Below are 57,671 nucleotides of genomic sequence, written 5' to 3' on the forward strand. Positions count from 1 at the left end.
CCCGACAACCACGACGCGGACCAGTCCACCGACCCGCCGGTGACCATGCAGCCAGCAGCAGAAAGCTAAACAAAATCAACAAACTGTCTCAGTTGGCTTGACAGGTTCCGGACTGTCAACGACTCGATGCAGCATGAACCCTCTTAGCTGGGACGTCCTGAGACCTCTTCGCGTCCCAACCTCGGTTCTGTGAAGGGCTAAGAACCCCCGACCCCAGAGCTGCGCACTGCGCGCCAGGTAGCTGAGGCCCAACATGCGCCTGGCTTCCTACGCCTTGGAGAATCTCGGTGTTTGCCGGCGGTGCCGCCAATGCTCGAACCTAGGGTTCCGGGGACTCTCGAACTCGCTCTGTTGCGGCGATCCACTCGTTACGGGCATCAATCGATCTTGTCGCTTGCTTGACAGGAGCCACTTGAACCGGATTCCAGCGACGAGCGTTGATATAGATGTCCAGGTGACACCTGACTATCGGAGGAGCGTTGTGAACTCAGCGGCAGAAGCGAAGATCGAGTTTCAACGACTCGTCGGAAAGTTCGCGCTGTTCTTTGCATTCCTCTACTTCTTGATGATCCTCGGAGGCGTCATCACCGTCGTCGGCGGAGACAGCGTGCCGTGGCCGACCGTGCTGGGGACGGTTTTAGCAGGCTTCGCCTTCGTGCCGGCCGTCGTCGACGCCGTGAACCTGCACCGGACGTCTGATCAGCAACGGCTGGCGATGCTGTGGCGGCGATGTGGCCTCTTCGCAGCCGCCGGCGTTGCGGTGATGATCGGAACCGCCGTCGCCGTCGATCGGATCTACTCATGACCTTTCGAGTGGAGCCTGAGTCGATTCGGCTATACGCCTCGCAAATGCATGAGTTGAGTAAGGTTGCTGAGGTCGCGAGGGGTTACGTCAACCAGTGCGGGAATTTGACAGCCTACGAGCTCGGGTTCTTCGGCTTTGTCTGGCGCCAGCACCCGAACTATGTTGACCGGTTGAACGAGATGCTGACTCGGGTATCCGCGATCGCTACCGCTTCTGGCGAAAGCCTGAGCAACGCGGCCGCATCTTACGAAGCGACGGATTCCCGGTCGGCGGCCGAAATTGATGATTCGTACCCGGCAGCGCCACGACCGATCGCTTTCCAAGGCTAGCGATTGGTACGGGGATGGACGACCCTACCGTTTTTCTTCAATTGCCCGGCGAGCCCGACGAAAATATTGCCAGAGTCGTCATGAACCCTGGCGACATCTTCAACTATGCCTCCCCGACGGCGTGGATAAATTCCGCTATTGAAGCGCTCACCGGAACCGATGTGATCGGCTACTTCACGGAGTGGGTCGGCGGCGACTGGGCTTCCATCTACAAGTTCGGTGACGCGCTGTACAACCTCGCTGAGTGCATGCAACAGATAGGCGTCAACATCCAACAAGGCATGGAATTCCTGGACTCGGACTGGGATGGCAACGCCAATGATGCTGCCTACAACTACTTCACGTCATTTGCTTCGGCAGCAAGTGGTCAACAGATGGCACTCTTCGAGGCTGGTCAGGAGTATCACAAAGCGGCATCCGGCGCCTATCACGTAGCAAATGCGCTCGGCAACATACTTCAGGCCTTGGGTGATAAGGCAGTCCTTGCCGGCATAGTCGGCGGTGCCAGCATCGCTTTCAGTTCGACCGGAGTCGGTGCGGTCGCTGGAGCTGGCGGCTATGTCGCAGTGGCTTTTATCGTCAAAGACATGATCAATCTTATCAACAAAGCCAACCTGATCATCAATACCGCGCTGACAACTATCTTCGCCTCTTTTGGCCTAGGCGTGGACCTCGCCAACCAAGGCGGCGCCCCCCTTAATGTCCCTCTCCCAGACGTTCTATACACTGCCCCCGGAGTCTGATGTGAACGACACACCGCTTGACCGTGAGCTGGAGTCAATAGCAGGTGATGCACGGCTTGCGAAGACGGTCAGGGAAAGCCTTGAGAAGCTAAGAGCCGGCGATGGTGGTCCGATGCTGGCAGAGATGGCGGATGACCTACTAGCTGGCCGCATCATTCTCCGTGATTTAGCTGCGAGCTCTGTCTATTCTCAGCCGCTCATGAATGGCATAAGTCGCTACCAGCGATGGCGAACGGAGGCGACCAGTGAAGAACTTCAGCGACTCCGGGAAGAGGCACAAATGACCTACGGAAGCGAACCGGGTGACCCGTAGAGGCCGCAATCAATTTTTTCGCGGCTAACCGGGAGGCCAAGATGATCTCTGATCTTTTAGGCGCAGTCGGTGCTTTCCCACCGCGTCGGCGTACCGCTTTTATTTCGCAGCACGATCGCCTCAAACTTCGGACGCGCTTTGGAGACCGCATACAACCATGCGGCAGTCTCGTCGGCCTCTCGCTTTAAGGCGCGACCAACATTCTCTCGCTTGCTGACAAAGTGTCTACCATCATGGTCCACAAATATAATCGAAATGTCTTGCGACAATTTATTCTTTGTCTGTTGCGCGAAACTTTGTGTACTATCATGCAGTAGGCGAGCGGCTCGACTCGCAAGGAGATCAAAGCCCAATGCGATAGCTTTCGCTTGCTGACAGAACGTCAAAAGCTCAGTCGGCTGAATATTTGTGTCGGCTCGGTGAGCAGCCTGATTCCTAAGCCTTAAGCCTTGAGCGTAAGCGTCTCTCAATGGAGTGCTGCCAAGGCCGACTCTAGACCCAAGGAGAGTTATCTCGTTCCAAGGATCTGCAGCGTGAAGAGTCTTCAATATGTTGCTCACCTCCTCTGCGCCGATATTGGACCCGGCGTAGCCGAGAGCATACTTTGATATAGAAAGCGGCCCCTGAAGAGTACTAGCAACTTCGGCTGCAGCTCCTTGCAGGATGGGGATCGGGTCGTCCCCTTGCCGACTTGCCATCAATGCCCGTGAGTGGGCCGCTCGCATAGCTTCAACCGTCGCGGCAACGGCTAGGTCACGCGGGAGGTCATCGAACCTAAGTGATGTCCTACTGACGAAGTTCAAAACCTCTGCGGACCGTTCCCGAATGAAGTCTTCGAGGCCGCTAAAGGTGACAACCATCAAACCATTGCGAAGAATTCGCGCACGATTGTTATGGGCAGCATCCGTCAAATTCTTATCAATCAACAAAGGCTGGGTCAGGGCATCTTCGACAGCGCTAACTCTTTCGATAAAATTGTGTCGAGCAACAGACATTTTCTATCGCTCCGCCGCCGCGCTGAGTTCGTCGGTCATTCGCGCAATTCTATACGCAACTTTCGAAGGCGTGTTAGTTGCCACTCGTACTGCATCTTCGAAGTCCGCGTCCTCTTCAAAAAGCTTACGTACGACAGAATCCGCCCGGCCTGGCTTTTTTTCCAGCTTCTTAACGGCTTGGTTACCAAGCAGAGTGACGGCAACCATTTGGCTGTCATACATTCCAGCCAACGTTTGATCGCGCCATGAGTCGCGATCTGGCCGCTTGAAAGCGTTATCTCCCCAAAGTCGGGCGCACGCATCTATGGCCTGCTTGAACGAGGCCTCTAGAAAGGACAAACGGCCAGCCGCAGGTTCTCTATTTTCTGACATATAGACATCCATAGACAGCCTGAAGTCGCCAGAAAAGTGCTCCCAGGATTCGCGCAGTGTGAAGAATCTGAGCACATATTCCACGTCCTGCATCGTTCGATAGGCAGGGGCTCGGGTGTCCCGAATTTTGAGCTGCCGCCTCAAAAAGCTGTTGTCAGCAAGTTCCATTAGCAGATCATTTAATGGCCCACGGTAAATAACGTTGCGAATTTCTTGCGCATTTAAAGGCTGGCCACCGGAATTCAGCCGATGGAACACCTCATACTTCGTTGCGGGATCCGATTGTCGCAGTAGCGTTACGGCTCTGATGTACGGGCGCACGAGTAGAGCATTCTTTAACGAAGGCGGCAGGTCGCGGAAACGATATCCGTTTAACTCGTCGAAACGGTTAAGGAAATTGAGAGAAAGTCGATTCCTCATGAATTCATTAATTGCAGTTATTCGCTGCTTGCCGTCGATAACGGAGTAACGTCCGAAATCGTCCTCCGCAAGGTACACAGGAGGCACCGGAATATTAAGCAGGAAAGACTCAATCAGTGCAGACTGCTTCGCGCCATCCCATCGTTCTCGGCGTTGGAACTGAGGGCGAACGTCGATTGCCTCCGTGTCGACCATTGAGGCGATGGTTTCTAGGGACAGGTCCGAGGCCTGCAGGACGAGCGCATCCTGCGCCGATTCAAAGCGTCGGACGACGTCGGCATCGGTACCCATAGCTCCCCAGGATCTCGTCAGAGTACTTGATCGCGTACCCAACCCTCAGTCAAAGCTATACCGGCCGGGTGGCTCATCGTAATACACAGGCGTCGTTTCGTCATCAACCCCGCGACTTGGGTATCCGGAGCCTCCCGCGCATTGCGGACTCGTCGTGCATCCGAAGAGATGGGTTGCCGAGCGCAGCCTCACCTAGCTGACCCGCGCACCGCCTTCTGGCCCGCGACTACGAACGTGATCCCGCGGTCTCCGAGGCACTGATCCGCTGGGCCGCGATCAACACCACGATCCGCCGTCTCGGCCGCAACCCCGCAACCCGGCAAATCCACCGGACGTTCAGCACGCCCGGATAACAGCCCTCAAACACTCACTCAGAGAAGATTTTGACGCCCTCACCGCTGCCATCTACCTCCGCCTCGGCGGAATCACCTTGAATCTGCCCATGGAAACCTGAGTAGTCGTGCACATGATCGGAACGGATTGCACGAGTAAATTCGCGCACGGTACCTCCCGAGTAACGGTAAGGCCTGTGCGATGCGCCGTTGCGTGAATCAGGAGTCAGGCGGCCGCGATCTGCTTGCGGTACTCGTCCGGCAGCTCTCGCACCTTCAGATCCATGTTCTGGGCGCGGAGCCTCATGCCGAGATCACCGGTGACCACGCGGGCACCACCGTCATGTAGATGGTTGAGGTCGGCAGCACAGCGCAGGATGGCCATGTCCGGGTCCGCATCCCGCTGGTCAGCAGCGAGCCAGATTTCAAGCGTTGCCCGGTGGCCGGCCACAATCGGTACCGGCTTGCCGGCCTCGCGCCCCTTGAAAACGTCGTACAGACCTCGCACGGCGCGGCTGGCTCGCTTGGCGAGGGGGCCGTCGCCGTACTTCTGGCTGTCCAGTTCGTCGACGACCCGCAGCGGCACGACGATGCGAGCAACGTCGGCGGGTTCGTCCCACTGCCGCAGCACCTTGGGCCAATCGATCTCAGCTGGCCGTCGCCAGTGGTTGAGGATGTTGGTGTCAAGCACGAGGGGAAGGCCGGGCCGTGCGGCGAGGGCGCTCAGCGCCTTGAGCTGCTCGCGCGCCGAGGCGAGGGCTCGCTGCCTATTGCCGATTTCACGCCTGAATGCTTCGTTGTGGGCGCGTCGGACCTCAGCGGGAAGGGTGCTATTTGGTGTGTTCCACACACCCGGGGCGAGGAGTTGGGCGGGTGGGATGTCAGGTAGACGCAGGGCCACGAGGTGCCAATAGGTGCCCGACTGCATGTCACCGGCAAGGTCCGGCTCAGCGAAACACTCTCGCAGAGGCTCATAGGTCGCGCCGACGGCATCGTGATAGTCGCTGTAGTAGTCGCCTCCTCCGCCAGCGTTCGTCCAGGTTGTCTCGGCAGCGGTTAGCACCTCGTCGGCGCGGGCCATTGTGACGCCCGGGTTCAGTCGCATGGGTGGATGGTGCCACTCGGCCAGCGTTGAGGCCGACGCGGCGCGCCTTACAACGAGGACACGCGCCCTGTTGAAGCGTGCGCCGACGCTAGCGACGCTCTCCGCGTTCGGCGCCAAGGACGCGTGGATAACGCGGAGCATCGAGATGACGTGCCGCTGAGCATCATTGCGCGGGGCCGACCGTTTGGCGACACCGGGGAAGTGAAGCCATCCTTGGTGACACGGTAGCGATTGTGTCTGCTGACACCGGATCTGGAGTGATGGCCAGAGTTCTCCTCGCCGGTCGCCTCTTCGTACCTCTCTCATCGAACCTTGGATGCGGCACCGCTGGCACCGCCCAGACGCATGGTGATTCCGTTACAGGTGCACTGCTGTCCGGCCGCAGCCCTGTTGCCAAAGCTCGGGGCGGGGCCTTTCGTACTGATAGATCGGCTGCCTTCGCCGCGTGACTGGACACCACAAGCCGGCCTGGATCTGCCGACGGCTGGCGCACCGTGCCCAGAAGCCTCATTAGTAGGCGGCCGATCGACGGGTCGCGCATTCGCGGAGGTGATGGCCGAGCCGGCGCGGGAAGAGCCAGCGCAACCACAGTGATTGCCACCGGGCGCATTCGGCTTGCGGACGGTTCTACCCCCTAGGCCCATTTAGCAAGTCTTGATTAGAGTTAGTGGGCGGGGCCTGATCAGCCAAGAAGATCGATCACTGGCGCTTACCGCGCGGTGCCGTACGTGCTACCGCGCAGGAGCATCTCGAAGGCGACCACCTCTGCGAAGGGGCAGAAACCGACTCGCTTGCCGATGTCCACGTCCGCACCCTCGGCGACCGCAGCCACGGAGCGCTGATGCGCGTCGTTGAAGACATCAGCAGGAAGGGCCCCGGGGACACCGGCCGACGCCGCGGCGGCCTCAGCAACCGCGACAGCGACTGGGCCGAAGTCGCGAGGATGCCACCGTGACGACGATCCGAGCGCGTGATCTCCGGCGCTCGCGAGACATTTCGCGAGCAACGCCGGGGTCACTTCGCTCACTCCAGCCAACGGAGCGAAGAAGCCGATGAACCAGGACGAGAAAAAGACGCCGTGATGCCGGCGTGCCGATCTCATGAACTTCGTTCGCACATCGTCGCTGTAGCCGACCCCGTTCTCGACGAGCCAGCGGAACGGGTCCTCAGCGCTCTGGACGATAGCCTGGCCGGCACAACCGGCAGGAAACGGATAGATGTCGTGCTCATCGAGAAATCGCTCGTTATCCTCGATGATCGAGAAGCCGGCACGAAGGCGGCCGATCACTTCGGCTGTCTGCATCACGACGCCTTGTCGAGCGCGTACGCCACCAAGGCCAGGCTCTCGTCACATTGCACGACCAACTGGTCCACCTCCTGACGGCGGTCGGTGGCCTGCCTGTTCCGCCGCGCCGCCAGCGGCAAGCTGCCCAGGAACGCCGCGCATTCGTTCTTGAATTCATGCAGCGGCTCGAACAGGCCGTCCCGCTGGAAGTAGAACCGGTCCGTGAGGAGCAAGTCGGTCAGCCCTTGAAGATCCTGACGCAGCAGAATCTGCAACTGAGAGTCGACGAGCAGCTGGTCCTGCCGCAGGCCGTTCTTAATCCGGTACAACGTGTGCGAGACAGCGGGATACACCTGCGCCCGGTGCGGAAAGAGGGCCGACTCGAAAGCTTTCTTGTGCTCCGAATCCTGCTTGAACTTCTCGAGCTCGATGGCGTATTCCTGCTTCAGTTCCTCGACTTCGAGGGCGTTGGCTTGCCGCAACCTCTCCAGCTCCCGGCCCCAGCGCCGGTCGAAGATCACCTTGAGCATCGCGCCGAGGATTGTGGAAATGACCGTCGAAGTCAGGATGGCGGCAACTACCGGAGGCAAGACATCTCCCCAAAAGTCGGTGCGCGAGATGCTACTGTAGCTGCTCGCCGCCATAATGGATCATGATGATCCTTTCCAGCTGATCTTGCAGCTCAGGGCGGATCTGGCAGACCCGGTGATCGATGGGTGCGAGGCTCCAGGTGGGACAGTTGTCGACCAGGACCCGAGGTCGCGACCAGGAGCCTCGCCACGCTGTCTTACCCCGTCACGATTTCGTTGTCCGGCCGGACCCTGATCCACCTCGCCGACCGCATCCGCGCCCACCGCAAGCAGCGCCGATCCATGTGGCGGCGCCTCGAACCCGGACGCCAGGTTGCCCACTTTATTTACGTTGGCATTCACCAGCGATCGTTTACGCGCCGCTCTCGCCCCGGCCGGCACTACACGGCGCAGCGCAGTTCCTTCACGATGATCACCGTGTGATTACGTCCAGTGTTGGCCCTCGGACACCAACAGTAAGACTACGAATCGCCGAGGCTCTGCCTCGGCGATCGCTGTTCGTAGGCCTTATCGGCCCAACTGATCGAGTACGTGCGCCAAGCCCCGTAGCACCGTGGCAATCACCGGCGCCGCGGGCGATGCGGCAACAGCGAAGCCGCAACCAGCGGCCACGACGAACAGCCAAAGTCGTGATCTGAGGCATCGCGCCTTGCACCCCACGGCACGGCCATGCGAGCCGTCCCCGGTCCGGCGATTTCCACGCCACGGGCGGGCACCGATGCGCGACGCCACTCACTGAACCTCTCCCTCACCGACCCGAACCCTCAACGCCTGCGGGAGCAGCCATGAACGACCGCGATGACGCCTTCGCCGCCGAACCGGCCGGGGTGTTCAGCCACCACGAGCGCTTCGGGGACAACGGTGCACCGCTCGGCGCCGGAGTCGATCCGCCGCGAACTGGCCGCTCTGCAGTAGTCACCTCAGCGTTCGTACCGGTTGCGGCGGAGGCTATGAGGTGATGGTCTGGGCCTACGGGGCCGGCCCGTCCGCGGCGGGGTCGGACGGGCAATCTGGACGAGTACGTGATGTTGGCGTCCGGGTCGAGGCCAAGCATCTTAGGTGTAGCGCTGATTCGATCAGCGTGCTTTCTTCCCGTTGAAAAGGCGCAGTAGATATCGCTCGATACCGCGTCCGTGTTCATCAAGGTAAGTCAATTGGTCCTCGGGTGGCAGGCTCATGAAGACTCTGGTCACCGCTCGGCATTCATCGGCAGCCTCTTCACGGCCGGCGTAGTAGACCTCGACGGTGTAGTTGCCGGGCCCGTGAGGGGTGGCGATGCCTGTCAGCGATCTGGCGTCGGTGTCACTGAGGATGAGCTCGCCGCTGGCGCATCGCAATTTAAACGTCAACGGCCCGTTCCAGTCGCCGCCTGCTGGCCCGGTGTCCGGTGCGCCGTCCCAGATCTGCACTTCGACGGCGATCTGCAACATGTCCTGTGCCCGGCTGACCCAAACCTCGTAGCCCGTGGACGCTGCTACTTCACTGATGGCCTGGCGGATGGCCTCGGCGTAGCCGGTACCGGCGTCGGCGTCGACGTCGCGTAGGGAGAATACGGCGCTGCCAGGCCGCCACTCCATGCGATGGGAACTTCTGAGAGGCAACGTTTATACCCTTTCCGAGAGGTGTGGTGGCCGCAAGGTCTAATCTGCGGCCACCATTGTCCCACTAGGGCTGGACGAGCGTCATGGCTATTTGACGACGGTCACTAGGAACGGGTCGCTAGGCGTGCCTTCACTGCTGGTGCCCATATTTTCGTCCAGGACCCTGTTCAGACCGAAGAACAACTTGAGGTGGTTGCCGCCGTTGCTGTTGTGGGCGGAGGAGATGGGCCGCGCTGATCCATGCCAGGTCGCGGCGTTGCCGTTGGTGGATGTAGATGATCCCTCGTAGGACGTTTTGAACGGGAACTCGTCACACTCTCGGTTGTTCTTGGTGTAGTCGGTTCCCCAGATACTGATGCAGATCGCCTTGCTGGCGGCGTTATTGGCGTTCTGTTTCGTGGCGTTCATCAGTCGGTGCAGCGGGCGGCTGCCCTCACCAGGGACGCTCTTGCCAGCAAAGCTGGGGAAGGTGAGTGACGGCATGTGCAGAGCGTGATCGATGTGGGTAGCTTCCTCGACGTGGTCGCTGCCCGCTCGGCGGTCGAAGACTGCGGTCGGTACGAAGTCGGAGAAAACGGCGCCGTGCCACTTCCCGCCGAGGGCGGCCCCGGCGGAGTCGAATCGGACACGGGATGCAGCCATTCCAACTTCAGACCACGGGTGCACGTTTGGTGCAGCCGTAGCGACATTGATGTCCATGGTGAATAGGGATCTACTAATCTTGTAAAGCCCATCACCAGTGTCTTGCGGTGTGCGCGCGGTGAACTGGACAGTGCGATCCGTTGCGACCTTCCAGGCCGGAACCAATTCGGTCCGAGCCGGGACGAGCGTGGAGCAGTTGACCAGGGTGCCGCATCCGGCAAACGAGACAGTAAGAGTCGTGGTGGGCAGCGGCACTCCGCCTTCAGTGTCGAAGTTGTCGAAGCTGAAGACGTAGTCGACACGCCGTTCGCCGTCGTAGCTGAAGGCTAGCAGCGAGTACTCGATGTCAATCTTGGCTAGGCGAGTACCGTCTTGCATGGAGTAGAGGCCGATCTCTCTGGTGCCCAGGAAGCACTGTTGGAATCGGTCTTTGACCCATCCTGAGGGCGTGGTGGCTTGTGGTTGAGACCGGCATTCGGTCTTGAGGTCCTCGGCGAGTTCCGCTCGCTGCATCGCCGTTTCACCGCCAGTCCTAGGTCGTGGGGGAGTCAGCAACTGCTCTGCTGACCGTCGCGGCGGCGAAGGCACGCTCGTGGCTGGTGTGGTTGCGATCCAAGCCAGTTCGGGCTCAGGCTCGTTGGCGGCAGCTGGGCTGCTCCACGTACCGGTCAGGGTGACCAGGATTGCGAGCAAGGCAAGATGGCGTCTGATGCTGTGCATGTGTTGCTCCCGCGCGACAGGATTGAAATACCGGGGGTGGCCGACGCTGGGGGATAGGCTCTCTCCGTGCAGGGAATCAGCACAGAACCATCCCGAGCATCGCAGACGTATTCGGGATATCTGCGGTTACCGCGGCGAATCAAGCCGCGCATACAGCACGTCGCCGGTGCCTGCATCCACGACGGCTGTCCATCGGCCGTAGCGTGCGTGCGAGTCGGAGTTCCAACTACGGGCCGGCGAGTCGGCGGAAACGGCGTAGACAGGGGTGTCCGGCGCGAGGCCGGTGGCGGCTCGGACCGGCAGGCCCATGTCGGCGAGGGTTGTCCGGGTCACCTCCGGCTTCGAGGAGGAGTTCTTAGCGCTAGGTTGCTCAGAACCGTGGATAAGGCTACGGGCCGCGACGATCGCGTCCGTCTCGCTCGTCGGGGTCGCGGACCGTGTGATGGTTGCGTGCCTGGTGGCCGCCGACACGGAACAGAGCAGTCGCTGCTGGACGCAGCTTTGCAGGCCGGGTACCTCTTGCAGGCAGCGGGTGGGATCACTGGCCAGGCAGCGCGACAACAGCGCCTGGTCGACGCCGTTCACAACGCCGCTGCGGGGAAGGAAGTTCGTAGCTGGGCTCTGGTCGAGGAGTGATACCGCAGTGGTGGGCTTACTGATCTTGGTAGTCTCGACAGTCGTCTTCGCTTCGGTCTGGGTACGGGCCGTGGTAAGACACCAAGGCGGCTGGTTGTTGCCAGCGCCGCTGGAGAAGTCCTCCCAGATCGGGAACATGCCGCATTCCTTGTTATTGCCCAGCGCCGTCTGCGCCAGGTCGGGTTTGACCCAAACTCCGGCCGCATTCGTCGTCTGGACGCGGAACTCATACGGCTGGGACTGGGTGAGCGCATCGATGTAGCGGCTCTGGAGGCCGGTGGTGACAAAATCGGCGCGGCCGCCTGACTGCCGTTTGGTCGTCGCGACGTAGTTAAAGTCGTAGAACAGGTCCCACTGACCGGCCGTGGACGATGCCATCATCATGTAGGTGTGCTGAGCACCGTCTGCGACGTTCGATCCATTGGGACTGCCGACCGGATCCACGAATGGCAAGGCGTGGTATTCCTCCACGTTTTGACCAAGCTCCTGCCAGTAGGCGTTGTAGCTGACTGCGCCAGCCGATGTTGGCGCCCGCACCGCACGCCACCCCATTTGAACCTCACCGCTGTAGCCGTTACTCGCATTGATTACGTCGACATTGATTCGGCTGCGCAGTTCATTACTAAGAACGTAGGTGCTGGGATCCCTGTACGCGATCGTCGACGGCACATTGAACCAGATTCCCATTACACCCGAGGTTGATTGCGGCAGAATGCACAAACCGGATACGTTCCAGTCCGAGGAGCGTTCTGTACAATTGAAGCTTCCTGTCCGAACCTGGAACAATTGATTCCATGCGCTTTGTGATTCGTTGCAGTTGAAGTTCACCAGAGGCGTGTTGTTCGCCGTGCTGCCTCCGGTAATGTCCGCACAGCGATTGTCGCGCTTGTTGCGGATGTGCACGCCTTCGGGATACGGATCTGAGTCCATCCACCAAATTTCGTTGGTGGCGCTCAGTGTGCCGTTGCAGGTGTAAATGATGATCGCAGCTCTGTTGGTCGGTGTTGCCCCGGCTGCATTTAGGCACTTGCCGCTTGCCGGGTTTTTGATTCGGTAGGCGAACGGCGGCATCCCGGAGCCGGTGACTCGCTCCATGACCCATCGCTGTCGGGTCGATGTCGCATCAGTGTTCGGAACATATGCAGCCATAACGATAGGTGAGCTGTTGCTTCTACCGTCGCCACCGACGTGGAGAACGCGTTTATCGCCATCGCGTCCAGTGGCGATCGCGACGGGCTCGGTGGTTACTGCCGCAGATGCCAGACTGGCTGGCACGGCCAGTGAGGCCATAAGCAGCAAGAAGACGCCGACGATTACGGTGGCTAGCTTGGCGAGACTTTTTCCCACGCACAACCCCTTCATCTCCGCATCTGATGTCACTTCACGTATTGACATCGATGCAATGCGTAGCGCTCAGGGCCAGTATGCCAAGAGTGGACAGACTTCGATGCCACAGGTCATGTGATCAACATCACTTGAAAGGATGTCTTGCCTCGATCGTCGTTTCTGCGTCAGACCCGTTTTCGACTCAGTTCCGTCAGTGGACGATGCGGCGGATCGCGACCAGGTTGTTGAGCCAGTAACCCTGAAGCTTGACGATCTTGACGACGTCGCGGGTCTTGGGGGCGTTCACGACGAGGCCGCTGCCGAGGTGCATGCCGACGTGGCGGGGGTTGGTGCGGCTGCCGAGGCTGCCGGGCAGGAAGATCAGGTCGCCGGGGAGGAGCTGTTTGGCGCTTGGCACGGGCAGGCCGGCTTTGACCTGGTCGGTGGTGATGCGGGGGATGGTGATTCCGGCGGCGCGGTACGCCTGCTGCATCAGCGACGAGCAGTCGCAGTGTTTGTTGAGGTTGGAGCTGTGCGGGTCGGTGCAGCTGCCGCCGAAGTGGTAGCTGGTGCCGAGCTGGCCGAGGGCTCAGCTGATCGCTGTCGCCACCTGGACGGAGGTGCTGGCGGGAAGGGTGAAGCCTGGGGGCAGCTGGTCGGCGATGTCGCCAGGGATGTCGGTGTCGGCGGTGCAGGTGCCGTCGGCGTCGCCGTACATCGTACCTCCGTTCGTCGGCGTTCCTAGCCGGTTCGAGGGCATGCTAGACCGTGGCTACGACAATTTTGAGGGACGGATGCGGCGCAGATGCCAGTTCAGCGTGCCTGGTTCAGGTCTCCACCACGCCAGGGTTGCCGTCCAGAGCTCAGACCCCACGGCGCCGCCACGCATCCAGTTCCGCTGCGGCGATCACCGTGTGTGGAATCCTCGTGTTCGGACACGTTAAACCCCATATCGATCATCACGTCTTCCGTGAGATCGGATGGGGTTTCTTGCTACCTGCGGTTTCTTGGATTTCCGGGGCCTCCTTTCGTGTGGTCGCCGCGCTCGCCGCCTCGTCGCTTGGGCGGCCTCCTCAGCCTCAACGGTTCCCAGATCCGTTGTTTCCGGTGTCTCGGCTTCGCCGGTCGACTCTGCGGATGCGGTCACCGGGGCGGGTGCGGGTGCGCCGGCCGTGTCCTCGATCGTCAGGCTGCCGCGGCCGCAGACGATGACCGCGTCCCGCGCCTTCAAATAGGCCGCGACATCGTTCGCGTCTACCCGGCCCGCGAGCTCGGAGTTGACGGCGATCACGTCTTCGACCAGACGGTCCTGCGGCCAGTACATCCAGGGCGGCGCGCCGTAAGCGGCTGGGTGGGCGCTGGTGTGGCCGTGGCGGCAGCGGTAGCCGGGGCGTCCGTTGACCCAGTGTCCGGCCAGCCGCCGCCCGCACGCGTCGCAGATCAGCAGCCCGGTCAACGCGTACCTGCGCTGCCGGCCGTCGGCGGGCACCAGTTGGGCGGTGATCTGTTGTGCGGCGGTGAAGTCGTCATCGCCGACCAGTGCGGGGTGGGTACGGTCCGGGCAGATCACCCAGTCACCGCGCGGATTCCAGATCCGGACCGGGCCGAGGCTACTGCGTTTGTCGCCGGGCACGGCTTCGCGATGGTCGGTGTACTGCCGGTTCCACACCTGACGACCCGTATACCTCGGGTTCGCGAGGATCGCCGCCACCGTGCGGACCGTCCACACCGTCTGCGCCCGGTGCGGGTTGCGGACCCGGTCATACACGCCGGGCGACGGGATACGCCGCTCGTTCAACCCACGCGCGATTCCCGCCACGCTCATGCCCTCGAGGCGGCGGGCGAACATCCACCGGACGTGTGGCGCTGTCACCGGATCCGCCTCGAGGCGGTGCCGGCGGCGAACGCCCGCTCGAACTCACCGACCACGACCGCATCGAAGTGCGGGGCCCCATCGGTGACGGTCCTGGCCGGCATCGTGACCGGGCTGTACACCGACGCCATCGCCGACACCCTGAACTCGACGGTGGCCCAGCACGTGGCCGAGGTGATACTCACAGTGCTGCTGTTCGTCGAGAGCGGCTACAACGACGGCATCATGTCGCCGATCTTCTCCGTCGCGCTGATCCTGGCCGGCACCTCCTCGACCGCGGACACCCCGATCCCGGCGGCGACGCGGGTCGCCGCCGCGTTCACCGAACTCGCCGCAGCTGTTTGAGATCGGTCTCTACGGCTCCAACACGTCCTGCGATCGCCGGATGCAACGGAGCCGACCCGAGCACTACGGCGCCCCACTGGCGCACAATCGATCGCATGGATGATCCCTTCGCCAGGGCCGCCCGGGCTCAGCCGTGACGAGCAGGGCGTTCACGGCGCGGCGGCCCATCGGTTGTCGACGATTCGTTGCAGGCCTCAGGAGGCGGTGTTCACCAGGACGCCGAGGTGGAGTTCGCTGTCGGGGGTGGCGGCGAGGTAGGACTTGAAGACCTTGCCGTTGGTGTCGACCCGGGTGCTGTTGTCGGCCCACTTACCCGCCGCCGAACGCGCCCGGACCCAGGTGCCGTTGCCCGGCACCACCACCGCCAGATGCAGCGTCCCGTCAGCCAGGCCACTCGCCGACACAGGCCGCCGGAGTCGCCGGGATTACGGCAAACCCCGTCAGGACCGTGGCCGAGGCGGCTACAGCAGTCAAATTCCGCAGCAGATTCCGCAAAACAATCCCCCGTGCGTAGCGGTTTCCCTTGCCGGCAGAATTCGGCCATATCGATTATGGCCGATTGCAGAGATCACGCTACACATCGCGACGCGAGGGCGACACCCCGTGAAAGGTGGCGAGATTCACTGATCTTGATCATTGACAATGTTCACGGAAAGCTGGGTTTTGCAGAGTCTTCTTGTGCAAGGCGGTTACCCAGGGAGCGGGGTTCCGGCCTGCACAAGTTGCACTAGATCGTCGAACAGGCCGCGTCACCGGCTGCGCCACCACAGCAGGTGGACGACGTCACCTCCCAGGTGACCGCTGGCCGGCCGCCGAAACGTACTAACCGAAGACGCCAGAAACACCGTTAGCGTTACGGACCCACGGACCCCACTGTTGGCATTACATGAGAGGGTATGAGCGACATCGATGCCATTAGGGTCCGCACCAGCGAGGGATGCGGTTCGCCGGTGAGCGCGGCGAGCGCCTGAGCGACTCCGTGCAGGGTGGCCCTGACGTAGGTGACCGTGGTGCCGATGTCACCTGAACTGGCGTATCCGGCGTAGGCGCGAGCGACTGCGTAGGAGAAGTGCCGCGTCGACGGCGTGGCGGTAGATGCAGCGCAGCGCGGAGATGAGGTGTTCGGCTGCGGAGGCGCCGCCGCGGTGGTTACGGCGCATGACGGCGGCCGCTCGGATCTCTTTGGTTTGTCCGAGCAGCTAATAGCGCGGGGCTTTCCATGACAGCTACAACACCGTCTGTCCTGAGGCCGCCAGCCGGCCGGCTAGCGCAACGACACGGTCCCGGAGCTCGGCCGGGCGTTCGATGACGAACGGCAGGTCGAGTGCGGCAAGCACGGCGGGCAGCCAGTCGAGACTATCGGCCCGGATCTCCACAGACTGCCAGCCCTCGTCCCCGTCCTCTCGCACCTCGGCGATGCTGGCCGGTAGCCGTGTGCGGATCTGCTCGAGTGTTCCTTGCATCCGTAGCGTCACCGCGTGCCGGTACGGCGCTCGTACCATCGAGGTGAGAAGGTGCCGTGCGGGATCGTTTCCTACGGGCGGCGGCTCGAACGAGCCAGGAAGTGTTCTCGCGTCCGCGATGCGGTCGAGCCGGAAGGTCCGATCCTCGCCCACCTCCGGATCCGCTCCGGTGACGTACCAGCGGCCGGAATGGTTGACCAACCCGAACGGATACAGCACGCGAGCGCTCTGGTGGCCGTCACGCGAGGTGTATTGGAGCGAAATCGGCCGGTGATGGCGGACCGCGTCGGCGACGGTGAGCAGTACACCTGTTTGCGGTGCAGGAAATTCGTCGGGTTCGGCGGTGAATGCGAGGGATGTGAGTACGGCGTCCAGCCGATCCGCGATCCGCGGCGGCAGGACGCGACGGATCTTCGCGGCGGCCGTCTCGCCCGCCGTACCCGTTGCCGTCGCCAACCCGGAGCGTCGGCCGGCAACCAGGCCGAGCAGGACAGCTAGGGCTTCGTCGTCATTGAACATCAGCGGCGGCAGACGAAATCCGGCCGCGAGCCGATACCCACCGTAGCGACCTCGGACCGATTCGACCGGCACCTCAAGGTCGACCAAATGGCCCACGTAGCGCCGCACCGTGCGCGGTTCGACACCCAGGCGCTCGGCAAGTTCGGCCATCGTCCGGACGCCACCGGACTGAAGGAGCTCCAAGAGGGTTAACACCTGCGCTGTCGTTCGTGCCACACCCTCAACCTAGCAATCAATACTGGACCGGAACTGTCCAGTATTGGTTCTAGCGTGGGCCTCGCCAAGCAAGACCGTACTGAGCAGGGAGAAGACATGGACTTCGTCTCCGTCCGCATCATCACCAGCGACATCAATCGCCTGGTCAACTTCTACGAGAACATCACGGGCGTGCAGGCGGCCTGGGGCAACGAGGACTTCGCCGAGTTGCGCACCACCCACGGCACACTGGCGATCGGCAGCACCCGCACGGTCGCGCTGTTCGCACCGGGTTCGGCCCGCCCGGCCGACAACCACTCCGTGATCATCGAGTTCCTCGTGGACGACGTGGACACGCTCTACGAGAAGCTGAAGAGCGCGGTAGAGGATTTCGTGAACGAACCCACGACCATGCCCTGGGGTAACCGCGCTCTCCTCTTCCGTGACCCCGACGGCAACATGGTCAACTTCTTCACCCCGGTGACCCCCGAGGCGATCGAGAAGTTCAGCCGCTAACCGGATCGGCGTAGCGTCGGTGCTGCGGCACCTGCGGGACCGCGGGCAGAGCTCCAGCGAGATGCGACGGGCTCCTATCGGGCCACGTCGACCCCGGTCGGCAACAGCGCGCCAGCGTCCTCGCGCCGATCGACGCCAGCAAGCCGGCCTTCCGCCGATCGACCTGCACGGGCTGCGCCACGGCGCTGCGACCGTCAACCTTGCCGCCGGAGTGGGCGTGAACGTTGCGGCCGCCCCCGGTCGCGGTGGCGGTCGGCGAAGCCCCGACGCGAAGCATGGGGCGCGGGCAGCGTCTACGCGGCCGCCAAGGCGACATGCGATCACCGACGGATCACCACCGCCGGCAACCCCGGCCCGTCTTTCGCCCGAGTCTGTTGCCGACGGCGCGCCCAACGAAACGCCTGGTCAAACGCCGGATCCTCACTGAAACGGAGCCCGGACTGTTCACCCACGCCGCAGGTAGTGAAGACGTCCCGGCGAAGGGTTGACATGTTTTAGCTATTACCGTTAGCCTCTGGGTATAGCTAATAGCTATAGCCGCCGCTAGCTCTCAGGCCCGCATGGCGGTGCCTCAGCAGCAGAATCGAAGGACTCACCATGAGCAAGTCGTTCACCGACGCCGGCAACGTCCCCGTCAACGAGGCGCAGCCGGTCATCACCTACCACCCCGTCACGGTCGACGCCCCTGGCCGCCCCAGCCCTCTCCAGGTCAAGGTCTCCGTGCCTGCTACGGGCACCGACCTCCCGGTGATCCTTCTCTCCCATGGCCACGGCGCGTCCAACTTCCTGGCCTCCATGAAGGGCTATGCCCCACTGGTCGAGTTCTGGGCCGCCCACGGCTTCGCCGTCATCCAGCCCACGCACCTCGACGCCAACGAGCTCGGCCTGCGCGACGCCGACCTTCCGGACGCGCCGCTCTTCTGGCGCGACCGGGCGACCGACATGCACCACATCCTCGACCACCTCGGCGACATCCAGGACCAGGTTCCCGGCCTCGCCGCCCGCAGGCTCGACGCCGAACGAGTCGCCGTTGTCGGTCACTCCCTGGGAGGCATGACCGCCGCGTCTCTGCTCGGCATGCAGGTCCTGGACCCTGCCGACCAACGCGCCAAGGACCTCTCCGACCCTCGAATCAAGGCCGGCGTCGTGATCGGCGCCCCTGGATCCGGCCACGACCTGGCGGACTGGGCCCGTGAGAACTACCCCGTCCTGCAGTACCTCGATTTCAGCACCATGACGGGCGCAGCTCTCGTCATCGCCGGCGACGAGGACCTCAACCCGTACTTCTCCGAGCGACTCAGCTACCGGTCCGACGCGTTCGCCCTCAGCCCAGGGTCCAACAAGACACTTCTGACGTTCTTCGGAGCAGAGCACATCTACGGGGGCGTCTCCGGCTATGACGCGAAGGAGACGTCGGACGAGAACCCCGACCGGGTCGCCACACTTCGGGCCCTCGTGTGGGCGTACCTGCGCAGCCGCCTCTTCGCCGATGACCCCGCCTGGCGCAACGCCATCGACGCCCTCGCCAACGCCGAGCAGCCCGTGGCCAAGGTCGACGCGAGGTAGCAGCAGGCGCACCGACCTGAACTCACCTCCAGCCCCAACGTCGGGCGGCGGCCAGCGGGTCGCCGCCCGAGTCGCTCACCACACCAAGGAGCAACCATGTGGACCACATTCGCTGCCACTGTCGGTGCAAGCGCAGGCGGGCTGACCGGACTCATATTCATCGTCGTCGCGTTCCGCTTTGACGTTGTCGCAGTCTCTCAGGAATACCGCAACCGCGCCGCGCAAACCGTGACCCTCTTCATCACCATCGCGATCACTGCGGCTCTCATCACTATTCCCCAGCCAATCAACGCCCTCGGAATAGAGCTGATCGCATCGTCGCTCGCCAGCCTCACCCTGCTCGTGCGACTCGACAAAGCCGCCCGGCTCGGCACCGGCACCCGCGCACGCCCCGCCCTCGTCATCGCTCTCGGCACGTTCGCGGCCGGCATCTTGATCGCAGGTGCGTTCTGCGTTGCAGGGTCCGAGACCGCCATGAACCTCTATGCGCTGAGCGCTCTGACCGGGCTGGCCTGGGGGGCCTACAGTGCTTGGGTCTTCCTGACGCAAGCCGGAGTCGAGCCCGCCCAGGCTGGTTTCGGCCACCGGGAGCAGGAAGCGGTGCAGGGTCCCTTGGGCTGACCGGCTAGGGCAATGAGGACTTCGCCCTGGGGCAACCGAGCCCTGCTGTTCCGCGCCCCCGACAGCAGCCTGGTCAACTTCTTCACCCCAGTAACCCCGAGGCGATCGAAAAGTTCAGTCGCTGACCGGGCCGGCGCAACCCGCCGCCTTCAACGGGATGAGGCTGGATAGGCTCAGGACTATTTCGAGACCGTTTCGCACGGCCCTAGCTAATTGTGTTATCTTTTAGCTAATCAAGTATCCATCGGGTGCGGCCCGCCATATCGAAACGACTGGTTCCGATCATGAGGCTCAAGAACGACACCTACCCTGCCGCGCGAGGGTGCAGAGCGCGGACCCGCCATGCCTAGAGCAGGCCTTGACGCCGCCGCCGTCACCCGCGCAGCAGCCGAGGTCGTCGACGAAGTCGGCTACGCCGGCCTCACGATGGGGCTGGTCGCGGACAGGCTCGGAGTGCGCGCTCCGTCCCTCTATAAACACGTGGCAGGGCAGGCGGACCTGAGTCGCCGCATCGCAGTGCTGGCGGTCACCGAGATCGGCGACGCTCTCCGCAACGCGCTGCAAGGCAAGTCGGACAGTCAGGCGCTGGAAGCCGCCGCCCATACGACACGGCGGTATGCTCGGGAGTTCCCTGGTCGCTTCGCGGCCACCTTGTACAACACGGCGACCGGTCCCGGGGATCCGCTTCATCTCGCGTGGGTCCGGGTCGTCGATTCCCACTTGGCCATCTTGAGCGGGTACAAGATCCCAGAAAAGGACACCAGGCACGCCCTTCTCTTGCTCCGCAGCTTCCTGGATGGATTCTCCTTGATCGAGCCGGCGGGAGACATGCACACCGAGGACGAGATCTACGCCAGCTTCCTCTGGGCGATCGGTTTCGTCGACCGCGGGCTTCGCGAGCTATCTGGCGTCACGCCTAGCGCTTGAATTCCGTCCCGCACCGCCGGCGTACGGCACGACTGACCTTCACGCCCTCAAGGATCGTCACGCTATCGGCACGCGGCGGGCGAGACCAGCGAGGTTACCTCTACTGGTGCAGGCCAGCCAGTCCTCTGCGGCGATCCGGATTCGGGCCCGTGGCCCGGCGCCTGTGCCGTCTGGCGGCGGAGGAGAAGATCAACATCAAAACCATGACCGGGTACGGCGGCAGCGCGCCGTGGGATGACGTCGATACTCCGCTGAGGCCGTTGTTCGACCTCGCCGGATTCCCGCGCGGGCGGTTGCCGGCTTCGGCATGTGTGGCGATGGGCGTTCGCATCAGAAAATGCTGACGCGTGCGGTGGCCGGTTCGCCGATGATGGTCGGATGCTGTTGCTGGTTCCCGCTGACGTCCTGCGTCCTCGACGCCCGGACGAGCACTTCGCCGTTGAGGCCGACGCCGCCCGAGCGGCCGGCATCGACGTCGCCGTGATCGACCACGACGCGCTGACCCGCGGTGACGACGCTGATCGGGCGGTCTCCCGAGTACCGGGCGGCTCCGACGCGGTCTACCGAGGCTGGATGCTGCGCAGCGAGCAGTACGCGGCGATGGCCGACGCGCTCGCCGCCCGCGGCGTATCACTGCGGACCAGCCCGCAGCAGTACCGGCAGGCACACGAACTACCGGGCTGGTACGACGCGGTTCGCCCGCACACCCCGGAGTCGGTGTGGACCGCAGGCGACAGCCGTACCCAATTCGCGCAGGCCTGCGCGAAGCTCGGTGCCGGACCCGCGGTGCTGCGGGACTGGACGAAGTCGATGAAGCACCACTGGCAGGAAGCCGCGTTCATCCCCGACGTCGCCGACAACGACGCCGCGTGGCGCGTCGCAGCACGCATGCGCGAACTACGCGACGACGACTTCACCGGCGGATTCGTCATCCGTCGCTTCGAGGCGTTCACCGGCGCAGAGGTACGCACCTGGTGGGTCCGCGGCGACTGCCGCCTGATCACCGCCCACCCGGACACCGCCGAGCACCCGCCGCCCGCTCACCTCGATGTCACCGCGGTCAGCGCGTCGATCCGCGCCCTGCGGCTGCCGTTCGTGACCGCGGACCTCACCCCGCACCAGGACGGCCGGTGGCGCCTCGTCGAAATCGGCGACGGCCAGGTCAGCGACCGCCCGCACACGACGTCGGCCGACGACCTCATCAAGGCCCTCATCGCGTGAACCTCCACGTCAGCAAGGCTTCCACTGTCGGTCCCCTCCAGCCGGTCCGGACGGTGGTCCCTTGAGGAACGCACGCGTGTTCGGCCAGACGCCTACCACCGGACCCGACTCGACTGGGTACAGGAACCGCCGATGACCGCCGAGGTCCGCCCGGGTGGAGCCTGCTCGGCGGTGGGCACCCAGATCCAGGGCGCGTCCACGACAGCGGGAAGGCCACCGAGGCTGGTCGCCGGGCCGGCAGCACCACGTCGGTGACGGCGTAGCCGGCCGCCGGCAGAAGGCGGCCAACCGGGCGCACGCGAAGATCCGCGCCCGCGGCGAACGGGCCATCGCCATCCTCAAGACCTGGGAGATTCTGGTCAAGCTGCGCTGCTGCCAAAACGGCTCCTTGCAAACCCTCGGCCAGACCGAAAAATATTTCCTCACAATCAGCCAAGGTCAACATGTTGCGCACGGCGGGAATCTTGTCCACCCACCGTTCGAGATCAAATGCTCCGACCGACTGAAGTCGAAGCCGGCTTCGGCTCGTCCAAGGCATTCACAAGCAAGGCCAATGATCGCACGGTAGATACGGCCGATGATCCCTGACTCAATACAGTGGACCATTCCTCAACGTGGATCTCCTCCCAGGGCAGATCCAATATATCTAGGTCATCGTGTCGGACAATTAATCCGCAAAGATCACATCCTTGACGCATCACCGGCGTGCGCCCACAGTGAAGATGAGACTTCCGCGGTACATCCCGTTAGGAGTGCCCATGGTCACTGCTAGCGCTCGTGATCTTGTGAGACTAGGCCCACTCATGGAGCGAACTACCGGGCGTCCCGAGATCCGAATAGCCGTGATCGACGGACCCGTTGCTCCACATCCGGATCTTGTCGCTTCCGTGTGGAATGGAGAGCGGCCGGAACGTAAGGGCAGTCACCATGACCACGGTACCTTCGTCACGGGAATTCTAGCCGCAAGGAGGGGCTCTCCAGCGCCCGCGATTTGTCCGTCTTGTTCTTTCCTGATTCTGCCGATCTTCGGTGCGGATATGGGGTCAACGGACCTGGCTCCGCGTGTGTATAGCAGTGACCTTGCCGAGGCGATCCTTGAGGCGGTATCCCGGGGAGCCTCTGTCATCAATTTGAGCGTCGCTGCAGCTCGCCCGTCGACGCGGTCTGACCCGCAATTACAACGCGCGCTGGACCACGCCGCCAAAGCGGGTTGCGTCGTAGTGGCCGCGGCAGGCAACCAGGGCGTTCTGGCGAGCTCCTCGATTACCCGTCACCCCTGGGTAATTCCCGTGTCAGCTTTCACTCTGACAGGGCGCCCGATCGCCCAGGCCAATCTAGGGGCGTCGATTGGACGTGGCGGGTTGGGTGGACCGGGCGAGGGTGTCACGAGCCTCTCGGAGAAAGGCGGCTACATTAAGGGAGGCGGTACTAGTGCTGCCGCAGCTTTCGTTACTGGAGCGGTGGCCCTCCTTTGGGCGCTGCTTCCGACGATTGAAGCACAAGCGCTTGTATGGGGGCTGAAAACTAGGCGTCGGATGACGCGACCTTCCGTGGCACCACCAATCCTTGACGCCGAGGGTGCATATCAAGCCCTGATCCGTTAGCAGAACAGCATATAACGCACCGCGAAGGAGAGGACGATGGAAAACGGAAACGACGAGAATGCGCGCCGAGTAAGGCTTCCAGGCTTCTTGGTCAAAGAGGAAGTGGGGTTGGGCACGGCAATAGGGCGAGGAATATCCGTTCTAGGCGTGCACCCCTGCGGCGGCTGCAAAAGAAGAGCGGCAGCATTGAACCGCCGAGTAGTATTATATAGCCGGTCGCACGATGCCGGCGGGACGCCCATGGCACCCCACAACACCGGAACCCTGACATGAGCGACAATACCCAAGAGGAGACCTTGCCCAACTCCTCACCATTGATGTCGCATTCTGTCGATCGCACCGACGAGCTACAGCACGTCGCCTCGGATGCGATGCCGACAACTCCTTCGAATTCCCCAAGGCCGGCAAATATCTACGTATACGCCATGGGTCATGTAGAGCCGAGATTCCCCAACCTAACTGTGGAGCGGGAGTTCGCACAAGTTGTTGGACGATATGACACCGAGGGCCAGACCGACATGGAGACCATGCACGCGGTCCTTTCTCAGCGGGAGAACCGGTACTTGGTCCGACAGATGTGTTGGCTCTTTAGTGTTGAGCGGCTACCAACCTACGTACTGATTCCCCGGGACCAGTCGGACTGGGATCTGCTTGTCGATACAATTCGGACCAGCAACCAGTCGGACGATCTTGAGGTTGTGGTGGGTCTGCGTGGACCCCTGGCCTCTCCCGAAAGGTGTGGAGGGGTTGTTGTTCCCGTCGTCGCATTCGATCAGCTCTACTCCTTCCAGCGCGATGACTTGCTGGCCGCCATACCGATACCCGAGGGCGTCGACGAAGGAGATGCGGAGCAGTTCAGACGGTCGGCCAGTGAACTCCTCGACCGTATCATGCAAATCGCCGACAACAGTGGATCCATCGACGAGCACCGGGCCCTGAACTATCTTTCCGTTCGCTATCCCGCGATATATGCCACCGCTCTTGCGGCGCATCGGGAAGAAAAGAGTCTGAGCGCCGTCGAGGTGCGGCCCTCTCGGCTCGGCGAGCCGGAGGTCATCCTGAACGTCGTATTCTCCTACACGCATCGACGCACAGATGTCACAGAGAAGTACTTCGTGCGGGTCAACGTATCCGGAGAGTTTCCCTTCCTGGTATCCAAATTACAACCATACTACGAACGCTGAAAGTCTGCAGCGCTCGGCGATTCGTCTCGGTGCTGTCGAGCATCCTGACCTGAATCGAATGACAGCTCGACGAGGAGGTCTGTGAAATGATCGGAATCCCAGGTTTTGGTGCGGTCCACTCCATCCCGAGTGGCGCCCACCCATTATCCGACTGAGACGCATGGGGCAGCAGGCAACCCTAACACTTTCGTCCAGCAGCAGATCGGGAGGGGCGGTTTGGGCGGGGGCGGCTTCGGTGGCGGTGGAACCAATTTGGATCCTCGGCCGAGCTCCTGCGAGCAATGTCAATGGACGTGCACCACCGTCCCGTGCGGACCAGGGTGTGTTCGGGAAGAATGCCACGACGTGTGCGTCAGCGTTCCCTGCGTCATGCTCTAAGCAACAACCACGCCGGACCCAGGGCCGACGCGTACACCCTCACTGGCTCTCCAAGCGTGGCATCCACCCCAGCCCACCGTGGCGGTCCGGCTGCGGTGGGCGTCGGATGGCCGAACTCCCACATGGAACGATCCACGAGCGACAAACCACTAAAAATAGAAAGCGAAACCGATGCGGCTTCCCAACTTTACGGCTGATGCTTCCTTGGAGAAATCATCCGGACCTTACGTCGCCTCCACCGCCAAGTTATCCGTCGAGCGGGGTGACGACGAGATCGTTCCCGCCGGGTGTTTCTACTTTTGTATGTCACGGGAGTTCATGTATGCGTGTGGCACCCGCGCCAACGGGGAGATAATATTTTGCACCGAGATTAGAGATGTATGTCAACAAATCTGCGCAGGACCCCCTAAGCAGGAAGTATAAACGTCGACCCGGCCTGCAACGCTGACCGCCGTTCGGCGAAGTCATGGTCGGTGGTGGCGCGGTCGAGCAACCACGAAGGCGGCCGGGCCCGCCAGTCGCGATCGCCTTTACCTCCGCGACTCATGCCGGAATTCGCGTAGGCGCTTGCGCCCGAGGACCGCCTTCGGTGAGGTCGCCAGGGCCATCCTTGATCATCTCGGTATCGTGGCGACCCATGAGGAAGCGTCTCGTCATCGCCGCAGTCGTCGCAGGGTTCACCGTCGCCGGCTGTGGCACCGGTGAGCCGGAGATGTCCCGGCCGCCACTGGTTTATGACGAGTCAGTCACGGACTACAAACTGATCAACGACGTAATGCAGATCGACTTCAATCGCCGCAACGGGAAGCCGGAAGAGTACGCGCTGGTGCCAGGAACCCGACCGCCCAGCCTGCTGCGTATGACGCCCGGCGGCAGCCGTGGTGAGGACGGCTCCTTCGTGATGACGTACCAGTTCGGCGAACAGTGGCATCATGCGCTGGTCGAACTGTCGCCGCGTGCCACCGACACCTGCGAGAGCGTCAAAGCCGACGGGATCGGCCTCTGCGTCCGCGACGGCGTCGTTCCGTCCGGTTCCGGAAAACAGCCGCATGTCGCCGTCTACTTCACAGGCAACGTCACCACCGAACCGAGGGCGGGAGATCCAGAAACCGACAAGGCCATCGACTTCTGGTCGACGGCGGAGATGGTGACGTTCAACGAGGCCACCTGGGTTACCGATCTGTTGGTTCGAGGCAAAGCCGCAGCGGAGCAGTAGCCCGCTGGGCTTGACCCGTTTCGACGGCGCTGGAACCGCCGGGGTGCGCCCCGCCGAAGGCGGGACTTCTGCGGTGCCTGGAGCGCTCCAGATGGTCGACCGGATCCGCGCCGCGGGCGGGGCTCGCATTCCTCAGGTGGAACAGGCCATGCGCGCCGTCCCCCGCCACCTTTCGTGGCTGAGCATGCGTACGGGGAAGCCGCGGTCATCACCAAACGGGCCGACCCCGGCGAGGCGCTGAGCTGCGCGTCCGAGCCGGGATCGTCGCTGCGGTCGGCGGGGTGGTCCCGGGTCTCTACCGGCTCTTGCGGAGACCGGCGACCTGAAGGCAGGCGAAGCCCGCGACCACCACCGCCTGCACGATCACCAGTGCCGTGCCGAGCCAGGTGAGTGGGAACCAGCCGGCGACGAGTAGTTCCACGCTCGCTGCCACCCAGACGACGTTGATGGCGATCACGACGCCCACAACGGCTTTGCTCACCGTCGGCCGCGACGCGAGGATGAACAGAGCGGTGGCGAATACGACCAAGAACGCGCCGATCGGGTAGAGGAAAGCGGCGGGCAGGCCGAACATCTGGCCGAAGACCGCCGCGGCGGCGATGTAGACGACGCCATTGGCTCCCGAGCCGATCGCGTCCTGCTTGAGGGCGAAGCGCAGCAGCGTGGTGTCCGCAGCGACATTGATGGTGCCGTCGATGGCGGTCATCCGTGATCCCTTCGTAGTACCTGAGGTGCCTGTGATCACGAAGCTACGGACGTCTGCGCCACGCCGAATCAGTCATCGTGACGGTAGGTTGCTGACTGTGCTGCACGGTCGAGGACACGAATCAGCCGACATCGATCGCGTCCTGGAGCAGGCCCGCAGCGGCCGGAGCGGCAGCGTGGTGATTCGTGGCCCGGCGGGGATCGGCAAGTCCGCGCTGCTGGACTACGCCGCACAGCGCGGGCATGACATGCGGGTGCTACGCGGCGCAGGCGTCGAGTCCGAGGCGACCTTGCCGTTCGCCGCACTTCATCTGCTCCTGCATCGGGAACTGAACCGCATCCACGCGCTCCCGGACGCACAGGCCGACGCGCTGCGCGGCGCGCTCGGGCTGGGCGACGTCACTCCGGGAAGCCGGTTCCTGATCGGGTTGGCCACGCTGAGCCTGCTGTCCGAGATCGCGGGTGACGGCGCGCTGCTGTGCCTGATCGACGACGCGCAGTGGATCGACCCGCCGTCCATGGACGCGCTGTTGTTCGCTGCCCGCCGGCTCGACGCCGAAGGCATCGCGATGATGTTCGCGGCCCGCACCGGATTCCGTGTCGCCGGGCTGCCCGAGTTGCGGTTGGGTGGGCTCGACGAGGCAGCCGCCGCCGCGCTGCTCCCCGCGGGTCTTCCGCCGCAGGTACGCGAGCATCTTCTTCGCGAGTCGGCCGGCAACCCGTTGGCCCTCATCGAGCTGCCTGCCGCGCTGACGGTCGAGCAGCGGGCGGGGCGATTGCCGCCGGTGGGTGCGATGCCTGTCACCGAACGCGTTCAGGAAGCGTTCCGGGCTCAGATAGCCGCGCTTACCGAATCGGCGCGAACCGCATTGCTGTTCGCTGCGGCGGACGGCACGGGAGAGATCCAGACGCTGGTGCGGGCCGGAGCCGGCCTGCACGATCTGGAAGCTGCCGAGCGCGGGCACCTGATCGAGATCAGGGGAACGGTTGTCGGGTTCAGGCATCCCCTCATCAGGGCCGCCGCCTATCAGAGCGCGTCGCTGACCGCCAGACATTCGATCAACTCGGCGCGACATCGTGGGCCGAGCAGGCCCGCACGGAGCTTCGCGCCACCGGCGACGTGCCGGCCGCGCCGCGCAGGACCGGCGACCCGCTCAGCGTCCTCACCGCCCAGGAACGCCACGTCGTGACACTTGCCGCCGACGGCGCCTCCAACCGCGACATCGCCGCCCAGCTCTTCCTCAGCCCGCGAACGGTCGGATACCACCTCTACAAGGCCTTTCCCAAGCTGGGCATCACCTCACGAGCCCAACTGGCAGCCATCGTACGGTCGTCCCCGCCCGACTGAACACTTCGTTCGCGGCAGCCTGGGCCGGTTCCGGGGTCGTTTTGCCTGCCGCACTACGGCCGAGTGGCGCGAGCCGTAGCCGAAGCAGGTTCCGGAGCGGCCGCCCTCGCAGCCGCCCGACTACCCCGGATCGTCACCTGGCGTGCCGGCATCCGGGGTAAAGCCGGCGCTTTTCGGAAAGCCGCGGACGTGGGAGGCCCCGCAGAATGCCGCACACCCCGCAGCGTTCCCCGGAGATAGTCACCCATCGTGACGCGGGGCGGGCGCGACGAGGCCGCCCGGACGCAGACTCGGCGCCCCCTCACCCCAGCGGGCGAACTGCGGGCAACCGGACGATCCAGGTGACCGGGCTACGAGTGAACCTGGCGAACCGTGCCAACCAGGCGGACCGGTCGACCCGCGCCAACGGCGACCGCCGCGACAGCGGGACGACCCGACTGCCCGACGGGGCCCCACCCCGGCGAGCATCACCCCGCGGACCCGAATTCCGTAGGCGTATGCGAGCTCGCAGCCGTGATCAACAAGCTGAGTGGCATTGCGGACTTGGAGCCGTAGCCGAAGCAGGTTCCGGAGGCATTTTGCCTGCCCGCACTACGGCCGAGTGGCGCGAGCCGTAGCAGACCGGCGCTCATGCCGGCGGTGAACTTCGCATGCCGGCCCATCTCGACGCCATGATCCCAGTTCAGTGACTGTCGCAGCTCTCCCGGCCGAGACCCCAGTGACGAGTCCGCCCGGGTCGAGCCGAAGGGGCGCGCCCGGAGCCTCCCTACCCCCTTGTTCCGGAACCAGCGGGGTTTGTTTGATCCATTGACAATCGTTTCGCCCCGATGACAGGTTGGTGATCGATAGGTTTCGTTCGCGACCGATGGGGAGCGATAGTGCGCGATCGTGTTCGACGGAGGGTCTCTGCTGCGGCCTCCCTCGCCCTGGTGACGGGCAGCCTCGCGCTGACCCCGGCCTCACCAGCAGACGCCCAGGCCACCGGCGGATCACCGCAGTCCGCGGAGGCCAAGATCCGGCAATCGCAGGCGGAGGGCAGGGTCCGGCAATCGCAGACCGTCATCTCGGGTGACGCTCGATTCCAGATCCTCTCGCCCACCCTGATCAGGACCGAGTACTCCCCCGGCGGCCGCTTCGCCGACCGGGACACGCACAACGTGATCGGCCGTGACGACTTCCGGCCCACCCGCTTCACGAAGCGGATCTCGAAAGGCTGGCTGACCATCGACACGGGCGCTGCCACGTTGCGCTACCGGGTCGGTTCCGGGCCGTTCGACCAGGACAATCTCAGCGTACGGCTGGCCACGGGGCGGCAGTCCGTGACCGGCGCGCCCTGGGCGGGGCTGGGCACGCCCGAGTGCCCGGCCGGTGTGCTGTGCGAGGCCGAGGACCTGGCGCTGGCCGGGTTGAGCGTGGCCGCCAATCACGGTGACTTCACCGGGCAGGGCTTCGCGGCGGGCTTCGAGGGCACCGGTTCCGCGCTCACCTTCGCCGCCACCCCGCCCGCCGCGGGCACCCGGCAGCTGACCGTCCGGTACGCCAACAGCACCGGCGGGGACGGCCAGAACGTCAGCCGCACGCTGACCGTCACTGTTGACGGCGCCGCAGCCGGCACGCTCACCCTGCCGCCGACCGCGAACTGGGGCAGTTGGGCGCTCGCCTCGGTGCCGCTGGAGCTTCCGGCCGGCCGCCACGAGATCGCGCTGGTCCGCACACCGGCCGACTCCGGCAACGTGAACGTCGACAGCCTCGCGCTGCTCGCGCCGGGCGAGGCGTATCCCGTGCCGGTGCCGCCGAGCCCGCAGCCGTGCGCGTTCGGCACGCTCTGTGAGGCCGAGACCGGCGCACGTACCGGTGGGGCGAAAGCCGCCGACGACCACAACGGATACGCGGGCGAGGGTTTCCTGGCCGGCCTGGAGCGGACCGGCGCCGGGGTGGCGCTGACCGTGACCGGGGTGCCGGCCGCCGGCGACTACCGGGTCCAGCTGCGCTACGCCAACGGGCAGGCCGGCAGCCAGCCGGTGCAGAGCCGCACCGTGTCGGTGACGGCGAACGACGACCCCGCGGTCACGGCCACGCTGTCGCCGACGAGCGGGTGGGACTTCTGGCGTACCCAATCGGTTCCGGTCTCGTTGCGGGCCGGGACGAACACCGTGGCGCTCGGGTGCCCGACCGACACCAGCTGCCACGTCAACGTGGACACGGTGGCGGTCACCTCCCGCACCGCCCCGCTGCTGGCGCCGCACGCGCCGCTCGGCGGGTACCGGCGCGCGCTGGACGGCGTCAACGGCGGCGCCCGCACCTACGCCGGGCTGCTGTTCTCCGACGGCTGGTCGCTGCTCGACGACTCGGCCGTCCACACGTCGGCCGGTCACCAGGACGGGTACGTCTTCGCGTACGGCCAGGACTACCGCCGTGCGCTGCGGGAGCTGTCCACGCTGACCGGTCCCACCAAGCTGCTGCCGAAGTGGGCGTACGGCGTCTGGTACTCCGAGTACTACGACCGGACCGCGGCCGAATTCCAGGACATCGTGTCCCGCTTCCGCAGCGAGGGCGTGCCGCTGGACGTGCTCGTGGTCGACACCGACTTCAAGGCGCCGGACAAGTGGAACGGCTGGTCGATCGACGAGTCGCGCTTCCCGGACTGGAACGCGTTCGCTTCGCAGTTGCGGAAGCAGGGTGTCCGCACCGGCCTCAACATCCACCCGAGCATCCTCGGCTCCGACCCGCTGTTCCCGCGGGCGCAGGAGATCGCCAAGGGCAAGCTCCAGCGCACCGGCTGCAACAGCGGAGCCGACTGCTACGTGTTCGACTTCGGTGACGCCGACCAGCTGAAGGCGTACTTCTGGCTGCACGACCAGATGAACGCCGACGTCGACTTCTGGTGGCTGGACTGGTGCTGCGACGCGGCCCGGTCGTCGCGGACCGACATCACCGGAGACACGCTGATCAACAAGGAGTACGCGGACCGCACCGGCTTCGCGTTCTCCCGGGCGTACGGGTCGTTGCAGGCCGGCGGCTACGCCAACCCGGGCCCGGTGCCGACCGGGCCGTGGGCCGACAAGCGCACGACGCTGCACTTCACCGGCGACACCATCTCGAACTGGGAGACGCTGCGATTCACGGTGGGCTACACCCCGGCGGAGTCGGCGGCCACCGGCCTGGCCGCGATCAGCCATGACATCGGCGGGCACACCGGCGGGCTCCAGGAGCCGGGCAGCGAGCCGGGCAGCACGAAGCTGCCCGACGACCTGTACGCCCGGTGGGTGCAGGCCGGCACGTTCCAGCCGATCGACCGGCTGCACTCCAACCACAGCGACCGGCTGCCCTGGCAGTACGGCGAGGCAGCCAGCGCGTCGGCGAAGAAGTTCCTGAACCTGCGCAAGAAGCTGCAGCCCTACACGTACGCGGCGGCGGCCGAGGCGACCCGCACCGGCACCCCGATCACCCGGGCGATGTACCTCGCGTACCCGCAGGAGCAGGAGGCGTACGCCACCGCCGGCAGCCAGTACCTGTACGGACCGGATCTGCTGGTGGCGCCGGTGACCACGCCGGGCACGAGCGCGTCGACCACGGTGTGGTTCCCGCCGGGCAGCACCTGGACCGACTACTTCACCGGCAAGAAGTACCGGGGCGGCACCACCGCCACGATCACGACGACGCTGGAGACGATGCCGGTGTTCGTCCGTTCGGGCGCCAAGCGGCCGGGCTGAGGCCCGAGGGCGGCCGGCGCCCATGGTGTGTGTCTCCACCGTGGGCGCCGGCCGCCTCGCCCGAGCCGCGCCGCGCCGAACGCGTGGTCGAACCGGCCACCGGACTTGATCGGTAACGTGCACGGCATGACCTCCCGGCCCGGAACGCTGTTCGCGATCAGTGACCTGCACCTGGCGTACCAGGAGAACCGGGAGGTGATCGACCAGCTGGCACCCTCCTCTCCCGACGACTGGCTGATCGTGGCGGGCGACGTCGGCGAACTCTTCGACGAGGTGACAGCGGTCCTGCGAGCGCTCAGCGAGCGGTTCGCGAAGGTGATCTGGGCGCCGGGCAACCACGAGTTGTGGACACATCCCCGGGATCCGGTGCCGTTGCGCGGCGACCATCGATATCGGGAGCTGGTCGCCGCCTGCCGCGCGGCGGGGGTGGTCACGCCGGAGGACCCGTACCCGGTGTGGACCGGCGCCGGCGGGCCGGTCGTGGTGGCGCCGCTCTTCCTGCTCTACGACTACACCTGGCGGGCGCCGGGGACCACGACCATGGCCGAGTCGCTGGCCTACGCCGAGCGCACCGGTGTGGTCTGCACCGACGAGCTGCTGCTGCATCCCGACCCGTACCCGTCCCGGCAGGCCTGGTGCGAGGCGCGCCTGACGCGGACCGAGAGCCGCCTGCGGGAGATCGATCCGGCCCTGCCGACCGTGCTGGTGAGCCACTGGCCGCTGCACCGGCACCCGACCGAGATCCTGCGCTACCCGGAGTTCGCGCAGTGGTGCGGCACCGAGCGCACCGCGGACTGGCACGTCCGTTTCCGGGCGCGCGTGGCGGTCTACGGTCACCTGCACATCCGCCGGACAACCCAGCAGGACGGGGTACGGTTCGAAGAGGTGTCACTGGGTTATCCGCGCGAGTGGCGGCGGCGGTTCGGCGGCCCGCCCGCTCCCCTGCTGCGTGACGTGCTCCGCTCCGCCGCCGGGTGACGGGATCACCGCACGATCGCGGTGACCACCAGGCCGTCGGCACGCTCTGCGCCGCCGTCGTTCGTCATCTCGCCCGCGGCCCTGTTAGATAGGGCCGTCCCTTCGGAGAACGGCACCAGTGAGAGTGATTCATGAATCCCGATCGTTCAGCTGCTGAGACCGACCGCGCCGGCCGGATCCCGCCGGTCTATCGAGCGGTCATGGCGGCGGCGGGGCCGATCGTCCGCTGGTGGGGCCGCCTCGAGGTGGTGGGCCTGCACCACGTCCCGACGCACGGCGCGACGATCATGCCGGCCAACCACGACAGCGCGTGGGATCCCGTGGTCATCGCCTACGCCGCCCGCCGGCGCCGGCAGATCCAGGCCCTCGCCAAGGCGTCGCTCTGGAAGAACCCGCTGCTCCGTCGCGTGCTCGACGGGATGGGACAGATCCCGGTCCGGCGCGGCCAGGCCGACACCGACGCGCTCGACGCCGCGTCGCAGTGTCTCTCCTCCGGTGGCTGCCTCGGCATCTTCCCGGAGGGCAGCCGCTCGCAGGGCCGGCAACTGCGTGCCCGCAGCGGTGTCGGCCGCCTCGCCCACGCCGCCCCGCAGGCCCGCATCGTCTGCGCGGCGGTCTCCGGCACCGTGGACATCGCGCGCTTCCCCCGACGCCCCCGCCTCACTGTGACGTTCTTCGAACCCACACCGCCGCCGCCGGGCGAGTCCGCGATCGAGCTGGCCACCAGGCTGACCGCCGAACTCCGCGCCGTCGCGCCGGTGGCAGCGGCGAGACGGGAGTAGGCGCCCCGCCCGCGGCCACGAGGCCGGCTCGCGGCGGGCGGCAGGCGGCAGGCGGCAGGCGGCTGACCGCCGGGCTGGGCTGCAAGCATCCGCCGCCGGCTCGATAGTGGCGGATCAGCGGTCGAGGGGCTTGCGGTACCGGCGGTACTCGCGGACCACCCGGAAACCGAGCCGTTCGTACAGTGTCCGGGCTCCGACCGGGTCGAGGCCCTCGGTGTGCAGGCGGATCGGTCCGGCGCCCGCCCCGATCAGGGTGTTCAGCGTCCCGGTCAGCATCGCCGTCGCGAGGCCGCGCCGCTGGAGGTCCGGGTCGATCTGGACGCTCTCGATCTCGGTGCGGGCGGGTGTCCGGCTCACCGCGACGAGCCCCACCAGGCGTACGCCGATGGTCGCCACCTCGAACATGCCCGGCTCCGATCGGCGGAACCAGTCGCGCAGCTCGTCCACCGTCGGCAGCGCGTAGAACGGCCGGCCGGCCCACGCGCGCGCGGTGAGCTCGAACAGCGCGGGGACGTCGGCGATCGTGGCGGCCCGGACGGTGACACCGGCGGGCAGCTGCCGGGGGCGCACCGGCGAACCGTCGTGCTCCATCTCGACCATCGTGAACACCTGCCGATATCCGCTGCGCTCCAGCAGCGCCATCCGGTCCGGCTGCACCGTCGAGGCGTTGCCACCGAGCACGACCGGGCCGTCGGTGTGGCCGGCGGCGAGCCGGGCCGCGACCGCCTCGGCCTCGCGCAACAGCCGCCCGCCCAGGCCCTGCCGCCGCGCCGGGGGCGCCACGTAGCCGCCGGTGAGATGGACGCGGGTCCCGTCGACCTCGGTCCACGACCGCAGCGAACCCCACCCGGCCGGCGAACCGGACCGGTCCACCGCGACGACCGCCCAGTCCGCCGCCGCTATCAGGCGCCGCACCCCGTCCGGATCCGGGAGGCGTTCCATCGTGGAGTGGACGTCGACCTGGTCAGCCGCGGCATGCCGGGCGTGCAGCTCGGCAATCGCCGGCGCGTCGCCGGGCCGGAACGGGCGCAACACGGGGTCGGGCACCCCTCGAGTACACCACTGCCCGGAGAGACGAGGGTGAATCGGTAGGTTGTTCGGTCATGACGGACGTGCGGCTGGAGCCGATGACCGAGGATCAGTACAGGCCGTGGCGGGCCGCGGAGGAGGCGCACTACGCGCAGAGCCTTGCCGCGGCGGGCCAGTCGGCGCAGGAGGCGGCCCGCGAGTCCGCCGGCACCTACGCGGAACTGCTTCCGCACGGGCTCGCCACCCCGGACAACCATCTCTGGTACGCGTACGACGGCGCCCGCCGCGTCGGTTTCCTCTGGATCAAGGTCACTCGGGGCACCGCGTTCGTCTACAACGTCGCCGTCGAGCCGGATGTCCGCCGCCGGGGATACGGCCGCGCGATCATGCTGGCCGGCGAGCGCTGGTGCCGCGACAACGCGGTGACCCGGATCGGGCTGCAGGTCTTCGCCCACAATCCCGGCGCGCGGGCACTCTACGAACAGCTGGGCTTCGTCGAGACGGCCCGCAGAATGGCCAAGGATCTCTGATCGCGCCCAACGGGCGATTCGGCATGAGAAACGCGATCAATCCGGGCAATGAAGCACCTCGCGAAACGCTCGCGGGCGCGTCCTAGAATGCGGCGTTGAACGCCGACGACGTCTGGCCGTCGGGCGCACTCGCGGGGAGGAAAATCGCGTGGAGAATCCTGAGGAGAACGGCGCCGAGCCGTCGACAGTGCTGGCAGAGGTGCTCCCCGGCGTCGCCGTCGTCTTCGGCGAGGTGCCGCCGGAACTGAAGCTCGAATTGGTTGATTTCGGGCTCGTTCCGGCTGCCGACCGCACGCATATCTCCACCATTCTCGGCTCGATCGGGAACTTTGCCACCACTGCCGGAAACCTTGGGAACGCATTCGCCGGCGCGCAAGGGCTCTACCGGTTGAGCAGCGGGACACAGGCGCTTCTGAATTCCGGCGGAACGCTCGCGGTGAAGGACGGCGCGCATCTCGGTGCGATTTTCGCCAACGGCAAGATAATCGGGCAGGCCCGGATCATCCCGGTCAGCGCGGTGGGCGCGGCACAGCTCGCGGCCACGATCGGGCCGGCAGTGACCATGATCGCCATCCAGATGCAGCTCAGTGAGGTCACCAGCCTCGCCAAGACCAACATCGCGCTGACCAACCAGATGCTCACCACCATCCGGTACGGGCAGTGGGCCGAGCTGTCCGCACTCGTCGCCGGCATCGACCGGGCGGTCAAGCAGGCCCGTGAGATCGAATCGGTGCCCGCCTCCCTGTGGGACAAGGTCGCCGGTGACGAAGCGGCCCTGCGTACCCAGATGGAGCTGTACCGGATGAACGTGAGCAACCACGTCCGGCAGATCCGTCACGACGAGTCCGGCCGCCGCCTGTATCTGGAGACGAACGCGGAGGCGATCCTCTTCGACGCGCACGCCCTGCTGACGTCGCTCAAGGCGTGGACCGGGCATCAGGCGCTGCACGCCGCGCGGGCGCGCGCCCTGGGCGCCGACGACCCCCACGAGGCGCGACTCGTCGACATCATCGCGCGGGACACCCGGGCGACGCTCGACTCCGCTCTCCCCGAGACGGCCGCCCTGGTCGACGCGCTGACCCGGGAGCTGCGCATCATCGTCGAGCTGCCCGGCCGCGCGACACTGCCGCTCCCGGGCAAGCGCAAGGACGCGGCCGTGGTCCGGCAGACCTCCGCCGGTCTGCTGGAGGCGATCCAGCCGCTGGCCGACGCGCTTCGCCCGCCGGCCGCCCCACTGGAGGTTCCGGCCGGGCTCTGCGCACCCGCGGGGCTGGACCTCGGCCCGTACCTGCGGATCTTGCGGTGGTTCCTGGCGGACGGTGAGACCCTGCGTGTCCTCGGGTTCGCCGACGAGCCCGACGGATCGGACGCGCTTTCGTCGATCTTCAACGGCGCGATGGGGAAGCTGGGCGCGACGAAGGACAAGGCAGCGGGCAAGACCCTGGTCGCCGTCACGGATCGCCGCGTCGTCACGGCCAAGGCCACCACGTTCCTCGAACTGGGCGAGACGCGGCAGGAGATCCCGCTCGACCAGGTGCGGTACGTCCGGGTGGCGACCAGCCAGGACCGGAACTCGCGCTCCACGATCGACCTGATCACCCGCGACGAGAACATCCGCTGGCAGTTCCCGTCCGACATCGACAACACCCAGGTGGACACGCTCGCCGCGGTGCTCGCCGAGTCGATGGCGATCCCGGACGACGAGCGCGTGGAGCTGCGACGGCGGAACCACGCGGCCATCACCGCCGGGGAGTAGGCCGGCGCCGTTCGGTCCGGCCGGCGCCGTTCGGTCCGGCCGGCGCCGGGGCCGGTCTAAGATTTTGGATCATGCGGGCACTCGTCTTCACCGGTCCGGGCAAGGCCGAGGTCCAGGACGTGCCCGAGCCCGAGGCCGGGGCCGGGCAGGTCCTGATCGACGTGGACCGCGTCGGGGTGTGCGGCACCGACATCGAGCTGTTCACCGGCGAGATGAGCTACCTGCACAGCGGGCGTTCGTCGTACCCGCTGCGGCCCGGCCACGAATGGTCCGGCACGGTGGTCGCCGCCGGGGACGGGGTGGACGAGTCCTGGGTCGGGCAGCGCGTCACCGGGGACACGATGATCGGCTGCGGGCGCTGCCGGCGCTGCCTCGCCGGGCGCCATCACGTCTGCCCCGACCTGCGCGAACTCGGCATCTCCGACGGCATCCCGGGCGCTCTCGCCGAGCGGCTCGCCTATCCGGCCGCCTACCTGAAGGCGCTGCCGGACGCGGTGGACGCGACCGTCGGCGCGCTGGTCGAGCCGGGCGGGAACGCGCTGCGCAGCGTCGAGGCGGCGGCGATCACGGCGGGTGAACGGCTGCTGGTGCTGGGCACAGCGACGATCGGGCTGCTGGTGGCGATGTTCGGCCGGGCGCGGGGCGCCGAGGTCCACCTCATGGGGCACCGGGAGAGCAGCCTGGAGCTGGCGCGCTCGCTCGGCTTCGGCGCCGCGTGGACCCGCGAGACGCTGCCGGCGGCGCCCTGGGACGCCGTGGTGGACGCCTCCAACGCGCCGGGGCTGCCGTCCCTCGCCGTGCAGCTGGTCGAACCGGGCCGGCGGGTCGTCTACGTCGGTCTGGCCGGTTCGCCCAGCACCGTCGACACCCGGGAGATCGCGCTCAAGGACGTCACGGCGGTGGGCATTCTGGGCGCGTCGGCCGGGCTGGGCGGGACCATCACCGCGTACGCGGAAGGGGCCGTTGATCCGCGCGGCCTGGTCGCCGCGACCGTCAGCCTCGACGAGATCATCGACGTGCTCGCCGGGCAGCGCCCCGCGGGGGCCGGAGCGGGCCCGAAGATCCTGGTCGACCCCCGGGCGTAGGCGTCACTTCCGGGCGGCTCGTTCCGCGCGCCAGGTCTTGAAGAGCAGGTAGCCGATCGTGCCGGCGGCCAGCACGATGGCGGTCATCATCAGGGCGAAGACGCCGTTGCCGTATTTGTCGCGGAACATCAGGGCTCCGCTGACCAGGAAGTAGAGACCGACCAGGCCGCCGGCCACCGTGAAGCCCCAGCTGCTGTTCAGCGGCTTACGAGGAGCCGGCTCCGGCGAGGCGTCCTGTGGCTGTTGCGAGTCGTTGATCGAGGTCACCTGTGCATTATCGGCTATCGGGCTGAGCGGACGAGGAATCCCCCATGGTCATCGGCGCCGCAGCGCACGATGTGGTCCCGGCGACGGTGGAGCGCTGTGGCGTTTTGTGGCTTTGCGGCGTTCTGTGGGGCTTATAGCGTCTGCGGATTTCCGTGAAGCGCCGCGTTTACCTCGAATGCGCAGGCCCGCCCGCCAGCGCGGACCCTTGTCACAGCGCGTGCCGACATCCGAGGTAAACATCGCGCTTCACGGAAACCCGCGGACGCCCCAGGCCCCACAGAATCACGCGAACCCGCAGCGCTCCACCGTCGCCAGACCCGACGTGACACGCAGCGCAATCAGCACACCGCCGGCAGCGGGTTCCTGCGTCGCAAGCAGCCAGCCAGCCGGTCCGGCACTGGCCCGGCCCCGCCGGCTGCCGGCCGTGCTAGCTGGACACCTCGCGGGCAGCTCCGGCGGTGAAGAAGCTGGTCAGGGCGTCGACCAGGTGCTGCGATCGGAGCCGCGCCGCCCGGCCCGCCGCGCCGAAGCGGAGACGGGCCGGAGCGGAGACGGGCCGGGACGGACGACCGTCAGGAGGACACTGTCGCTTCGATCCGGGGTGAGACGGCATCGACCGTCACCGGGAAGACGCGCCGCACCACGCGCTCCGCGGCGTTGCCGTCGTCCAGGTGGCAGAACCGCTGCCGGAACGCCTGGCGCGCCGCGTCGCCGAAGTCGCCGCCGCGCAGCACGTCCAGGAGCTCGGGGTAGGTGGCGGCGACCGCGCCCGGCGGCTCCTCGAACAGGTCGAAGTAGGTGCCGCGAACGGTGCGGTAGGCCTCCCAGTCCGGCGCGAAGATCACGATCGGCCGGTCGAGGACGGCGTAGTCGAACATCAGCGACGAGTAGTCGGTGATCAGCACGTCGGAGGCCAGGTAGAGGTCCTCCACGACGGGATAGTGCGACACGTCGCGCACCTCGCCCGCGCCGGCCACGGCGCGCTTGCCACCCTTGTCGTAGAAGTAGTGCGCCCGCACCAGGATCACGTGGCCGGGGCCGAGCTGCCGGGCCAGGTCCTCGACGTCGAGCACCATCTGGCTCTCCTTGTGCCACTCACGGTGCGTCGGCGCGTAGAGCACCACCCGCGCGCCGGCCGGGATGCCGAGGCGTTCCCGCATGGCGGCGGTGTCCTCCGCGGTCGCGCGGGCCAGGCGGTCGTTGCGCGGGTAGCCGGCCTCCAGGGTCTCGTGCCGGCACGGGTAGGCGCTGGCCCAGCGTTCGGTGGTGAACGCGTTCGCGGCGATGCTGAAGTCCCAGCGGTCGGCGCGGCGCATCTGGGCCGGGAAGTCCGGGTCCTTCACCCCGGCCGGGTACTGCACCTGGTCGAGGCCCATCACCTTGAGCGGGGTGCCGTGGTGGGTCATCAGGTGCACCGAGCCACGCCGCTTGGTCGCCCAGTCCGGCCAGTTCACGTTGTTGACCAGGTATTTCGCCCGAGCCAGGGCGCGGTAGTAGGCACGGGTGCCGCTGACCACGTAGTCGACGCCCGGCGGCAGGCCGCTCACCCGGTCGGCGTGCACCGCCCAGACGCCACGCAGGCCCGGCGCGAGCTCACCGGCCTTCTCGTAGATCGCGGCCGGGTTGCACGCGTACCCGCGGTGCCAGTACGCCGAGTAGAGGACCAGATTGTCCTCGACCGGCAGGCGCAGCTGCAGCCCGTAGTAGAGCTGCCAGAGGGCGGAGCGGGTGGACCGGACCGGGCGGCGGACGGTCTTGCGGACCTTGGTTCGCAAGCGGTTGACGGCGCGCAACGCTTCGAACGTACGGAATCGGCCCTGTCCTGCGAGTTTCTGCTTGAAGCCTTCGGCGCCGGACGGGGCCGGGTGACCGCCGGGCGGCAGGAACCGCTGGTACATCTCGTGGATCTGGGCGTAGAACTCCCGGCGCTTCGCGCCGTGGACGCGGTTCTTGTTGGCGAGCACCTTGAGGAAGTGCCAGACCATGCGCTGGAACAGCACCGGGCGCACCGCCGCCGGGTCCGGGCTCCAGATCTCCACCAATTCATGGGTACGGGTCCACGCCGGGAAGATCGCGAAGTGCCCCTCGCCGATCGTGCGGGTGGCCGCACCGAGACGACGCTGCCGGTAGTACACGCAGGCCCGGTCGAGGACGCTGATCCGCTCGGCGGCGGCGAGAACCCCGTAGGTGAAGGGCAGGTCCTCGTACCAGCCCGGGTCGAACTCGAAGCCGAGCCGGTCCAGCAGATCGCGCCGCACGATCTTGTTCCACGCCACGTGCAGCACGTCGATCACCGGCGTCCAGGTGTGCAGGGTGAACGTCTCCGGCGCCTGCCCGTAGATCTTGCCGGCCGTGCTGGCCTGGGCCCGGCCGGTCCACGACTCGCGCACCCAGTCGACGAGCAGCACGTCCGCGTCGGTCTCCCGCAGGCGGGCGGCCACCGCGGCGAGGGCGCCCGGCGCGATCCAGTCGTCGGCGTCGAGGAACCACACGTAGTCCCCGGTCGCGTGCTTCAGGCCGACGTTGCGGGCCGGCCCCTGCCCGATGTTGGTCTCCATCGTGACCACGTGCAGGCGCGGGTCACGGGCGGCGATCTCGGCCAGGATGCTGCCACTGGCGTCCGGCGAGGCGTCGTCGACCGCGACCACCTGCACGTCCGCGAACGGCTGATCGAGGATGGATTCAAGACATCGACGCAGGTAACCCTGAACCCCGTGGACAGGGACAACAACGCTGATGACGGCCACTTCTTCCACCCTCCGCTCCGGAAGAGGGAAGCTATCAAGAAAGCAATAAATATTCACCTCGCGGCCGTCGGTCGTTCGGCCGAGCGCAAGATCATCCGTTCGGTTCGGATCTTCCCCGTGTCATCTAGCGAAACACCGTTTCCCCGGGCATGATCGGAGGTCACTCGACCGCGAAGGGGTGTCACGGGTGGCCATCACTGACGAGTCCGAGCAGATCCGACAGGTGACGGCTTATCCGGGACGACCGCCGGTCCCGGTCCGGCGCGGCGCCGGCGCGCCCTTCGGGTGGTGGCCGGCGATCTGCGTGGCGCTCGTCGCCGCCATCGACCGGATCGAGTACAACTTGCTCGCCGGCGCGCTGCCGACCATCCAGGAGGAGTTCGGCTTCAGCGACAGCGAGGGCGGCGCGATCGCCACCGCCGGCGCGCTCGCCGCGATCGTGCTGCTGCTGCCGGCCGGCAAACTCGCCGACACCGGCAGACGCACCTGGACCATCTCCGCGGTCGTCGCGGTCTGGGCGCTGCTCACCGTCGGCACCGGCCTGGCCGGAACCTACGCGACGCTCTTCGCGGTGCGGGTGCTGCTCGGCGCGGCCGGCCAGCTCTACAACCCGCCGTCGTCAAGCCTGCTCGGCGACCTCTATCCGGGACCGGGCCGGGCCCGCGCCTACGGGTACGAGCGGATGGCCTACTTCGCCGGCCTGCCGATCGGCGTGATCGCCGGGGGCGCGCTGGCACAGACCGTGGGGTGGCGCACCGGATTCTTCCTGGTGGCCGTCCCCGGAATCATCATCGCGATCCTGGTCCTGACGATCCGCGAGCCGGTTCGTGGGGTCGGCGATGATCTGTCCCGCTGGTACGACGACTCATCCGGCGCCGCCGCTTCCGGGGGCGCCGCCGCTGCTTCCGGGGGCGCCGGCGCGTCTCCCGAGGGCGCCGGCGCTGCTCTCGACGGCGCAGGCGCTGCCGAACCGGTGGCTCCGATGCGCGTGCAGCTGGTCACGCTGCTGCGGATCCGCACGCTGCGCTCGGTGATCCTCGGGTTGAGCATCCTCTTCTTCGGCCTGGGCGGCCTGTTCTTCTGGATGCCGTCGTTCTACACGCGCGAGTTCGGCCTCCCCGAGGCGTCCGCCGCGGCCGTGGGTGGTGGCGCCGGGCTGGTCGGCATCGTCGCCGGGATCCTCGCCGGCAGCTGGTTGGGTGACCGCTTGCACCAGCATCGGGTGGCAATCGGCGGGTGGTCGCTGTTGTTCGGCACGGTCTTCCTGGCCGGGGCGGTGAGCGTTCCGGTGCTGGCGCCGCAGGCGGTGTGCTTCACGCTGGCCAATGTGGGGTTCGCGGCGGCCATCGCGAACCTCACCGCCGCCAACGCCGACGTGGTGGCGGCCGATCGGCGAGGGCTGGGGTTCGCCGTCCTGCAACTGCTGGTCACGCTGGGCGGGGCGCTCGGGCCGTGGCTGATCGGCCTGGCCTCCGACGCGACCGGGTCGCTGCGGCTGGCCTACACGGTCGTCCTGATTCCTCTGGTGATCGGCAGCCTGATCGTCCTCCGAGGCCAGCGGACCTACCGCCAGGACGCGGCGGCGGCCCTGAACGAGAGGTAGCTCGCGGCGGTGGCGTGCCCACCGCCGCGAGTGCCGCCGCGGTGTCAGTTGCCGGTTTCGGTCGGGTGGTCCAGCGGCTTCGCGTCGCTGGTGACGCCTACTCCCCGCACGGTCGGTGAGGTGCCGTTGCGGCCGCTGACCAGCTCGGCCCGGTACTGGACGTAGCGCGAACCGCCCTCCACCCGGCCGCCCTGGGACACCTCGGACCAGCCGGACCAGCCGGCGCCGGGGGTCGACGTGCTGCCGGTGCGGACGGAGAGCCGCACGGTGGCGCCGGGCGGCACGGACGCCTGGTAGGACAGCCGGTCCCAGGTGACCATCTGGCCGGCGTCGAGGACCCGGGACACCTGCGTTCCGGTACGGGCGCCGGGCGCCAGCCGCACGCCATCGGCGGTGACCACCGTGGAGTCCGGTGTCCCGGTGCGGAGGCTGGGCACCGTGTGGTCGGCCACGCCCGCCGCCGTCGCGACGAACGTCGCGGGCCGGGACAGTGTGACGTTGCCGGAGCCGTCGACGCTGCGGAGCCGGTACCGGTACGTCGTGCGCGGCTCCAGCTCGGTCACCACGGCCCGGTGCTGGCGTCCGGAGAGGTCCGCCGGCCGGTCGCCGAGGCCGTCGATCACCACGGTGCCGGCGGCCGACTCGTTCGTGCGCCAGGACACCGTCGCCGTCCCGTCCGGCCGGGGCACCACCGACACTCCGGAGATCACCGGGGGTGTCGTGTCCGGGGCCGGGGTGACCAGCTGGCGCACCGGCGAGACGGTGGTCCGGCCCGACGGCGCGGTGACCCGGACCCGGTACCAGTACGTGGTGCCGGGTTCCAGGCCGCGCAGCCGCACGGTCCGTTTCGCCGACCGGGTTCCGTCCACGACCGTCCCGGTCAAGGCTGCGGCGCTCCGCCCGTACTCAATGGTTGTCCGGGTGGAAATGCCGCCGTCCACTGTGACGTTCGCGCTGGTGGAGCTGACGTCCCCGACAGTGGAAAGCACGGCCGGGGTGGCGGCGGAAAGGCCATAACCCGCCTGGTACGCACCGGGGGCGGCCGGGAACATCGCGTACTCGACGCCCTTGATCGTCGTCCGGGTGAACGTCACCGGTGAGCCGGCCCGGGTCAGCGTGGTGAGCGTGCGGCCGGCCGGTCCGAGGACGGGCACCATGCCGGTGAGGCCGGTCGCGCCGACGCCCGTGTTGACCGTGAAGGTGAGGTTGTCGCCGGACCAGGCGATGCCGGAGTACGACGACCCGTTGCGCCCGTCCAGCCAGGTGAGCAGCTGTTTCGCGGTGACCAGCGGTACCCCGCGGGCCTGCGCCGACGCCAGCACCTGATCACTCGGGACCGTGGTGGCGGAGTCGGTGTGCATGTTCGCGGTGAAGGCGCCGTAGTAGCCCTCCGGACCGAGCGCCCGGTCGAGCAGCGTGTTCACGGTGAACGGGTAGCTCTGGTCGGACTCGTCGGTCATCTGGGTGGCCGCCTGGTAGATGTCGAGAAGCCCGCCGGTCTTCGCGGCGAACCGCATCGGCATGCCGGAGCCGGTCATGAAGCCGGGCCGGTTGGCGATCCAGGAGCCGGGCCAGAAGTAGTAGTTGGTGTCGAGCCGCATCCCGTTGGCCACCTCGGTGGTGGCCTGACTGGACCAGTCCGACCAGACCAGGCAGTGCATGCGGTGGGTGGCGGGCCCCGGTACGGAGGTGTACTTCGCCCGCCACGTGCCGAGTTGGCTGGTGTAGACGCCGCCCAGCGAGGCCGCCGTGAAGTCGGCGCAGTTGTTGTTGACGTGCAGGCCGACCTCGAAGCCACGGGAGTGGTAGGTCGCCGCCTGGCTGCTGGTCAGCGGCGCGGTCGGATAGATGTAGGAGGTGTGCCGGGCGCACTGCCACTCGTCGACCACGCAGTTCGCCGGGCTGTTCGCCGCGTACTGGTCGAACCGGCCCGCCGTGCCGCCGTTGGCGTGGTCGTCACCCGTCGCGACGACGACCGCCTTGAGGCTGCGCGGGAAGTACCAGAACTTCGGCAGCGGCTTGCGGTCGAGGTTCATCGCGCCGATCAGGTTGGCCAGCAGCCGCTGCTGCTCGTCGGCCTGCGGGATGGCGACCTTGGACAGGTTGACCCAGTCGGTCGCGCTGGCGCCGAAGTACAGGTCGTTGGAGCGCCTCGGTGCGGCGCCGTCCCGTTCCTGGCCGTCCCAGACGGGGTTGCCCTGGCGGGTGTGTACCAGCGACTGTGCCAGGTCGAAGCTGAACGCCGCCGCCTGCCCGCCGCTGCTGCCGACGTCGGCCAGCGACACCGCCGGATTGACGGTGGCCGTGGTCGCGGTGGAGTAGAGCGTGGCGACCGCCCGCGCGCCGTTGAGCGTGTACCGGTCGGCGGTGCCGTGGTACTGGATCGTCTGATCGGTGATGCCGGCGCCGGGCGCGGCCGACGTGTCGACCTTCAGGTACCCCTCGGCGAGCGTGCCGGCGGTGGCGGTGAGACCGAGCAGACCGGCCAGTTGCTTGTCCGGGCGGAACGCGATCAGGTTGCCGCCGGCGCCGGTCCAGGTGGTGAACATGCCGACCTGGGCGGCGGTGAGCGCGCCCGGTCCGAGCAGCACGACGTCGTACTGGCTGAGAGTGGCCGCGGTGACGGTGGAGAGCTCGGCCGTGGTGAACTCGTTGAGGCCCTCGGTGCGCAGCACCTCGGCCAGGAACGGGGTGAAACCGCCCGATTTGATCACCAGGACCGGCCCGCCGGGTCCCTGGTCCGGTGGCGGCGGTGGCGGGGCCGAGGTGGTGAAGGTCCAGGTCACGGGGGCCATGACGTTGCCCGCGGTGTCGCGTGCTCCACTCACCGAGGCGGTGTACGCGGTCGAGTAGGCGAGCGGCGCCGCCGGGGTGAACGTGGCGGTGAGCGCGGCCGGCTCGTAGGCGACAGCGCCCGCCACGCCGTTCACCGTCATCACGATGCTGGACGCGGCGACCGGCTCGGTGAAGGTGGCGGTGACGGCGGTGGTGGCCGGGACGCCCGTGGCCCCGGGCGCCGGTGCGCGGCCGGTCAGGGCCGGCGCCACGGTGTCGCTGGTGGTGACGCTGAACACGACGTCCACCCAGTAGTTGGTGGACTGGTAGCTGTCGGTCGGGAACGCGCTGGCGCCGTACTTGTAGACGCCGTTGCTGCCGACGATCGTGGAGAGCGGCCCGCGGGTCGTGGCGGCGGCCAGGCCGTTCGCGGTGGTCGAGTAATAGCCCGCGTCGGTGTGGTACGACGCCACGTACGTGGCGTTCGCCGTGATCGGAACCGGGTTGGGCAGGGTGGCGTTCTGCCAGCCGGTCGCGCTCTCCCCGGTGAACGTGACGGTGGACAGGCGGCTGCCGGAGCCGCTCCAGAGCGAGCCGGTGTGCGTGCCGGTGTTCGCCGCGCCCTTGTAGAACCGCAGGCCGGTGATGTAACCGGCGGTGCCGGAGCGGAACCGGACGCCGACCTCGACCGAGCTGTTGTCGGCGGTCGAGGCGACCGCCGGTGTCGCGCCGGGCGTCCAGAGGCTGCACGGGCAGGCCGATCCGGACGCGTCGAGGGTGGTGAACGACCACGAGAACGGCGCCATCGTGTTGCCGGCGGTGTCCTTCGCCCCGCTGATCGTGGCCGTGTACGACGTGGCCGCGGCGAGCGCCGCCGACGGGGTGAACGTGACGGTCCGGGTGCTCGCGTTGTAAGAGGTCGCGCCCGTCGTGCCGGCGAGGCTCATGGTGACCGTGGAGCCCTGGACGGGCTCGTTGAAGACGGCGCTCACCGCCGACGTGGTGGGTACGCCGGTGCCCGCCGCCGCGGGCGAGGTGCTGGCGACAGTGGGCGGTGTCGTGTCGTCGGCGGTGGTGTCGAAGACGACGTCGACCCAGTAGTTGCTCGACTGCCACGAGTCGGCCGGGAAGCCACCGCCGTACCGGTAGACGCCGTTGACGCCGTCGACACCGCCGGCGAGCGCGTGCAGCGGCGCGTTGTCGACGCCGGCCGAGGCGAACGCGCCGTTGTCGGCGGCGTACCGGCCGTTCGGCGCGAAGTAGGAGGCGATGTACGTGGTGTTCGCCGCGACCGGGATCGGGCTGGCGAACGTGGCGGTCTGCCAGCCGGTGGCGGTCTCGCCGGTGAACGTGACGGTGCCCAGGTTGGCGCCGGCCTCGCTCCACAGGTGTCCGAGGTGCGTGCCGGTGTTGCCGCTGCCCTTGTAGAAGCGCACGCCGGTCACGTAACCGTCGGTGTCGGAGCGGAACTTCACGCCGACCTCGACGGCCGCGGTGTCCGGCTCGGCCGGGTTCACCGGCGCCGCCGTGCTCGGCCAGATCGTGCAGGGGCAGGGCTCGGCCGCCGCCGCCGTCGCCGTCGCCGTCGCTGACTCCGGCGCGACGAGCAGCGAGGCGACCAGGACGAGACAGGCCAGCAGCGCTTTCCTGCCGTGCCCGCTGGTGATCATGCCGGGCTCGCTGGGGTGAAGACGACGTCGACCCAATAGTTGGCCGATTGCCACGTGTTTGATGGGAATCCTCCGCCACTGCCGTATCGATAGAGGCCGTTGGCACCGTCGGCGCCGTCCGGCAACGCGTGCAGCGGGCCGTTGTCGACCCCGGTGCTCGCGAAATAGCCGGTGTCCGCGGCGTAGCGGCCGACCGGCGCGTAGTAGGAGACGATGTAGGTGGTGTTCGCCGTGATCGAGATCGGCGTGGCGAACGTGGCGGTCTGCCAGCCGGTGGCCGACTCACCGCTGAAGGTGACAGTGCCCAGCTGTGTGCCGGCCGCGCTCCACAGCCGGCCGAGGTGTGTGCCGGTGTTGCCGCTGCCCTTGTAGAACCGGACGCCGGTGACAGTGCCGGCGACGTCGGCGCGGAACCGCATGCCGACCTCGACGGCCGCGGTCTCCGGGTCGGCCGGGGTGCCGGGGACGGCGGTGGACGGCCAGACCGAGTAACTGGTGCCGGCCGGCGGCGGCGCGGCCGTGGTGAACGACCAGGAGGTGGTGGCCATCGTGTTGCCGGCCAGGTCCTTGGCGCCGCTGACCGTGACGGTGTAGGTAGTGCTGGCGGCGAGCGCCGCCGACGGCGTGAACGTCGCCGTGTTCGTGCCGGAGTTGTAGAGCGTGGAGCCGGCCGCGTTCGCCACCGTCATGGTCACCGTGGCGCCCTGCACCGGCTCGCTGAACGCCGCGGAGATCGCGGTGGTGGCCGCCACCCCGGTCGCGCCGGAGGCCGGTGTCCGGGTGGTCACCGTCGGCGCGGTGGTGTCGGGCGCGGTGCTGGCCGGGGTGAAGACCACGTCGACGTAGTAGTTGGCGCTCTCCCAGGACTGGGTCGGGAAGCCGGCGCCGTACCGGTAGATGCCGTTGACGCCGTCCACCCCGTCCCGCAGCGCGTGCAGCGGCGCGTTGTCCACGCCCGTGGTGGCGTAGTAGCCGGTGTCCCCGGCGTAGTGGCCGTTCGGCGCGTAGTACGACACGACGTAGGTGGTGTTCGGGGTCAGCGTCACCGGCGTGGCGAGCGTGGCCTGCTGCCAGCCGGACGCCGACTCGCCGGTGAACGTGACCGCCGCGAGCTGCGTGCCGGTGTTCGACCACAGGTGCCCGACGTGGGTACCGGTGTTGCCGCTGCCCTTGTAGAACCGGATCGCGGTGACCTGACCGGCGACGTCGGCGCGGAACCGGATGCCCACCTCGGTCCCGGTGTTGTCCGGGTCGGACGGGGTGGCCGGGACGACGTTCGCGGCCCAGATGCTGCACGGGCAGGCGCGCGGGCCCACCGTGACGGCTCTCGTCGCGTCCGCTCCTACGTTGCCGCTGTCGTCGGTGGCCCGTACCCGGATGGTGGTGGTCCCGGTGTTGCCCGGCGTCCACGAGTACGTCCAGGTGGCGCGCCCGGTGGCCGGATGCCAGGTGGAGCCGTTGTCGGTGGAGACCTCGACGCCGCCGACCACTCCCCCGCCGGTGTCGGTCGCGGTGCCGGAGACGACCGCCGGCGATCCGGCCTGCAGCGTCGTGCCGGCCGCCGGGGTGCTGACGACCGCGGACGGGCCGATGCTGTCGGTGGACGCGGTCGCCGCGGTCAGCCCGGCTTGCAGGGTGCCCGGCTGCACCCCCATGTCGGCCAGCAGGTTGACGGTGGCCTGCCGCATCGGGGTGCTCGGCGCGCCCGACCCCCGGTCGTGGTCGCTGTCCAGGCCCCAGGACCACTGCACGGTTCCGGCGCCGAAGACCAGGGCGCCGCTCGGCGCGCGGTACAGCGTCAGGTTGTGGGTGGCGCTGCCGGTCGAGTACGTCGACCCGTGGTCCCGCAGCACGTCGAGCCCCGAGGCAGTGGTCGTGGAGAGCTTGATCAGCCCACGCGGGCGGAACCCGTTGTCGGCGTCCTCGTCCCACTCGTACCCGAGGGTGCCGGTGCCCAGTGTCGCTGTCGCGCCGGCCGGCTGGGTGTCCACGGTGGTGCCGCGCCAGAGCCGCATCCTGCCGTCCGCGGCCGGCACCCGCAGGTTCACCGTCCCGGCGTTGACCTTGAAGTTCGTGCCGGTCAGCGCGTTCTCCGGGCGGCCGCCGTCGGCCGGCGGGCTGAACCTCGGATCACGCCAGGTGCCGGTCCACGCCGCGTTCGGGTCGATCTTGGAGTTCGCGTGGGTCTCCTTGTAGGTGACCATCGTGCGGTACGAGTTCTCCCAGCGGGTCTTCCAGAAGACCTCGTTGCCGCTGAAGAACGCCAGGTTGACGCCGGCGTCCCGGGCGGCCTCCACGTTGGCCCGCTGCGCGCCCGACCAGTACTCGTCGTGGCCGACCGAGAGGAACGCCTTGTGGGTACGCAGCAGCGCGCCGTTGCGGTCCGCGTCGACACCGGCGATGTAGCTGACGTCGTACCCGTTGGCCTCCATCCACCGGACCATCGGGTACTCGGCGTTGAAGACCGCGTCCTCGGCGCCGGTGCCGCGGGTGGTGATCGGCCGGTTGTAGCTCACCTTGTAGGCCCGGCCGGCCGGGGAGCCGGTGTAGAGGCTGTTGCCGCCGTATTGGTTGTAGGCCTGCCAGGTCGAATCCGAGGTCTGGAAGACGACGTCCGAGCGCCCGGCGTCGTCGCGCACCACGAACGGGACGTGGCTGGCGCCGGACGTGCCGTCGGTGCGGACCAGCCGGGCGAAGTAGATGCCGGAGACCGCGGTGGACGGCACCGGCCAGGACGCCGAGACCGCCCAGTTGCCGCAGTCGACCAGACCGGTGCTGGCCTGGGTCTGACAGGTCGGCTGGGTCTGCCGCCCGACCGGATTGACGGAGGTGATGAGACGTGCGCCGTTTCCGGCGTAATAGCCCATCCGGTAGATGTCGACCCGGTACGACGTGGCGGGCGTCCTGATTTTGAAATAGACCGTTTCACCGACATTGGCGCTGATCTGTGTGGTGAAACCCTGGATGTCGGCGCTGCCGGCACCGGACACGTCCCACGTGCTCTTCGGCGTGCCGGGTTTGGTGTTCTCGCAGGCGACCGCGTTGATCAGCGGCGCGCACGCGTCAGCGGCCGCCGGATCGGCGCCGGACAGGGAGAGACCCGCGGTGACGAGCGTGATCACCAGCAATGTTCTGAGCGTACGCACGCGAACCGCCTCCGGCCGTCACAGAAGTGCACCTCAGCGAATCATGTAAATGCGCCGACTGAATAGCTGTCAGTCAGGTGACATTGAACGGCAGCCTTCCGGATCGAAACACTCAACTATTCGGCCGAGTGCGCGGAACAGATCACAGTGATTCGCAGCCGGGGCCGGCGCGGATTGCCGTCCGTCGGGAATTTCACAGAAGCCCATCCGGGCCGGTCGCCGCCGCGAATCCCTGCCGATTACTCGCCGCCGGCGCGTCGCCGCCACGATCGGCATCGGCGCTCCGCTCACCGGCTCCCCCGCAAAGGAGACACCGATGTTCCGGATCATGGCGGTTGCCGCCGGCGCCGTAGCAGTGCTCGCCTGGCCGGCGGCGCCGGCGAGTGCGCATCCGCTCGGCAACTTCTCGGTCAACCAGTACGCCGGCCTGACACTGCGCCCGGACCGCGTCGAGGCGGCCGTGGTGATCGACGCCGCGGAGATCCCCACGCTGCAGGACAAGTCCGGCGATGCCGGCGCGCGATGTGCCCGGGTGGCCGCGGCGTTCACCGTCGCGGTGCACGACCGGCCGCTGGTGTGGACCGTCTCCGGGCCGACCCATGCCCTCATGCCGGGCGCCGGCGGCCTGGAGACCAGCCGCCTCGGCTGCCTGCTCAGCGCGCCCGCCGACCTGACCGGGCCGGCCACCGTACGGGTCGACAACGGCTACCGCACCGACCGGCTCGGCTGGCGGGAGATGACCGCGATCGGCGCCGGGGTCACGCTCGCCCACTCCGATGTGCCCGCCCGGAGCGTCACCGGGATGCTGCGGTCCTACCCCGAGGATCCGCTCGCTTCCCCGCTGGACGTCCGCTCCGCGACGATCCGGGTGAGCGGGGCGGGCCCGGGCGTCTCGAATGCCGGCGGCGGGCCGGTTCCGCCGGACGAAACCGGCGCGGACTCCGGCCTGTTGCGCACAGCGCAGAGCCGGGTGGAGTCGGCGCTCGACGGGCAGCTCGGCCCGGCCGTCGTCATTCTGGCCTTCCTCCTGTCCCTGCTGCTCGGCGCGGGCCACGCGGTCCTGCCCGGCCACGGCAAGACGGTGATGGCGGCCTACTTCGCCGGCCGTCGGGGCCGCATCCGGGACGCCGTAGCGGTCGGGGCAACGGTGACGCTTGCCCACACCGCCGGGGTCTTGCTGCTGGGCATGGTCCTGAGCACGTCGACGGCCCTGGCCGGGGAGCGGGTGCTGAGCGCGCTGGGCGTGGTGGCCGGCGTTCTGGTCGTGACGGTAGGCGCCGGCATGCTGGTGTCAGCCCGCCGTGCCCGCAGGCACACCGCCCTACCCCACGACCATGTCCACGCCACCCCCAGCCCCGACGGCCCACACGCACACGCCCCGCACGCACACGCCCCGCACGGGCATCACCATCACGGCCCGCAGGCCGGTGGTCGGCTCAACCTGGCCGGAATCGGTCTCGCCGGCGGCCTGGTCCCCAGCCCGTCGGCCCTGGTGGTCCTGCTCGGCGCGATCGGGCTGGGCCGCGCGGGTCTGGGTGTCGCGCTGATCCTCGCCTACGGCATCGGCATGGCCGCCACCCTGACCGCTATCGGCCTTCTCCTCGTCGTGGCCCGGCCCCGCATGGCCCGCTTGATCCCCACCGGCAGCCGGGCCGCCCGCCTCACCGGACGACTCTCCACCAGCGTCCCCTTCGCCACCGCCACCCTGGTCGTGATCGTCGGCCTCGGCATCGGCGCCCGTGCCCTCACCCTCACCCTCGCCTGAGGCGGACGACGAAACAGCGCCGGGATCAGCGGTCACGCTACGGCGCCGGAGCGCGGATGAGAGCACACCGAAGCCCTGCCAAGCACCGACGAGGCCGCACACAACGGCTCCGTGTGCCCGCACCCATGCCAGAGCAACGACATCGCCGCACGCAACGCGACCGTGCGTCCTCACCCACGCCCGCGCGCGGCTCCGTGCGCGCCTGTCGCGAGTCGGACGACATTCATCGATCCGGCGGGTGCCCGACGATCGCCACTGGTCGATATGGTGGCCTGCGTGAGATCTCGCATCGTAGCTACCCTCGCTTCCCTGCTATTGGTTCTCTCGCCGGCCACCGCCGCGCGTGCCGCGGACGACCCGCTGCTGGATCAGCTGGCGGCGATTCCCGGCCTCACCGTCGTCTCCGAGACTCCCGGCGCCGGCTACCGGTTCTTCGTGATGACCTACCGTCAGCCCGCCGATCACCGGCACCCCGGCCAGGGCACCTACGAGCAGCGCCTCACGCTGCTGCACCGGTCCACCGACGCGCCGGTCGTGCTCTTCACCAACGGGTACGGGCTGGCCGCCAACCCGCGCCCGACGCAGACCGAGCCGACGGCGCTGCTCCAGGCCAACCAGGTCTCCGTCGAGCACCGCTTCTTCACGCCGTCGCGGCCGGCGGACGCCGACTGGTCGGACCTGAACATCTGGCAGGAGGCCACCGACGAGCACCGGATCGTCGGCGCGTTCAAGTCCGTCTACGACACCAACTGGATTCAGACCGGCGGCAGCAAGGGCGGCATGACCTCCGTCTACCACCGCCGCTTCTACCCGAACGACGTCGACGGCGTGGTGGCCTACGTGGCCCCGAACGACGTGATCAACCCGGAGGACCGGGCCTACGACAAGTTCTTCGACACCGTCAGCACCGCCGAGTGCCGCACGAGGCTCGACGACGTGCAGGCCGAGGCGCTGCGCCGGCGGGACACGCTCGTCGCTCGCCTGGAGGCGGACGCCGCCGCGAACGGCTGGACGTTCAGCAACACCATCGGCACCGCGGACCGTTCCTTCGAGATGACGGTGCTGGACTCGGTGTGGGCGTTCTGGCAGTACAGCCTCGCCGCCGACTGCGCGACGGTGCCGGTGGCGGCCACCGCCAGCGACGACGAGGTCTACGACTGGATCGACGCGGTCGCCGGGTGGAGCTTCTACACCGACCAGGCTCTGGAGTACTACTGGCCGTACTACTACCAGGCCGCGTCGCAGCTGGGCTGGCCGAGCCTGCGGTTCGAGCACCTGCGCGGACTGCGGAACTACCCGGGTCTCTACACCGCGAACTCGTCGCTCCCGAAGGAACTGCGGCGCGCGCACAACCCCGTACCGATGATTGATGTTGATCTTTGGGTGCGGACCGCTTCGGAGCGGATGCTGTTCATCTACGGTGAGAACGACCCGTGGGGCGCCGAGCGGTTCAGGCCGAGCCGGCGCGACTCGGCGCTGTTCGTGGCGCCGGGCGCCAACCACGGCGCGAACATCGCCCGCCTGAACCCGGAGGACGCCGCCAAGGCCACGGCCATGCTGCGCCGCTGGGCCGACGCGCCGGCGCCGGTGGCCGCCACCAAGGCCGCCGCCCTGCCGATCGACGACGGCCTCGGCGACCGCCGCCGCATCAAGTAAGCGAAAGACGCCCGTAACAGAGACGCCCGTAACAGAGACGCCCGCCGGCTTCACCGCCGGCGGGCGTCTCTCGCGAACCTCACTGCGCGCGGCGCGGCAGCTTCCAGTTCGCCCGCGGGAAGTGACACGTGTAGCCGTCCGGGATGCGCTCCAGGTAGTCCTGGTGCTCCGGCTCGGCCTCCCAGAACGGACCGGCCGCGGTCACCTCGGTGACCACCTTGCCCGGCCACAGCCCGGACGCGTCGACGTCGGCGATGGTGTCCTCGGCGACCCGCTTCTGCTCGTCGCTCTGATAGAAGATGGCCGACCGGTAGCTCGTCCCGATGTCGTTGCCCTGCCGGTTGAGCGTCGACGGGTCGTGGATCTGGAAGAAGAACTCCAGCAGGTCCCGGTACGACGTGACAGCCGGATCGAACTCGATCTCGATAGCCTCGGCGTGGCCCTCGTGGTTGCGATAGGTCGCGTTCGCCACGTTTCCACCGGTGTATCCCACTCGGGTGGACACCACTCCGGGACGCCGGCGGATCAGATCCTGCATCCCCCAGAAACAGCCCCCGGCCAGTACCGCTTTCTCCGTGGCCATGTGCCCCACCTCTTTCGTCGTTCCGGCGCCCAAGTCTGACCCGTGGGCCGCCCCACGACCACTGTCACATCTGTCACCCCCCTCCGATACCGTCGCCCGATGGCGACACCCGAACCCGGCGAACTGATCTGCCCGGATCCGATGGTCATGGCCTGGGCGGACGGCGAGCGCGAGCGGTGGGCGTCCCGGGCCGAGGCCCTCGACCACGGACGGGAGCAGCCGGACTGGGCGCTGGCGGCGACGAGCGCCGACCAGCGCTGCGCCATCTGGCTGCCATCGGCTGCGGGCCGATCATCCGAAGACCGCCATTGGGTACGGCCGAAGCGCGCTCGACGTGATCGAAGAGCTGCTGGAACCGGCGGCGCCTACAACAACCCGACCGGCGAGCAGCGGATCACCGAGATCTGGGTGGACGACACGTGGTCGGATCACTGGCAACTCGCCCGGCATGTCCCGCTCGGCGCCGCCGATCCGGCCGCCCTGTCCGAGCTGCTCGTGGAGCTGTACGCCCTGGACCGGTGACGAGTCAGGCGTCAGCGGCTGGGCTCAGGCGCGGGTGATCGCCGACGAGGGCGCCATCACGATGCGCGGCTTCTTCGCCGGGTTCAGCCATTTCAGCAGCTTGACCACGTTCGCCCGGCTGACCGAGACGCAGCCCGCGGTCGAGCCCTTGCCGCTCGCATGCAGGAAGATCGCCGACCCGCGCTTCGTGTTGGCCGGCTTCGAGGCGACGTACTCGCCGCGCTTCGCGTCCCAGCGCACCCCGGACGGCTTGTTGAAGTTGATCACTGCGGCGTAGGCGTACTGCTTCGGGTACGCCGCGAGCCGCTCCGCCTGCGACACCCGCCAGGTGCGCTTCGCCGCGGCGGACGGCTGGAAGAGGTTGTAGGTGCGCGGGTCCTTCTTGTCGCCCACCCAGTAGTCGTTGCCGTCGACCTTCCGGTACGGCAGGCGGGTGCCGGGATCCGCGCGCACCCCGAAGGCCTGGGTGATCCGGAACGTGCCGGCCGGTGTCTGCCCGGTGTCCTGGATCCGCCGCGACGCCCAGGCCCACCCGCCGTAGCCGGTGCGCGCGTTCATCGCCCCGAAGACCTGCCGCCACTTCCCGTCGCCGCCGCGCTGATAGGCGCGCAGCGTCGCGTAGGTCGACGACCAGCTCTTGCCGCTCACCACGATCAGCTGCTTGGCGTCGCCGACGTGCGTCAATCCCGCCGGGAGCGCCGCGCCCGCCGGGGCCCCGGGGATCAGGACCGCCACCACCACGAGCGCGAGCACCGCCGCAAGTCTCCGCATGACACGCAGCATGCCATGTATGGGTTTCATTGACATGGGTCGCTCTCCGGGCCGAGCATGGGAGCGCTCCCGAATTCCCCTGCCCCCGTGGAGACCCCGTGAAAGCCTGGAACCGGCTCGCGAGCGCCGTCCTGCTCGCTGTTGCTTCCCCCGCCGCTTTTGTCCCCTCCGATGCGTCCGCCGCTCCGATGACCGCCGCTCCGATGACCGCCGCCGCTCCGGCAGCCGCCGACGTCCGCGTCGACGTCGACATCCGCGCCGGGCTCGCCACCGTCGGCGACACCGCCCTCGGCGTCAACCACGCCATCTGGGACAGCCAGCTCGGCACCCCCGCCGTGTCCGGCCTGCTCAAGGACGCCGGCGTAGGGATGCTGCGCTACCCCGGCGGCTCCTACGCGGACATCTACCACTGGCGCGACCACACCGCGCCCGGCGGCTACGTCGCCCCGGACACCGACTTCGACACGTTCATGGCCGGCGCCCGCGCCACCGGCGCCGAACCGATGATCATCGCGAACTACGGGACCGGGACCGCTCAGGAAGCCGCCGACTGGGTCCGGTACGCGAACGTCACCAAGGACTACGACGCCACCTACTGGACGATCGGCAACGAGAACTACGGCAACGGCCACTACGGCGCCGCGTGGGAGGCCGACGAGCACGCCGACAAGAGCCCCAAGGAGTACGCGTCGACTGTCGTCGCGTACGCGCAGGCGATGAAGGCCGTCGACCCGACCATCAAGATCGGCGCCGTGCTGACCATGCCGGGCAACTGGCCGGACGGCATCGTCGGCTCCGGCGACCAGGGCACCTGGAACCAGGAGGTGCTCACCCGCGCCGGCTCCGTGATCGACTTCGTGGACGTGCACTGGTACCCCGGCGGCAGCACGCCCGCCGAGACGCTCGGCAAACCCGCACAGATCCAGGACGCGGTGCATCTGCTGCGGCAACAGATCGACAGGTACGCGGGACGGGACGTCGCCATCAGCATGACCGAGACGAACGTGGAAGTCGGACGCAACACCCAGCCCGGCGCGCTGTTCCTCGCCGACGTCTACAGCGGCCTGCTCGCCCAGGGCGTCTTCACCGTGCATTGGTGGAACGTCCACAACGGCCTCGGCACGGTGTCCACCGTCGCCGGGCAGACCGACTACGGTGACTACGGGCTGCTCTCCAGCGGCAACTGCAACGATTCCGTGTGTCAGCCGCCGCTGAACACGCCGTTCGCGCCGTACCACGCCCTGGATCTGATGGGCGACTTCGCGCGCACCGGCGATCAGTTCATCGGGGCCGGCGCCGACAACGCGCTGGTCAGCGCCCACGCGGTACGCCGGGCCAACGGGGACGTCGCGGTTCTGATGGTCAACAAGGACCCGGACGCGGCGCACACCGTCGCCCTGAACTACCACGGCTTCACGGCGGCGGCCGGCACGCCGCAGGTGTCCGCGTTCACCAACGGGGCCGACGGGGTGACCACCGCTCCGGCGGGGACGGCCGGTGCGCAGACCCTCGCGCCGTACTCGATCACGCTGGTCACGGTGCGCTCGGACCGTACCCCCGCAATCGCGCCGAAGGCGCCTGCCCGACCCACCGCGACCGCAACCGATCGCACCGCGACGATCACCTGGCCGGCCGTCGCACCGGGGCTGAAGTACGAGGTCTACCGGCAGAACGGCGGCGCCGCGGAACTGCTCGGCGAGACCACCGGCACGTCCCTGACCGCGCGCAACCTGGAACCGGGCCGCCGCTACACGGTCAACGTGGTGGCCCGCGACGGGGCCGGGCGGCTCTCCCCCGCCTCGCCGCCGCTGACCTTCACCACCGGCACGCCCGCCGAGGCCGCCTGCACTGTGACGTTCCGGGACGTCAACGACTGGGGCAACGGGTACGTCGGCTCGATCGACATCACCAACAACGCGGCGTCGGCGGTGGGTGGCTGGACGCTGACGTTCAGCTGGCCGACCGCGTGGCAGGAGCTGAGCAGCGGCTGGAACGCGACGTGGACCCAGACTGGCCGCACGGTGCGTGTCACGAGCGACACGGGGCTGGCGCCCGGAGCGTCGGCGAACGTCGGCTTCGTGGGTTCCTACAGCGGCCCGAACGTCCT

General features: G+C 67.2%; 45 protein-coding genes and 4 pseudogenes (1 of these 49 running past the window's edge). 28 read left to right on the plus strand and 21 right to left on the minus strand.

All coding sequences use genetic code 11. The features are described 5' to 3' along the window. Positions 1–454: 454 nt before the first annotated feature. Both AB0F72_RS28585 and AB0F72_RS28590 read left to right on the plus strand, forming a co-directional pair. A complete protein-coding gene (locus AB0F72_RS28585) occupies positions 455–805 on the plus strand; it encodes a hypothetical protein (RefSeq protein WP_360437125.1) in 351 nt (116 codons plus the stop codon). Positions 806–1,148: 343 nt separating this feature from the next. Then, the gene (locus tag AB0F72_RS28590) at positions 1,149–1,877 is read left to right on the plus strand and encodes a hypothetical protein (RefSeq protein WP_360437128.1); all 729 of its coding nucleotides are present in this window, start codon (positions 1,149–1,151) and stop codon (positions 1,875–1,877) included. A 369-nt stretch (positions 1,878–2,246) separates the two neighbouring features. Here the strand turns inward: AB0F72_RS28590 and AB0F72_RS28595 are convergent, their stop codons facing one another. Then, on the minus strand, positions 2,247–3,185 hold the full coding sequence (locus AB0F72_RS28595) for a hypothetical protein (RefSeq protein WP_360437131.1): 939 nt from the start codon (positions 3,183–3,185) through the stop codon (positions 2,247–2,249). Positions 3,186–3,188: 3 nt separating this feature from the next. Then, positions 3,189–4,268 carry a DUF262 domain-containing protein gene (locus AB0F72_RS28600; protein ID WP_360437134.1) on the minus strand — a complete coding sequence of 360 codons (1,080 nt, stop codon included), beginning with the start codon at positions 4,266–4,268 and terminating at the stop codon, positions 3,189–3,191. Between the two features lie 160 nt (positions 4,269–4,428). Between AB0F72_RS28600 and AB0F72_RS28605 the strand changes: the two are divergent. Next, positions 4,429–4,621 (plus strand): annotated as a pseudogene (locus tag AB0F72_RS28605) (hypothetical protein); the annotation flags it as partial. 205 nt (positions 4,622–4,826) lie between these two features. On the opposite strand, the gene AB0F72_RS28610 reads toward AB0F72_RS28605, so the two are convergent. From AB0F72_RS28610 to AB0F72_RS28620, 3 genes are all read right to left on the minus strand, one after another. After that, on the minus strand, positions 4,827–5,705 hold the full coding sequence (locus AB0F72_RS28610) for a PIN domain-containing protein (RefSeq protein ID WP_360437137.1): 879 nt from the start codon (positions 5,703–5,705) through the stop codon (positions 4,827–4,829). A gap of 709 nt (positions 5,706–6,414) precedes the next feature. Then, positions 6,415–7,008, minus strand: coding sequence for a hypothetical protein (locus AB0F72_RS28615; RefSeq protein WP_360437140.1), 594 nt, complete (start codon positions 7,006–7,008; stop codon positions 6,415–6,417). Further along, positions 7,008–7,634 carry a hypothetical protein gene (locus tag AB0F72_RS28620; protein ID WP_360437143.1) on the minus strand — a complete coding sequence of 209 codons (627 nt, stop codon included), beginning with the start codon at positions 7,632–7,634 and terminating at the stop codon, positions 7,008–7,010. The genes AB0F72_RS28615 and AB0F72_RS28620 overlap by 1 nt, the downstream gene beginning before the upstream one ends. Before the next feature lie 138 nt (positions 7,635–7,772). Here AB0F72_RS28620 and AB0F72_RS28625 point away from each other — a divergent pair. Further along, positions 7,773–7,892, plus strand: a pseudogene (locus AB0F72_RS28625) (IS5/IS1182 family transposase); the annotation flags it as partial. Between the two features lie 764 nt (positions 7,893–8,656). Here the strand turns inward: AB0F72_RS28625 and AB0F72_RS28630 are convergent. The 6 genes and pseudogenes from AB0F72_RS28630 to AB0F72_RS28655 form a co-directional block, all read right to left on the minus strand. Further along, a complete protein-coding gene (locus tag AB0F72_RS28630; protein ID WP_360437146.1) occupies positions 8,657–9,157 on the minus strand; it encodes a hypothetical protein in 501 nt (166 codons plus the stop codon). Positions 9,158–9,268: 111 nt separating this feature from the next. Then, positions 9,269–10,543: a hypothetical protein gene (locus tag AB0F72_RS28635; RefSeq protein WP_360437149.1), complete on the minus strand. Its 1,275-nt coding sequence runs from the start codon at positions 10,541–10,543 to the stop codon at positions 9,269–9,271. Between the two features lie 126 nt (positions 10,544–10,669). Next, complete coding sequence (locus AB0F72_RS28640) at positions 10,670–12,574, minus strand: RICIN domain-containing protein (RefSeq protein ID WP_360437152.1); 1,905 nt, start codon at positions 12,572–12,574, stop codon at positions 10,670–10,672. A gap of 142 nt (positions 12,575–12,716) precedes the next feature. Continuing rightward, a pseudogene (locus AB0F72_RS28645) lies at positions 12,717–13,067 on the minus strand (NlpC/P60 family protein); the annotation flags it as partial. A 27-nt stretch (positions 13,068–13,094) separates the two neighbouring features. Then, positions 13,095–13,223: a hypothetical protein gene (locus tag AB0F72_RS28650; RefSeq protein WP_360437155.1), complete on the minus strand. Its 129-nt coding sequence runs from the start codon at positions 13,221–13,223 to the stop codon at positions 13,095–13,097. A 222-nt stretch (positions 13,224–13,445) separates the two neighbouring features. After that, positions 13,446–14,354, minus strand: a complete 909-nt coding sequence (locus AB0F72_RS28655; RefSeq protein WP_360437158.1) for a recombinase family protein — start codon at positions 14,352–14,354, stop codon at positions 13,446–13,448. A 9-nt stretch (positions 14,355–14,363) separates the two neighbouring features. Here AB0F72_RS28655 and AB0F72_RS28660 point away from each other — a divergent pair, with 9 nt between their 5' ends. Beyond that, the gene (locus AB0F72_RS28660; RefSeq protein WP_360437161.1) at positions 14,364–14,723 is read left to right on the plus strand and encodes a hypothetical protein; all 360 of its coding nucleotides are present in this window, start codon (positions 14,364–14,366) and stop codon (positions 14,721–14,723) included. Positions 14,724–14,917: 194 nt separating this feature from the next. Here the strand turns inward: AB0F72_RS28660 and AB0F72_RS28665 are convergent, their stop codons facing one another. Together AB0F72_RS28665 and AB0F72_RS28670 are read right to left on the minus strand one after the other, a co-directional pair. Further along, positions 14,918–15,127, minus strand: coding sequence for a hypothetical protein (locus AB0F72_RS28665; RefSeq protein ID WP_360437164.1), 210 nt, complete (start codon positions 15,125–15,127; stop codon positions 14,918–14,920). Positions 15,128–15,949: 822 nt separating this feature from the next. After that, the gene (locus AB0F72_RS28670; RefSeq protein ID WP_360437167.1) at positions 15,950–16,921 is read right to left on the minus strand and encodes a YafY family protein; all 972 of its coding nucleotides are present in this window, start codon (positions 16,919–16,921) and stop codon (positions 15,950–15,952) included. Between the two features lie 96 nt (positions 16,922–17,017). Between AB0F72_RS28670 and AB0F72_RS28675 the strand changes: the two genes are divergently transcribed. The 10 genes and pseudogenes from AB0F72_RS28675 to AB0F72_RS28720 all read left to right on the plus strand — a co-directional run bounded on the left by AB0F72_RS28675 (position 17,018) and on the right by AB0F72_RS28720 (position 26,133). Continuing rightward, a complete protein-coding gene (locus AB0F72_RS28675) occupies positions 17,018–17,416 on the plus strand; it encodes a VOC family protein (RefSeq protein WP_360437170.1) in 399 nt (132 codons plus the stop codon). Between the two features lie 597 nt (positions 17,417–18,013). Beyond that, positions 18,014–18,982, plus strand: coding sequence for a chlorophyllase (locus tag AB0F72_RS28680; protein ID WP_360437173.1), 969 nt, complete (start codon positions 18,014–18,016; stop codon positions 18,980–18,982). 96 nt (positions 18,983–19,078) lie between these two features. Beyond that, the gene (locus AB0F72_RS28685; RefSeq protein ID WP_360437176.1) at positions 19,079–19,603 is read left to right on the plus strand and encodes a hypothetical protein; all 525 of its coding nucleotides are present in this window, start codon (positions 19,079–19,081) and stop codon (positions 19,601–19,603) included. A gap of 342 nt (positions 19,604–19,945) precedes the next feature. Beyond that, a complete protein-coding gene (locus AB0F72_RS28690; protein WP_360437179.1) occupies positions 19,946–20,530 on the plus strand; it encodes a TetR-like C-terminal domain-containing protein in 585 nt (194 codons plus the stop codon). A gap of 149 nt (positions 20,531–20,679) precedes the next feature. Continuing rightward, entirely contained in the window at positions 20,680–20,874 is a 195-nt protein-coding gene (locus tag AB0F72_RS28695; protein WP_360437182.1) for a hypothetical protein, read from the plus strand. A gap of 34 nt (positions 20,875–20,908) precedes the next feature. Next, positions 20,909–21,751: an ATP-grasp domain-containing protein gene (locus tag AB0F72_RS28700; protein WP_360437185.1), complete on the plus strand. Its 843-nt coding sequence runs from the start codon at positions 20,909–20,911 to the stop codon at positions 21,749–21,751. A gap of 268 nt (positions 21,752–22,019) precedes the next feature. Further along, a pseudogene (locus AB0F72_RS28705) lies at positions 22,020–22,127 on the plus strand (IS5/IS1182 family transposase); the annotation flags it as partial. Between the two features lie 427 nt (positions 22,128–22,554). After that, complete coding sequence (locus AB0F72_RS28710; RefSeq protein WP_360437188.1) at positions 22,555–23,355, plus strand: S8 family serine peptidase; 801 nt, start codon at positions 22,555–22,557, stop codon at positions 23,353–23,355. Between the two features lie 269 nt (positions 23,356–23,624). Continuing rightward, positions 23,625–24,539 (plus strand): hypothetical protein, encoded by a 915-nt coding sequence (locus tag AB0F72_RS28715; protein ID WP_360437191.1) that lies wholly within the window; start codon positions 23,625–23,627, stop codon positions 24,537–24,539. Between the two features lie 1,015 nt (positions 24,540–25,554). After that, the gene (locus AB0F72_RS28720) at positions 25,555–26,133 is read left to right on the plus strand and encodes a hypothetical protein (RefSeq protein WP_360437193.1); all 579 of its coding nucleotides are present in this window, start codon (positions 25,555–25,557) and stop codon (positions 26,131–26,133) included. 295 nt (positions 26,134–26,428) lie between these two features. Here the strand turns inward: AB0F72_RS28720 and AB0F72_RS28725 are convergent, their stop codons facing one another. Then, on the minus strand, positions 26,429–26,839 hold the full coding sequence (locus AB0F72_RS28725; RefSeq protein WP_360437196.1) for a hypothetical protein: 411 nt from the start codon (positions 26,837–26,839) through the stop codon (positions 26,429–26,431). A gap of 97 nt (positions 26,840–26,936) precedes the next feature. Here AB0F72_RS28725 and AB0F72_RS28730 point away from each other — a divergent pair, with 97 nt between their 5' ends. The 5 genes from AB0F72_RS28730 (at position 26,937) to AB0F72_RS28750 (ending at position 33,659) form a co-directional block, all read left to right on the plus strand. After that, positions 26,937–28,028: an AAA family ATPase gene (locus AB0F72_RS28730; protein WP_360437403.1), complete on the plus strand. Its 1,092-nt coding sequence runs from the start codon at positions 26,937–26,939 to the stop codon at positions 28,026–28,028. Further along, positions 28,025–28,186, plus strand: coding sequence for a helix-turn-helix transcriptional regulator (locus AB0F72_RS28735; RefSeq protein WP_360437199.1), 162 nt, complete (start codon positions 28,025–28,027; stop codon positions 28,184–28,186). Before AB0F72_RS28730 ends, AB0F72_RS28735 begins: the two co-directional genes overlap by 4 nt. A gap of 929 nt (positions 28,187–29,115) precedes the next feature. Then, positions 29,116–31,899: a TIM-barrel domain-containing protein gene (locus AB0F72_RS28740; RefSeq protein ID WP_360437202.1), complete on the plus strand. Its 2,784-nt coding sequence runs from the start codon at positions 29,116–29,118 to the stop codon at positions 31,897–31,899. Positions 31,900–32,025: 126 nt separating this feature from the next. Further along, on the plus strand, positions 32,026–32,877 hold the full coding sequence (locus AB0F72_RS28745; RefSeq protein WP_360437205.1) for a metallophosphoesterase: 852 nt from the start codon (positions 32,026–32,028) through the stop codon (positions 32,875–32,877). A gap of 131 nt (positions 32,878–33,008) precedes the next feature. Beyond that, positions 33,009–33,659, plus strand: coding sequence for a lysophospholipid acyltransferase family protein (locus AB0F72_RS28750; protein WP_360437208.1), 651 nt, complete (start codon positions 33,009–33,011; stop codon positions 33,657–33,659). Between the two features lie 114 nt (positions 33,660–33,773). Here AB0F72_RS28750 and AB0F72_RS28755 read toward each other — a convergent pair whose 3' ends face one another. Further along, complete coding sequence (locus AB0F72_RS28755; protein ID WP_360437211.1) at positions 33,774–34,706, minus strand: GNAT family N-acetyltransferase; 933 nt, start codon at positions 34,704–34,706, stop codon at positions 33,774–33,776. A 56-nt stretch (positions 34,707–34,762) separates the two neighbouring features. On the opposite strand from AB0F72_RS28755, the gene AB0F72_RS28760 reads away from it, so the two are divergent. The 3 genes from AB0F72_RS28760 (at position 34,763) to AB0F72_RS28770 (ending at position 38,059) form a co-directional block, all read left to right on the plus strand. After that, positions 34,763–35,218 (plus strand): GNAT family N-acetyltransferase, encoded by a 456-nt coding sequence (locus AB0F72_RS28760; RefSeq protein ID WP_360437214.1) that lies wholly within the window; start codon positions 34,763–34,765, stop codon positions 35,216–35,218. A gap of 148 nt (positions 35,219–35,366) precedes the next feature. After that, positions 35,367–36,974, plus strand: coding sequence for a hypothetical protein (locus tag AB0F72_RS28765; protein WP_360437217.1), 1,608 nt, complete (start codon positions 35,367–35,369; stop codon positions 36,972–36,974). 71 nt (positions 36,975–37,045) lie between these two features. After that, the gene (locus tag AB0F72_RS28770) at positions 37,046–38,059 is read left to right on the plus strand and encodes an alcohol dehydrogenase catalytic domain-containing protein (protein WP_360437220.1); all 1,014 of its coding nucleotides are present in this window, start codon (positions 37,046–37,048) and stop codon (positions 38,057–38,059) included. A gap of 3 nt (positions 38,060–38,062) precedes the next feature. On the opposite strand, the gene AB0F72_RS28775 is transcribed toward AB0F72_RS28770, so the two are convergent. Further along, the gene (locus tag AB0F72_RS28775; protein WP_360437224.1) at positions 38,063–38,326 is read right to left on the minus strand and encodes a hypothetical protein; all 264 of its coding nucleotides are present in this window, start codon (positions 38,324–38,326) and stop codon (positions 38,063–38,065) included. Between the two features lie 572 nt (positions 38,327–38,898). Beyond that, the gene (locus AB0F72_RS28780) at positions 38,899–41,073 is read right to left on the minus strand and encodes a bifunctional glycosyltransferase family 2 protein/CDP-glycerol:glycerophosphate glycerophosphotransferase (protein WP_360437226.1); all 2,175 of its coding nucleotides are present in this window, start codon (positions 41,071–41,073) and stop codon (positions 38,899–38,901) included. A gap of 187 nt (positions 41,074–41,260) precedes the next feature. Here AB0F72_RS28780 and AB0F72_RS28785 point away from each other — a divergent pair, with 187 nt between their 5' ends. Next, positions 41,261–42,676: an MFS transporter gene (locus AB0F72_RS28785; RefSeq protein WP_360437229.1), complete on the plus strand. Its 1,416-nt coding sequence runs from the start codon at positions 41,261–41,263 to the stop codon at positions 42,674–42,676. A gap of 44 nt (positions 42,677–42,720) precedes the next feature. Here AB0F72_RS28785 and AB0F72_RS28790 read toward each other — a convergent pair whose 3' ends face one another. Both AB0F72_RS28790 and AB0F72_RS28795 read right to left on the minus strand, forming a co-directional pair. Beyond that, positions 42,721–47,121 (minus strand): DUF4082 domain-containing protein, encoded by a 4,401-nt coding sequence (locus AB0F72_RS28790; protein ID WP_360437232.1) that lies wholly within the window; start codon positions 47,119–47,121, stop codon positions 42,721–42,723. Then, positions 47,118–50,267 (minus strand): N,N-dimethylformamidase beta subunit family domain-containing protein, encoded by a 3,150-nt coding sequence (locus AB0F72_RS28795; RefSeq protein WP_360437235.1) that lies wholly within the window; start codon positions 50,265–50,267, stop codon positions 47,118–47,120. The genes AB0F72_RS28790 and AB0F72_RS28795 overlap by 4 nt, the downstream gene beginning before the upstream one ends. A gap of 316 nt (positions 50,268–50,583) precedes the next feature. Here AB0F72_RS28795 and AB0F72_RS28800 point away from each other — a divergent pair, with 316 nt between their 5' ends. Continuing rightward, positions 50,584–52,032, plus strand: a complete 1,449-nt coding sequence (locus tag AB0F72_RS28800) for a hypothetical protein (RefSeq protein WP_360437238.1) — start codon at positions 50,584–50,586, stop codon at positions 52,030–52,032. A gap of 276 nt (positions 52,033–52,308) precedes the next feature. Beyond that, positions 52,309–53,688 carry a S28 family serine protease gene (locus AB0F72_RS28805; RefSeq protein WP_360437241.1) on the plus strand — a complete coding sequence of 460 codons (1,380 nt, stop codon included), beginning with the start codon at positions 52,309–52,311 and terminating at the stop codon, positions 53,686–53,688. A gap of 79 nt (positions 53,689–53,767) precedes the next feature. On the opposite strand, the gene msrA is transcribed toward AB0F72_RS28805, so the two are convergent. Beyond that, positions 53,768–54,271, minus strand: a complete 504-nt coding sequence (gene msrA / locus AB0F72_RS28810; RefSeq protein ID WP_360437244.1) for a peptide-methionine (S)-S-oxide reductase MsrA — start codon at positions 54,269–54,271, stop codon at positions 53,768–53,770. A gap of 99 nt (positions 54,272–54,370) precedes the next feature. Between msrA and AB0F72_RS28815 the strand changes: the two genes are divergently transcribed. Next, positions 54,371–54,793: a hypothetical protein gene (locus tag AB0F72_RS28815; RefSeq protein ID WP_360437247.1), complete on the plus strand. Its 423-nt coding sequence runs from the start codon at positions 54,371–54,373 to the stop codon at positions 54,791–54,793. Between the two features lie 24 nt (positions 54,794–54,817). Here AB0F72_RS28815 and AB0F72_RS28820 read toward each other — a convergent pair whose 3' ends face one another. Next, the gene (locus tag AB0F72_RS28820) at positions 54,818–55,564 is read right to left on the minus strand and encodes a L,D-transpeptidase family protein (protein ID WP_360437250.1); all 747 of its coding nucleotides are present in this window, start codon (positions 55,562–55,564) and stop codon (positions 54,818–54,820) included. A 188-nt stretch (positions 55,565–55,752) separates the two neighbouring features. Between AB0F72_RS28820 and AB0F72_RS28825 the strand changes: the two genes are divergently transcribed. Beyond that, on the plus strand, positions 55,753–57,671 hold the 5' portion of the coding sequence (locus tag AB0F72_RS28825) for a cellulose binding domain-containing protein (protein WP_360437406.1). 46 nt of this gene lie beyond the right edge of the window; only the first 1,919 of its 1,965 coding nucleotides appear in the window; it begins with the start codon at positions 55,753–55,755; the stop codon falls past the right edge of the window.

The sequence above is a fragment of the Actinoplanes sp. NPDC023936 genome, from assembly GCF_040639325.1.
GTDB lineage: Bacteria > Actinomycetota > Actinomycetes > Mycobacteriales > Micromonosporaceae > Actinoplanes.

Coding starts and splice junctions, on each gene's coding strand:
- AB0F72_RS28640 (WP_360437152.1), bottom strand. CDS start 12,574: ATGTCAATACGTGAAGTGACATCAGATGCGGAGATGAAGGGGTTGTGC.
- AB0F72_RS28715 (WP_360437191.1), top strand. CDS start 23,625: ATGAGCGACAATACCCAAGAGGAGACCTTGCCCAACTCCTCACCATTG.
- AB0F72_RS28720 (WP_360437193.1), top strand. CDS start 25,555: ATGAGGAAGCGTCTCGTCATCGCCGCAGTCGTCGCAGGGTTCACCGTC.
- AB0F72_RS28800 (WP_360437238.1), top strand. CDS start 50,584: ATGTTCCGGATCATGGCGGTTGCCGCCGGCGCCGTAGCAGTGCTCGCC.
- AB0F72_RS28760 (WP_360437214.1), top strand. CDS start 34,763: ATGACGGACGTGCGGCTGGAGCCGATGACCGAGGATCAGTACAGGCCG.
- AB0F72_RS28600 (WP_360437134.1), bottom strand. CDS start 4,268: ATGGGTACCGATGCCGACGTCGTCCGACGCTTTGAATCGGCGCAGGAT.
- AB0F72_RS28655 (WP_360437158.1), bottom strand. CDS start 14,354: ATGTTCGCCCGCCGCCTCGAGGGCATGAGCGTGGCGGGAATCGCGCGT.
- AB0F72_RS28685 (WP_360437176.1), top strand. CDS start 19,079: ATGTGGACCACATTCGCTGCCACTGTCGGTGCAAGCGCAGGCGGGCTG.
- AB0F72_RS28710 (WP_360437188.1), top strand. CDS start 22,555: ATGGAGCGAACTACCGGGCGTCCCGAGATCCGAATAGCCGTGATCGAC.
- AB0F72_RS28615 (WP_360437140.1), bottom strand. CDS start 7,008: ATGCAGACAGCCGAAGTGATCGGCCGCCTTCGTGCCGGCTTCTCGATC.
- AB0F72_RS28815 (WP_360437247.1), top strand. CDS start 54,371: ATGGCGACACCCGAACCCGGCGAACTGATCTGCCCGGATCCGATGGTC.
- msrA (WP_360437244.1), bottom strand. CDS start 54,271: ATGGCCACGGAGAAAGCGGTACTGGCCGGGGGCTGTTTCTGGGGGATG.
- AB0F72_RS28690 (WP_360437179.1), top strand. CDS start 19,946: ATGCCTAGAGCAGGCCTTGACGCCGCCGCCGTCACCCGCGCAGCAGCC.
- AB0F72_RS28635 (WP_360437149.1), bottom strand. CDS start 10,543: ATGCACAGCATCAGACGCCATCTTGCCTTGCTCGCAATCCTGGTCACC.
- AB0F72_RS28590 (WP_360437128.1), top strand. CDS start 1,149: ATGGACGACCCTACCGTTTTTCTTCAATTGCCCGGCGAGCCCGACGAA.
- AB0F72_RS28675 (WP_360437170.1), top strand. CDS start 17,018: ATGGACTTCGTCTCCGTCCGCATCATCACCAGCGACATCAATCGCCTG.
- AB0F72_RS28820 (WP_360437250.1), bottom strand. CDS start 55,564: ATGCGGAGACTTGCGGCGGTGCTCGCGCTCGTGGTGGTGGCGGTCCTG.
- AB0F72_RS28750 (WP_360437208.1), top strand. CDS start 33,009: ATGAATCCCGATCGTTCAGCTGCTGAGACCGACCGCGCCGGCCGGATC.
- AB0F72_RS28620 (WP_360437143.1), bottom strand. CDS start 7,634: ATGGCGGCGAGCAGCTACAGTAGCATCTCGCGCACCGACTTTTGGGGA.
- AB0F72_RS28770 (WP_360437220.1), top strand. CDS start 37,046: ATGCGGGCACTCGTCTTCACCGGTCCGGGCAAGGCCGAGGTCCAGGAC.
- AB0F72_RS28700 (WP_360437185.1), top strand. CDS start 20,909: ATGCTGTTGCTGGTTCCCGCTGACGTCCTGCGTCCTCGACGCCCGGAC.
- AB0F72_RS28725 (WP_360437196.1), bottom strand. CDS start 26,839: ATGACCGCCATCGACGGCACCATCAATGTCGCTGCGGACACCACGCTG.
- AB0F72_RS28650 (WP_360437155.1), bottom strand. CDS start 13,223: ATGTACGGCGACGCCGACGGCACCTGCACCGCCGACACCGACATCCCT.
- AB0F72_RS28595 (WP_360437131.1), bottom strand. CDS start 3,185: ATGTCTGTTGCTCGACACAATTTTATCGAAAGAGTTAGCGCTGTCGAA.
- AB0F72_RS28630 (WP_360437146.1), bottom strand. CDS start 9,157: ATGGAGTGGCGGCCTGGCAGCGCCGTATTCTCCCTACGCGACGTCGAC.
- AB0F72_RS28680 (WP_360437173.1), top strand. CDS start 18,014: ATGAGCAAGTCGTTCACCGACGCCGGCAACGTCCCCGTCAACGAGGCG.
- AB0F72_RS28610 (WP_360437137.1), bottom strand. CDS start 5,705: ATGCGACTGAACCCGGGCGTCACAATGGCCCGCGCCGACGAGGTGCTA.
- AB0F72_RS28745 (WP_360437205.1), top strand. CDS start 32,026: ATGACCTCCCGGCCCGGAACGCTGTTCGCGATCAGTGACCTGCACCTG.
- AB0F72_RS28790 (WP_360437232.1), bottom strand. CDS start 47,121: ATGATCACCAGCGGGCACGGCAGGAAAGCGCTGCTGGCCTGTCTCGTC.